The sequence below is a fragment of the Haematomicrobium sanguinis DSM 21259 genome, assembly GCF_000688395.1.
GTDB classification, from domain to species: domain Bacteria; phylum Actinomycetota; class Actinomycetes; order Actinomycetales; family Micrococcaceae; genus Haematomicrobium; species Haematomicrobium sanguinis.
The window spans coordinates 57235-112910 of record NZ_JIAG01000004.1 but is presented as its reverse complement, the minus strand read 5'-3'; the positions used below and the strand labels follow the sequence as shown (position 1 = coordinate 112910).

Annotated in this window: 59 protein-coding genes, 3 tRNA genes and 2 pseudogenes (1 of these 64 running past the window's edge); 33 read left to right on the top strand and 31 right to left on the bottom strand. The window is 62.5% G+C overall.

Annotated features, from left to right (window positions below; translation table 11 throughout):
- The 6 genes and pseudogenes from O148_RS0104800 to O148_RS0104775 form a co-directional block, all read left to right on the top strand.
- Window positions 1–1813: the 3' portion of a SpaA isopeptide-forming pilin-related protein gene (locus O148_RS0104800; protein WP_026530003.1), read on the top strand. The gene continues 344 nt to the left of window position 1, outside the view; the window shows 1813 of its 2157 coding nt (coding positions 345–2157); the start codon falls outside the window, past its left edge; its stop codon occupies window positions 1811–1813.
- A 288-nt stretch (window positions 1814–2101) separates the two neighbouring features.
- The gene (locus O148_RS0104795) at window positions 2102–3070 is read left to right on the top strand and encodes a hypothetical protein (RefSeq protein WP_157374498.1); all 969 of its coding nucleotides are present in this window, start codon (window positions 2102–2104) and stop codon (window positions 3068–3070) included.
- Window positions 3067–5418 carry a DUF7927 domain-containing protein gene (locus tag O148_RS0104790; protein ID WP_026530001.1) on the top strand — a complete coding sequence of 784 codons (2352 nt, stop codon included), beginning with the start codon at window positions 3067–3069 and terminating at the stop codon, window positions 5416–5418. Before O148_RS0104795 ends, O148_RS0104790 begins: the two co-directional genes overlap by 4 nt.
- A 43-nt stretch (window positions 5419–5461) precedes the next feature.
- Window positions 5462–6931 (top strand): SpaH/EbpB family LPXTG-anchored major pilin, encoded by a 1470-nt coding sequence (locus tag O148_RS0104785; RefSeq protein ID WP_026530000.1) that lies wholly within the window; start codon window positions 5462–5464, stop codon window positions 6929–6931.
- 149 nt (window positions 6932–7080) lie between these two features.
- Entirely contained in the window at window positions 7081–8067 is a 987-nt protein-coding gene (locus O148_RS14900; protein ID WP_157374497.1) for a class C sortase, read from the top strand.
- A gap of 90 nt (window positions 8068–8157) precedes the next feature.
- A pseudogene (locus tag O148_RS0104775) lies at window positions 8158–8406 on the top strand (LLM class flavin-dependent oxidoreductase); the annotation flags it as partial.
- A gap of 29 nt (window positions 8407–8435) precedes the next feature.
- Here O148_RS0104775 and O148_RS17515 read toward each other — a convergent pair.
- The 12 genes from O148_RS17515 to O148_RS0104715 form a co-directional block, all read right to left on the bottom strand.
- Window positions 8436–8762, bottom strand: coding sequence for a hypothetical protein (locus tag O148_RS17515; protein ID WP_026529998.1), 327 nt, complete (start codon window positions 8760–8762; stop codon window positions 8436–8438).
- Window positions 8759–9322: a signal peptidase II gene (gene lspA / locus O148_RS17510; RefSeq protein WP_026529997.1), complete on the bottom strand. Its 564-nt coding sequence runs from the start codon at window positions 9320–9322 to the stop codon at window positions 8759–8761. The genes O148_RS17515 and lspA overlap by 4 nt, the downstream gene beginning before the upstream one ends.
- Window positions 9319–11229, bottom strand: coding sequence for a heavy metal translocating P-type ATPase (locus tag O148_RS0104760; RefSeq protein WP_205618168.1), 1911 nt, complete (start codon window positions 11227–11229; stop codon window positions 9319–9321). Before O148_RS0104760 ends, lspA begins: the two co-directional genes overlap by 4 nt.
- Complete coding sequence (cmtR, locus tag O148_RS0104755) at window positions 11226–11585, bottom strand: Cd(II)/Pb(II)-sensing metalloregulatory transcriptional regulator CmtR (protein ID WP_026529995.1); 360 nt, start codon at window positions 11583–11585, stop codon at window positions 11226–11228. The genes O148_RS0104760 and cmtR overlap by 4 nt, the downstream gene beginning before the upstream one ends.
- Before the next feature lie 92 nt (window positions 11586–11677).
- Window positions 11678–12568, bottom strand: coding sequence for a GumC domain-containing protein (locus tag O148_RS18085; protein WP_026529994.1), 891 nt, complete (start codon window positions 12566–12568; stop codon window positions 11678–11680).
- 361 nt (window positions 12569–12929) lie between these two features.
- Window positions 12930–13442 carry a relaxase/mobilization nuclease domain-containing protein gene (locus O148_RS18080; RefSeq protein WP_026529993.1) on the bottom strand — a complete coding sequence of 171 codons (513 nt, stop codon included), beginning with the start codon at window positions 13440–13442 and terminating at the stop codon, window positions 12930–12932.
- Window positions 13439–14029 (bottom strand): hypothetical protein, encoded by a 591-nt coding sequence (locus O148_RS0104740; RefSeq protein WP_026529992.1) that lies wholly within the window; start codon window positions 14027–14029, stop codon window positions 13439–13441. The genes O148_RS18080 and O148_RS0104740 overlap by 4 nt, the downstream gene beginning before the upstream one ends.
- On the bottom strand, window positions 14026–15447 hold the full coding sequence (locus O148_RS0104735; protein ID WP_026529991.1) for a Rep family protein: 1422 nt from the start codon (window positions 15445–15447) through the stop codon (window positions 14026–14028). The genes O148_RS0104740 and O148_RS0104735 overlap by 4 nt, the downstream gene beginning before the upstream one ends.
- On the bottom strand, window positions 15431–15781 hold the full coding sequence (locus O148_RS0104730) for a hypothetical protein (protein ID WP_026529990.1): 351 nt from the start codon (window positions 15779–15781) through the stop codon (window positions 15431–15433). The genes O148_RS0104735 and O148_RS0104730 overlap by 17 nt, the downstream gene beginning before the upstream one ends.
- On the bottom strand, window positions 15778–16026 hold the full coding sequence (locus O148_RS0104725; RefSeq protein ID WP_026529989.1) for a helix-turn-helix domain-containing protein: 249 nt from the start codon (window positions 16024–16026) through the stop codon (window positions 15778–15780). The genes O148_RS0104730 and O148_RS0104725 overlap by 4 nt, the downstream gene beginning before the upstream one ends.
- Window positions 16026–16238 (bottom strand): hypothetical protein, encoded by a 213-nt coding sequence (locus O148_RS0104720; RefSeq protein ID WP_026529988.1) that lies wholly within the window; start codon window positions 16236–16238, stop codon window positions 16026–16028. The genes O148_RS0104725 and O148_RS0104720 overlap by 1 nt, the downstream gene beginning before the upstream one ends.
- A 182-nt stretch (window positions 16239–16420) precedes the next feature.
- Window positions 16421–17857 (bottom strand): recombinase family protein, encoded by a 1437-nt coding sequence (locus O148_RS0104715; protein ID WP_026529987.1) that lies wholly within the window; start codon window positions 17855–17857, stop codon window positions 16421–16423.
- Window positions 17858–17892: 35 nt separating this feature from the next.
- On the opposite strand from O148_RS0104715, the pseudogene O148_RS14885 reads away from it, so the two are divergent.
- The 3 genes and pseudogenes from O148_RS14885 to O148_RS0104700 all read left to right on the top strand — a co-directional run.
- Window positions 17893–18681 (top strand): annotated as a pseudogene (locus tag O148_RS14885) (LLM class flavin-dependent oxidoreductase); the annotation flags it as partial.
- Window positions 18682–18772: 91 nt separating this feature from the next.
- Entirely contained in the window at window positions 18773–18991 is a 219-nt protein-coding gene (locus O148_RS0104705; protein ID WP_026529986.1) for a hypothetical protein, read from the top strand.
- A 46-nt stretch (window positions 18992–19037) separates the two neighbouring features.
- Window positions 19038–20045, top strand: a complete 1008-nt coding sequence (locus tag O148_RS0104700; RefSeq protein WP_026529985.1) for a glycoside hydrolase family 3 N-terminal domain-containing protein — start codon at window positions 19038–19040, stop codon at window positions 20043–20045.
- Window positions 20046–20109: 64 nt separating this feature from the next.
- Here the strand turns inward: O148_RS0104700 and O148_RS0104695 are convergent, their stop codons facing one another.
- The 3 genes from O148_RS0104695 to O148_RS14880 all read right to left on the bottom strand — a co-directional run bounded on the left by O148_RS0104695 (window position 20110) and on the right by O148_RS14880 (window position 23771).
- On the bottom strand, window positions 20110–21339 hold the full coding sequence (locus tag O148_RS0104695; protein ID WP_240470791.1) for an FAD-dependent oxidoreductase: 1230 nt from the start codon (window positions 21337–21339) through the stop codon (window positions 20110–20112).
- A gap of 72 nt (window positions 21340–21411) precedes the next feature.
- Window positions 21412–22644, bottom strand: coding sequence for a NupC/NupG family nucleoside CNT transporter (locus O148_RS0104690; RefSeq protein ID WP_026529983.1), 1233 nt, complete (start codon window positions 22642–22644; stop codon window positions 21412–21414).
- A 44-nt stretch (window positions 22645–22688) separates the two neighbouring features.
- Entirely contained in the window at window positions 22689–23771 is a 1083-nt protein-coding gene (locus O148_RS14880) for a flavin-containing monooxygenase (RefSeq protein ID WP_051619844.1), read from the bottom strand.
- Between the two features lie 69 nt (window positions 23772–23840).
- On the opposite strand from O148_RS14880, the gene O148_RS16965 reads away from it, so the two are divergent.
- The 5 genes from O148_RS16965 (at window position 23841) to O148_RS14870 (ending at window position 27684) form a co-directional block, all read left to right on the top strand.
- Window positions 23841–24587 carry a TetR/AcrR family transcriptional regulator gene (locus O148_RS16965; RefSeq protein ID WP_051619843.1) on the top strand — a complete coding sequence of 249 codons (747 nt, stop codon included), beginning with the start codon at window positions 23841–23843 and terminating at the stop codon, window positions 24585–24587.
- Between the two features lie 62 nt (window positions 24588–24649).
- Window positions 24650–24958, top strand: coding sequence for a GNAT family N-acetyltransferase (locus O148_RS0104675; RefSeq protein WP_026529982.1), 309 nt, complete (start codon window positions 24650–24652; stop codon window positions 24956–24958).
- A 269-nt stretch (window positions 24959–25227) separates the two neighbouring features.
- Window positions 25228–25455 carry a hypothetical protein gene (locus tag O148_RS0104670; RefSeq protein WP_026529981.1) on the top strand — a complete coding sequence of 76 codons (228 nt, stop codon included), beginning with the start codon at window positions 25228–25230 and terminating at the stop codon, window positions 25453–25455.
- Window positions 25456–26100: 645 nt separating this feature from the next.
- Window positions 26101–26727 (top strand): alpha/beta hydrolase, encoded by a 627-nt coding sequence (locus tag O148_RS0104665; protein ID WP_035744958.1) that lies wholly within the window; start codon window positions 26101–26103, stop codon window positions 26725–26727.
- 132 nt (window positions 26728–26859) lie between these two features.
- Window positions 26860–27684, top strand: coding sequence for a hypothetical protein (locus O148_RS14870; RefSeq protein ID WP_075204283.1), 825 nt, complete (start codon window positions 26860–26862; stop codon window positions 27682–27684).
- 31 nt (window positions 27685–27715) lie between these two features.
- Here O148_RS14870 and O148_RS14865 read toward each other — a convergent pair whose 3' ends face one another.
- On the bottom strand, window positions 27716–28957 hold the full coding sequence (locus tag O148_RS14865) for a DUF445 domain-containing protein (RefSeq protein WP_240470790.1): 1242 nt from the start codon (window positions 28955–28957) through the stop codon (window positions 27716–27718).
- 169 nt (window positions 28958–29126) lie between these two features.
- Between O148_RS14865 and O148_RS0104650 the strand changes: the two genes are divergently transcribed.
- On the top strand, window positions 29127–29945 hold the full coding sequence (locus O148_RS0104650) for a glycerophosphodiester phosphodiesterase (protein WP_035744954.1): 819 nt from the start codon (window positions 29127–29129) through the stop codon (window positions 29943–29945).
- Between the two features lie 10 nt (window positions 29946–29955).
- Complete coding sequence (locus O148_RS0104645; protein ID WP_026529978.1) at window positions 29956–30288, top strand: thiamine-binding protein; 333 nt, start codon at window positions 29956–29958, stop codon at window positions 30286–30288.
- A gap of 10 nt (window positions 30289–30298) precedes the next feature.
- On the opposite strand, the gene O148_RS0104640 is transcribed toward O148_RS0104645, so the two are convergent.
- Window positions 30299–30925 carry an SDR family oxidoreductase gene (locus tag O148_RS0104640; RefSeq protein WP_026529977.1) on the bottom strand — a complete coding sequence of 209 codons (627 nt, stop codon included), beginning with the start codon at window positions 30923–30925 and terminating at the stop codon, window positions 30299–30301.
- A 76-nt stretch (window positions 30926–31001) separates the two neighbouring features.
- Between O148_RS0104640 and O148_RS0104635 the strand changes: the two genes are divergently transcribed.
- Window positions 31002–31835, top strand: coding sequence for a spermidine synthase (locus O148_RS0104635; protein ID WP_169737502.1), 834 nt, complete (start codon window positions 31002–31004; stop codon window positions 31833–31835).
- Window positions 31836–31928: 93 nt separating this feature from the next.
- Window positions 31929–33047 carry a universal stress protein gene (locus tag O148_RS0104630; protein WP_026529975.1) on the top strand — a complete coding sequence of 373 codons (1119 nt, stop codon included), beginning with the start codon at window positions 31929–31931 and terminating at the stop codon, window positions 33045–33047.
- A 23-nt stretch (window positions 33048–33070) separates the two neighbouring features.
- Here O148_RS0104630 and O148_RS0104625 read toward each other — a convergent pair whose 3' ends face one another.
- Both O148_RS0104625 and O148_RS14860 read right to left on the bottom strand, forming a co-directional pair.
- On the bottom strand, window positions 33071–33439 hold the full coding sequence (locus O148_RS0104625) for a metallopeptidase family protein (protein WP_051619842.1): 369 nt from the start codon (window positions 33437–33439) through the stop codon (window positions 33071–33073).
- 37 nt (window positions 33440–33476) lie between these two features.
- Entirely contained in the window at window positions 33477–34388 is a 912-nt protein-coding gene (locus O148_RS14860; RefSeq protein WP_051619876.1) for a DMT family transporter, read from the bottom strand.
- Between the two features lie 474 nt (window positions 34389–34862).
- Between O148_RS14860 and O148_RS0104615 the strand changes: the two genes are divergently transcribed.
- The 3 genes from O148_RS0104615 to O148_RS0104605 all read left to right on the top strand — a co-directional run bounded on the left by O148_RS0104615 (window position 34863) and on the right by O148_RS0104605 (window position 35203).
- A tRNA-Glu gene (locus O148_RS0104615) sits at window positions 34863–34935 on the top strand.
- A gap of 71 nt (window positions 34936–35006) precedes the next feature.
- Window positions 35007–35080 (top strand) — tRNA-Asp (locus O148_RS0104610).
- A 47-nt stretch (window positions 35081–35127) separates the two neighbouring features.
- Window positions 35128–35203 (top strand) — tRNA-Phe (locus tag O148_RS0104605).
- Between the two features lie 181 nt (window positions 35204–35384).
- On the opposite strand, the gene O148_RS14855 is transcribed toward O148_RS0104605, so the two are convergent.
- Together O148_RS14855 and O148_RS17735 are read right to left on the bottom strand one after the other, a co-directional pair.
- Window positions 35385–36665, bottom strand: a complete 1281-nt coding sequence (locus O148_RS14855; protein ID WP_051619841.1) for a glycosyltransferase 87 family protein — start codon at window positions 36663–36665, stop codon at window positions 35385–35387.
- Between the two features lie 247 nt (window positions 36666–36912).
- Window positions 36913–37167 (bottom strand): hypothetical protein, encoded by a 255-nt coding sequence (locus O148_RS17735; protein WP_157374495.1) that lies wholly within the window; start codon window positions 37165–37167, stop codon window positions 36913–36915.
- Window positions 37168–37186: 19 nt separating this feature from the next.
- On the opposite strand from O148_RS17735, the gene O148_RS17730 reads away from it, so the two are divergent.
- The 6 genes from O148_RS17730 to O148_RS0104570 all read left to right on the top strand — a co-directional run bounded on the left by O148_RS17730 (window position 37187) and on the right by O148_RS0104570 (window position 39772).
- A complete protein-coding gene (locus O148_RS17730; RefSeq protein ID WP_157374494.1) occupies window positions 37187–37465 on the top strand; it encodes a hypothetical protein in 279 nt (92 codons plus the stop codon).
- 64 nt (window positions 37466–37529) lie between these two features.
- A complete protein-coding gene (locus O148_RS0104590) occupies window positions 37530–37952 on the top strand; it encodes an Asp23/Gls24 family envelope stress response protein (protein ID WP_026529972.1) in 423 nt (140 codons plus the stop codon).
- Window positions 37949–38140, top strand: coding sequence for a hypothetical protein (locus O148_RS0104585; protein WP_026529971.1), 192 nt, complete (start codon window positions 37949–37951; stop codon window positions 38138–38140). Before O148_RS0104590 ends, O148_RS0104585 begins: the two co-directional genes overlap by 4 nt.
- Before the next feature lie 14 nt (window positions 38141–38154).
- Window positions 38155–38514 (top strand): hypothetical protein, encoded by a 360-nt coding sequence (locus O148_RS0104580; protein WP_026529970.1) that lies wholly within the window; start codon window positions 38155–38157, stop codon window positions 38512–38514.
- Window positions 38511–39167, top strand: a complete 657-nt coding sequence (locus O148_RS0104575) for a DUF6286 domain-containing protein (protein ID WP_035744951.1) — start codon at window positions 38511–38513, stop codon at window positions 39165–39167. The genes O148_RS0104580 and O148_RS0104575 overlap by 4 nt, the downstream gene beginning before the upstream one ends.
- Complete coding sequence (locus O148_RS0104570; protein ID WP_026529968.1) at window positions 39164–39772, top strand: hypothetical protein; 609 nt, start codon at window positions 39164–39166, stop codon at window positions 39770–39772. The genes O148_RS0104575 and O148_RS0104570 overlap by 4 nt, the downstream gene beginning before the upstream one ends.
- A 14-nt stretch (window positions 39773–39786) precedes the next feature.
- Here O148_RS0104570 and O148_RS0104565 read toward each other — a convergent pair whose 3' ends face one another.
- From O148_RS0104565 to nadE, 5 genes are all read right to left on the bottom strand, one after another.
- On the bottom strand, window positions 39787–41451 hold the full coding sequence (locus O148_RS0104565) for a glycoside hydrolase family 13 protein (RefSeq protein ID WP_084157094.1): 1665 nt from the start codon (window positions 41449–41451) through the stop codon (window positions 39787–39789).
- A 73-nt stretch (window positions 41452–41524) separates the two neighbouring features.
- Window positions 41525–42376 carry a DUF8083 family protein gene (locus O148_RS0104560; protein ID WP_026529966.1) on the bottom strand — a complete coding sequence of 284 codons (852 nt, stop codon included), beginning with the start codon at window positions 42374–42376 and terminating at the stop codon, window positions 41525–41527.
- 25 nt (window positions 42377–42401) lie between these two features.
- Entirely contained in the window at window positions 42402–43208 is an 807-nt protein-coding gene (locus O148_RS0104555; protein ID WP_026529965.1) for an exodeoxyribonuclease III, read from the bottom strand.
- A 214-nt stretch (window positions 43209–43422) separates the two neighbouring features.
- Window positions 43423–44394, bottom strand: a complete 972-nt coding sequence (locus tag O148_RS14850) for an ABC transporter substrate-binding protein (RefSeq protein ID WP_051619839.1) — start codon at window positions 44392–44394, stop codon at window positions 43423–43425.
- Between the two features lie 169 nt (window positions 44395–44563).
- The gene (nadE, locus tag O148_RS0104545; RefSeq protein WP_026529964.1) at window positions 44564–45388 is read right to left on the bottom strand and encodes an ammonia-dependent NAD(+) synthetase; all 825 of its coding nucleotides are present in this window, start codon (window positions 45386–45388) and stop codon (window positions 44564–44566) included.
- A 166-nt stretch (window positions 45389–45554) separates the two neighbouring features.
- Between nadE and O148_RS0104540 the strand changes: the two genes are divergently transcribed.
- On the top strand, window positions 45555–46004 hold the full coding sequence (locus tag O148_RS0104540) for a rhodanese-like domain-containing protein (RefSeq protein ID WP_051619838.1): 450 nt from the start codon (window positions 45555–45557) through the stop codon (window positions 46002–46004).
- A 157-nt stretch (window positions 46005–46161) separates the two neighbouring features.
- On the opposite strand, the gene O148_RS0104535 is transcribed toward O148_RS0104540, so the two are convergent.
- The 4 genes from O148_RS0104535 to O148_RS0104520 are packed head-to-tail and all read right to left on the bottom strand — an operon-like array spanning window position 46162 to window position 50225.
- Complete coding sequence (locus tag O148_RS0104535; RefSeq protein WP_026529962.1) at window positions 46162–46938, bottom strand: ThuA domain-containing protein; 777 nt, start codon at window positions 46936–46938, stop codon at window positions 46162–46164.
- Entirely contained in the window at window positions 46935–48035 is a 1101-nt protein-coding gene (locus O148_RS0104530; protein WP_026529961.1) for a Gfo/Idh/MocA family protein, read from the bottom strand. Before O148_RS0104530 ends, O148_RS0104535 begins: the two co-directional genes overlap by 4 nt.
- 32 nt (window positions 48036–48067) lie before the next feature.
- Window positions 48068–49063: a sugar phosphate isomerase/epimerase family protein gene (locus tag O148_RS0104525; protein WP_026529960.1), complete on the bottom strand. Its 996-nt coding sequence runs from the start codon at window positions 49061–49063 to the stop codon at window positions 48068–48070.
- A 7-nt stretch (window positions 49064–49070) separates the two neighbouring features.
- On the bottom strand, window positions 49071–50225 hold the full coding sequence (locus O148_RS0104520; protein WP_026529959.1) for a Gfo/Idh/MocA family protein: 1155 nt from the start codon (window positions 50223–50225) through the stop codon (window positions 49071–49073).
- Between the two features lie 94 nt (window positions 50226–50319).
- On the opposite strand from O148_RS0104520, the gene O148_RS0104515 reads away from it, so the two are divergent.
- The 3 genes from O148_RS0104515 to pyrE all read left to right on the top strand — a co-directional run bounded on the left by O148_RS0104515 (window position 50320) and on the right by pyrE (window position 52882).
- Window positions 50320–51501 carry an ROK family transcriptional regulator gene (locus tag O148_RS0104515; protein WP_169737501.1) on the top strand — a complete coding sequence of 394 codons (1182 nt, stop codon included), beginning with the start codon at window positions 50320–50322 and terminating at the stop codon, window positions 51499–51501.
- Window positions 51502–51669: 168 nt separating this feature from the next.
- Window positions 51670–52149, top strand: coding sequence for a hypothetical protein (locus tag O148_RS0104510; protein WP_026529957.1), 480 nt, complete (start codon window positions 51670–51672; stop codon window positions 52147–52149).
- A 169-nt stretch (window positions 52150–52318) separates the two neighbouring features.
- Window positions 52319–52882: an orotate phosphoribosyltransferase gene (gene pyrE / locus O148_RS0104505; RefSeq protein ID WP_026529956.1), complete on the top strand. Its 564-nt coding sequence runs from the start codon at window positions 52319–52321 to the stop codon at window positions 52880–52882.
- Here the strand turns inward: pyrE and O148_RS0104500 are convergent.
- The gene (locus O148_RS0104500; protein WP_240470800.1) at window positions 52879–53619 is read right to left on the bottom strand and encodes an HAD-IIA family hydrolase; all 741 of its coding nucleotides are present in this window, start codon (window positions 53617–53619) and stop codon (window positions 52879–52881) included. The genes pyrE and O148_RS0104500 overlap by 4 nt on opposite strands.
- Window positions 53620–53828: 209 nt before the next feature.
- Here O148_RS0104500 and O148_RS0104495 point away from each other — a divergent pair, with 209 nt between their 5' ends.
- Window positions 53829–54476, top strand: coding sequence for a TrmH family RNA methyltransferase (locus O148_RS0104495; protein WP_026529954.1), 648 nt, complete (start codon window positions 53829–53831; stop codon window positions 54474–54476).
- Window positions 54477–54618: 142 nt separating this feature from the next.
- A complete protein-coding gene (locus tag O148_RS0104490; protein ID WP_026529953.1) occupies window positions 54619–55635 on the top strand; it encodes a magnesium and cobalt transport protein CorA in 1017 nt (338 codons plus the stop codon).
- Window positions 55636–55676: the final 41 nt, after the last annotated feature.

The window sequence follows — 55676 nt, the reverse complement described above, 5'->3', positions numbered from 1 at the left end:
CGAACTCACCATGAAGCCCGCCAACGGTGACATGGCTTTTGATGCCAACGGAAACCTCTATGTGGTCATGGGTCCAGATAAGCAAGTCGCGGTGTTTTCTGTGACCGCAAAAACCATTCGCGACGCCCAGGGTAGCGGGCGCAATGATCCGAACTATCGATTCCCGGCGTCAGCCACTGCCCTGCGCCCCACCGAGATGGGCGTGGTCACCGGAATCTCGTTCAACGCAGACGGCACGGTGATGCTTGCCTCCGGCAAGATCATGGAAAAGTACGACCCGAGTACCTGGACCAAGATATCTTCTGTGACCACGTCACTCACTAACTCCAGCGACCTGGCAAGTTGCGTCTCACCGCCTACTCTCACAGTTAAGAAGGATATTGTTGGTCGCGATAAGTCGACGGATCAGTTTGATTTGAGCTTTACTCGTGAAGGCGACACTGCGGCGGTAACCAGCGCGCGCACTGAGGGAAGCGCCAATGGCGTTCAGGATCAGTTTGCCGGGCCGTTTCCTGTGCGTGCGGGTGCAAATTATGTGATTGAAGAAAAGCTTGTGGGCGGCAATGTCGCGACCGGGTACACCACTACCTACGAATGCAAGGTAGGAAACAACGTGATCGCAAGCGGCACCGCTGCGCGCGGCACTGTGAAAATACCGGAGATTGCGTCCGGCCAAACCGAGGGCGCGGCAGTTGAGTGTATGTTCACGAACACGCCAATCCCCACCAAGTTGAAACTGACAAAATCTTTCGACGTGAAGTACGGTGCGCCACGGGATGCGAGCACCTGGCAACTCACTGCGAAGCGCGGCTCGGATGCCACCATCAACTTTGCCAGCGGCGAAGAGAAGTTGGTCAAGGACGGGACCTTTACGATTAGCGAAACTGCGAAACCGGGGTACCGGCTTAAGCAGGTCGAGTGCACCGTGAGCGGTGGCGCTAAGCAAGTTTTCACTCCGAACGCGTCCGGCTCGGTCAACGTCAACGTGCCACGCTACAAACTGACCGATTGCACTCTGATCAATCAGGATCTGCCTGGCTCGATTCGCTGGGAAAAGCTCGATAGCGCGACGAAGCAGCGACTTGCTGGCTCGGTATGGCGGCTGGATGGCCCCAACGGTTACTCCAAAGAGATTGCGGATTACAGCGGCAACCAACAAGGTCTACTCGACATCGACGCCAGCCCCGGTGGTTTTGAAGTGGGAAACCTCGTCTGGGGGACGTACACCTTGACGGAAGTGAAAGCGCCCGCCGGCTACTTGCCGTTGAAAGGCGAATCTGCAACCGTTACCGTAGACGGGATAAACCTTCGCTCGCCAACGCCGATGCCGATCGACAATAAGAAGATCCTGGTGAATCTAGAGAAATACGGATTTGCCGAGAGAGGGCAATCCACGCCCGAACTTATTGACGGGTCCAGCTTTGCTATTTACACCGACGCAGGTGGCGCGCCCGGCGATCAAGTCGGCACCGTGGACTCGCGCGGCGTCGGCAAGTTTGAACTGAGCGGTCTCTCGCTCGGCAAATACTGGGTAGTGGAAACCACAGCGCCTCGGGGTCACAATTTGCTCGCCGAGCCCATTGGGATCACGCTCACGCAGTCGGATGCCGGTGAGCTGGTCATTAATACCGATGGCCCGGACGGCGTCGCCGAAGTGACGCAGGGACCCGCCACTCTCAAGGTGTATGACCAAAGGACGATCACCCTGCCTATTTCAGGCGGATCGGGCGCGTGGATGTATATCGCAGGCGGCGCGGCACTGTTGATTCTTGCCACCGCACTAGCAATTTCGGTGCGCCGAAGAAAGGGATAGTAACGGTTCGGCCAGATGAGTTTCGTTCTCATGTGTTAGCTCGGACACAAAAGGTGACAGGATCACCTATCGCCCGATAGTATTGAATCTGTCGGGGGGACATGGGGGCATTCTGCTCACTTCTTGATTCCGCACTTTCCAGCCAAGATTGGCCTATTCGTGACCGCTACAGTTGATCTTTGCGCGCCAAAACGGGGAGCACTGTGCGAATAATCAAGTTGGGTTGACCGAACATAAATCTTTATCCGCTTCGCTCGGTCGTTCCGAGCATACAGAGCCACGGGGACGGTGACTGTGAAGATCGCATGTGCAATGAACGCGCGCGCCAAGGGGCGTAAGCGTTCGCGCACGCTGTTGGTGGCGTCATTCGCGACGACGCTCATCGCCACGCTTACAGCCGGTCTCCTCACGTTCTTTCCCTTCTCTGCCCAGACGTATGCCGCGCCGATTTCGCCGTCTTCCGGTGTCATTTTGCCGATGGCTGCAGGAAATCCGGGCGTGCCGAGCGATCCGGAAAGCGTCTTTACGGAGGACTTCCAAAACCGCGCTCGCGGCTCCAATATTCTGTTGCGCGATTATGTAGGCGCTACGGGTGAGCGATACTCGTCCTCGAACTATTGGAGCAGCCGAACAAACTGCAATGGCTTCATTGTCGATGGCTATTCGTCACGGCAAATCGGCGATTGCAACGCGCTTGGAAATTACTATGCTCCTGGTGCGTTCACAAAGCTCCAGCTCTTGATCAATGCCATCGGTCAACTGAACGGTATGAGCGACCCCAGGGCGAATGCTGCTGTGGCATCCTTTACCGAAGGAAACGGGCGGAACAACGAAGTAGAGTTTGAAACCCGTACTCCGCTTTCCCTAGCTCAGTCTGGCCGATTCATTACCTTTTCGGTGGATGCTGCGGCCACATCGTGTGCTGTATCGATCGCCACTCCGCCGAAGCTGCGTTTTTACATCGTCAATTCCGCTGGAACCGAGATCCCCGTTTCGACCAATGCCATCAACCCATGTACGGATAGCCGCGCAAAGACATACGGATCCGGAGACAACACGGTTAAGGCCGGTGTTTTCGCGGCCGATGGTTCGTTCTTGATCAAGGGTGAAACCTTCGGTATCCGTATGAAAAACGAGACCGGAACCGGGATTGGCAACGACGGCGCCTTCGACAACATCAAGGTGCTGGACGCGACCCCCAACTCGATAAGTCCTTCAAGGATGCCCGCGTACCCGCAGGTGGAACCACCACGTTGACCTTCACCGTGACCAACACCAGCGAGCTTGCCTCCAAGCAGGGCTGGTCGTTCACCGATAACCTGCCGTCAGGCTTAGCGGTTGCGAACCCGCCAAACATCCGCACCTCGTGCCCCAATGGCGTGCTCACCGCCACCCCGGGTCAGAGCAACATCAGCGTCAAGGGCGACTTGAATCAGGGTCAGGTCTCGTGCACTTTCTCTGTCGACGTCACTTCGGCAACCCCTGCCCCAAGCGACCCGAGCCCGAAGGTCTACCAAAACTGCCCGGACGTCAACGTCGTCAACATGGTCGGTGTGAACGCCCCTAACTGCGCGCAGGTCGAGTTCTTTACCGTGCGCAAACTGACCATCACGAAGAAGGCCAATAAGACCGAGCTTCGTCAGGGCGACCCAGTGACTTACACCGTCACGATGACCAACACCGGCACGGGTGACTACACAACCGACAATCCCGCCATGTTCCGCGACGATCTCGCAGGCATTTCTGACGATGCTACCCTCACCGCGTCCGGCCCAGGTGCGCCGAGCGCGCGCTACCTCAATCCCGACGGAACGGCCATTGCACCGGTGCTCAAGGCGGGTGCACTCGAGTGGAATGGCGCGCTGAAGGCCGGGCAATCGGTGGAGTTCACCTACACCGTCACGACCAACAACAACGGCGACGGTGTGATGAACAGCCGCGCCTGCGCGAGCGCGCCCAATCAGCCGGCAACGTGCGCGGAGGTCACCTTAAACCTGCCTCGATTGACGGTTCAGAAGAGCGCAGACAAGACGGTCGTGAATAACGACGGCGATGAGGTCACCTACACCGTCCGCGTCACCAATGCGGGGCCCGGCAATTTCACTGCAAGCCTTCCCGCGTCTGTTGAAGATGACCTCTCCAAGGTGCTCGACGACGCCGATCTCGTGACGTCCTCGCTCGCCGCGCGGTACGTGGACCCGGCGGGAACCGCAACCAACCCCACCTTTGACGCCACCGCAAAGAAGCTGAACTGGTCCGGCGCCCTCGCCGCCGGTCAGAGCGTCGAGCTCACCTACCGCGTCAAGTACGCCAACAAGGCGGATGGCACCAAGGAATTGACTAACCTGGCGTGCATTCCGGTCAATGACACGCTCAAGAACAATGACTCCTGTGCCACGGTCACGGTCGGTGCCCCCAACGTTTCCGATAAGAAGCAGCTCGAGGGCAAGAAGGACGGCGAGTTCGTCAACGCCGGAGACGTCTTGACCTACACCATTGAGTTCAAGAACACGGGTAAGGCCCCGGGACAAGTGAACCGTGAGGACTACCTCAACGGGGTCCTTGACGACGCCGAGTTCGTGCGCGATTCCAGCGGTTCCCCCCAACTAGTCTTTGACCCGAGCGACAGCGGCCTGACGGTCTACTACGTTCAAGATGAGAACGGTCAGCGCATCGTGATTGGCGGCACCATCCAACCCGGTGCCACCGTGACGCTCACCTACAAGGTCACCGTCAACCCGGTCGATAAGCGCGGCGACTCCACCCTGGCGAACTTCCTGATCAACCCGGGGCAAAAGCCGCCGACAACGTGTGAGCTGGACAGCGATGACTGCACCACAAACCCGGTGACCGGTGAAGTGAACTGGAACAAGGTCGATGGCGAGGGCGCTGCCTTGGCCGGAAGCGAATGGTCACTCACCGACTCGGCCGGAACCGTCGTCGCCGTCATTGACAATGGCAGCAATGACGCCGATTCCAACGCCGGCGCACTGCGCGTCAAGGACCTCATATGGGGCGACTACACGCTCGTGGAAACCAAGGCGCCTGAAGGCTACCTGAAATCGACCGCGCAGTACCCAGTCACCGTGAACGGCACCAGCATCGACGTTGCGATCGGTGACATCGTGAACACCCGAATCGTCATCAACCTGGAAAAGTACGGTTTCGCAACCGCCAGCCAGTCCAAGGCTGCGCTCATCGACGGCTCGGAATTCATGCTGAGCCTGAACCAGGACGGTGCCATTGGCGAACAGGTGGGAACCATCACCGCCACCGGTACCGGGACCTTCCAGATCACCGACATTTCCCCGGGCAGCTATTGGTTGCAAGAAACCAAGGCACCCGCGGGCCACAATCTTCTCGCTCAAGCGATACAACTCGACGTCTCGCAAAACTCAAGTGGCACTTTGGTGCTCTCCTCACCCGAGGTGAGTGGCGTCGTCGAACTTCAGCAAGATCCGCCGACGGTCAAAGTATTTGACCAGCGAGCGATCACGCTACCCATCGCCGGCGGACGCGGAACAGCGATCTTTACGATCGCCGGGCTCTTGATTGTTGCCCTCGCGGTGGCGCTCACCCTGCGTGTGCGCAAACGCACCACCTAGATTTACCTCCTTACCCATAGAAAACAAAAGAAAGAGAGACACCATGAACGTCGCCTCGCACCTGCGCACCGTGCGCAGAACTTTGGCCGGCCTGCTCGTTGCAGCGCTTGCCATGGTGGGGATCGCCGGACCAGCAATGGCCGCCGATATGAACCCGGGTCTGATCGACCCAAGCAAGACCGCGACCTTGAACGTGCACAAGTTCGAGCAGCCCGTCAAGCAGGGTGAGCCCGGTGACGGTACCGCTCAGGACACCACGGGACTGAACCCGCTTTCCGGGATCAAGTTCAAGGTGGAGCGCGTTTCCGACATCGACTTGACCACCAACGCTGGCTGGGAGCAGGTTGCTGGCCTGAGCGCCGAGGACGCTCAGGGCATGAGCCGTGACGCCGCCGTCGAGGTCACCACTGACGCGAACGGCCTGGCAAAGTTTGAGAACTTGCCGCTCGGCCTTTACGTTGTCACCGAAGAACTGACCGACGATCAGCTCGCCAGCGGTATCACCGGTATCGAGCCATTCTTGGTCACCCTGCCGATTTCGGATCCGAACAACCGCAACCAGTGGCTGTATGACGTCAACGTGTACCCGAAGAACAACGTGGACACCATTGAGAAGTCCGTTGAGGACACAGATTCCATCAAGCTCGGCGACGAAGTGACCTTCACCATCAAGGGCGCGATCCCTGCCGGTGGCACTACTTCCCGTTACACCATCACCGACCAGTTGGACTCTCGCCTGGACTACGTGTCCACCGCTGTGAGCATCGAGGGTAGCGACATCGCTATCGCAGAAGGCACCGACTACACCGTCACCCAGGAAAACGGTTTGGTGACCGTGGACTTCACTCAGGCTGGTCGCGAGAAGCTGAACACGATCAAGCAGGCCAACGCTAACGCTAAGGTCGTTGTCGAGATCACCACCACTGTCCGCGAACTCGGTGAAGACGGCGAAATCAGCAACAAGGCAACCCTGTTCCCGAACGATTCGAACATCAACGGTATCCCTTCGAATGAAGTGAAGACCAAGTTCGGTTCGCTGGACCTGGAAAAGGTTGACGCTGCGGCTAACGGCACCAAGCTTGCTGGCGCCGAGTTCAAGGTTTACCCGAGCGAAGAAGATGCGAAGAACGGCACCAACGCGATCAGCGTCAACGGCCAGAACACCTGGACCACGGATGCCAACGGCCGCCTCTCCATCGAGGGTCTGCGTTTGAGCAACTGGGCCGACGGCGCCGAGCTGCCCGAGGACCAGTACCGCAACTACTGGATCGTGGAAACCAAGGCTCCCGAGGGATACTCCCTGCTGAGCGAGCCGCTCGAGGTTTCCGTGACCGACTACAACAAGGACACCATCGAGATCACCGTGAAGAACACCAAGGACAACGGCGGCTTTGAGCTTCCGTTCACCGGTGGCGCAGGCACCCTGTACTTCTTCCTGATTGGTGGCGGCCTCATCCTGGTTGCTGTTGGCTTCTACGTGGTCAACCGCTCCAAGAAGAAGGCTAACGCCTAACAAGAGCTCTCATATCCCCCCAGGAAATGAGATAAGTGTGGGGCCCAGTCAACGACTGGGCCCCACAACCCCCCTGGTGACCACGGAAACACGTGGCCACCTACAATGCTTTTCAGGACACCGGCTTTACCGCACAAGGGAGAACGCGCATGAGCGTCATCGAGGCACCCCCGGCCGCCGATACCTCCGACGTACCCGGCGAGGACCCCTCGGAAAATCCCGCCAAAAGCCAGAACTCCGGCTCCACGTGGCAGCGCTTCATTATCGCGACCATCGCACTCGCCGGTGTCCTCGTTTTCCTTTACCCCGCGACCGCTAGCTGGCTCTCGGCGGTGAAGGAACGCAACTCCATTGCCAGCTACGGCGAAACAATGGACAAGTTCACGCCAGAACAGTTGGCCGCCGAGCTCGCTAAAGCAGAGCAATACAACAGCTCCGATGCCTCCGGCCTGATCGTGGACCCGTTCTCCAATACCTCCAGCGGCGGCATGCCCAAGCTCGACTCCGAAGCGAAAGAGTATTTGAGCCAACTCTCCCTGGACCCGGGCGGCGTGATGTCCCGGGTCCGCATCCCGAGCATCAACGTGGACCTGCCGATCCGCCACGGAGCTACCGAAGAAGTGCTCCGCAAGGGCGCGGGCCACCTCTACGGATCCTCGCTGCCAGTGGGCGGCGCGGGCACGCACTCGGTGATTACGGCGCACTCCGGCCTGCCCGAATCGACGCTTTTCGACAACCTGCCCAAGGTGAAAAAGGGCGACATCTTCACCATTTCCACCTACGGCCGAGTGATGACCTATCGAGTCAACAGCATCGAAACCGTGGTCCCCACAGACATCGACAAACTGCAGAACGTGCCCGGCAAAGACCTGGTCACCCTCATAACCTGCACCCCGGTGCCGGTGAATTCGCACCGTCTGTTGGTGACCGGTGAGCGCATTGACACTCCGGCCGAGGTGAGCGAGCAAGCCACCGAAGACGCCCCGTTCCCGCTCCCGTGGGCGCCAATTCTGGTGGGCCTCGCGTTCCTCGGCTGGTTGTGGATCCTCATTCTCGCGATCCTGTCGCGGCGTAAGCGCGGTCGCGGGCGTCACCGTTCTCGCCGCGGCGCGCCTTCGCGTCCGGTCGCCTCCTGAATTACGACGGCGTGTACCCGGCTTTGTGCCATAAGCTCGCCTCAATTCGGGGCTGCGGAATACATTCGGTCCACGGCGAATTATATGAATATGAATAAACTTGGATTCTTGTCCTTTGGGCATTGGGGGAATGTTCCCGGTTCCATGACGCGAACCGGCAAAGAGGCCACAGTGCAGGCCGTGGAGCTTGCACAGGAGGCTGAAAAGCTCGGCATGCAGGGCGCGTACTTCCGCGTGCACCACTTTGCGAAGCAGCAGGCGTCGCCGTTTCCGTTGCTCTCGGCAATCGCAGCGACGACCAAGACCATTGAGATGGGTACCGGCGTGATTGACATGCGCTAGCGCACGTCTGGGTTGTAACACTGGACCTATCGTTCGCCTCCGCCGCCTCGCCTGCGGCCGCGAAGCGCCTCATCGATCTGTGCCGCAGCCGGGGCTCCGGCGTACCCGGTCTCCGTCGCATAGACCCGGCACGCGAGGGAGCGAACCGGTGTCGTCGGGAACAGGTCGACGCCGTCGACGAGGATCGTGGGCGAGCCTCCGAACCTGGTGTTCGCCGCCTCGGCCTCGCTGTGGATCGTGACCAGCTCGACGGGCACGTCCGTGAGCCCCAGCGAGTCCAGAGCGGCGCGTGCGTGCTCCTCGGCGACGGCGGTGTTCGGGCAGTCGACGATGTGCAGCAGTTCGACCTTCATGAAGCGGGATCCGTTCGGTCGGTTTCGGCTGTCGTGCGAGGAGTCGGTAGGAGCAGGTTCACGCAGACCAGCCCGACGCCGGCGACGATGAAGACGTCGGCGACGTTCCCGACGAACAGGTTTCCGTAGGCAAGGAAGTCGGTGACGTGCCCCTGCCCGAACGAGGGCGGATTCACGAGCCGGTCGACGAGGTTGCCGACCGCGCCACCGAGGACCAGGCCCAACGCGACGCCCCACCTCGCCCCGCGCAGCCGCACGGCGAAAACGACCACCATCACGGCAGCGAGGAGCCCGACAATCGTGAAGATCCAGGTGGCTCCGGAGCCGAGCGAGAACGCGGCCCCGGGGTTGTAGACCAGCGACAATCCGAACAGGTCGCCGAGCAGTGGCATCCGCTCGCCCGGCGTCAACTGCGCAACGGCGAGGGCCTTCGACCCTTGGTCCACGGCCAGGGCAAGCACGGCCACGATGAGCGCAAGGCGGAGGGCACGCTTGCCCCCTGCCGTTGGGCCGTGCTCCTGCGTGCTCGTCCCTTCGACGGCGGCGTCCTGCGCGGTCACGCGCCGACCCTCCGCGTCCGGGCGGCTCGCAGGCCGTTGAGGATCACGACGACCTCGGCGATCTCGTGTACGAGCACCACCGCGGCCAGCCCCAGGACGCCGAACAGGGCGAGCGGAAGCAGGGCGGCGATGATCAGCAGCGACAGGATGATGTTCTGGTTGATGATGTGACGTCCGCGGCGGGCGTGGTCGAACGCACGCGGCAGCAGGCGCAGGTCGTGGCCAGTGAAGGCGACGTCGGCGGACTCGATCGCGGCATCGGAGCCGGTCGCACCCATCGCGATGCCGATGTCCGCGGCGGCGAGGGCGGGGGCGTCGTTGATGCCGTCGCCGATCATCGCCACCGACCCGTTCTTGCCGAGTTCGCCGATCGCGGCGGCCTTGTCCTCGGGGCGCAGCTCGGCGCGGACGTCCTCGATCCCTGCCTGCGCGGCCAGGGCACGTGCGGTGCGGGCGTTGTCGCCAGTGAGCATGGTCATGCCCACGCCCTGGGACTCGAGGGTGCGGACGACCTCGGGGACCTCGGGGCGCAGCTCGTCGCGGACGCCGATCGCGGCGACCGGGATCTCGTGGCGGTGGACGATGACGACCGTCATGCCCTGCTCCTCCATGCCTGCCACCTGGTCGCCGAGCGGCCCGGCGTCCAACCAGCGGGGACTGCCGACCGTGACCCGCGCGCCGTCGAGCTTGCCTTCGATGCCGTGCCCGGCCTGCTCGGTCACGCCCTCGGCAGCAGGGGCCCCGGGGGCTGCAGCGGTGATCGCGGCCGCGAGGGGGTGGGTGCTGTGCTGCTCCAGCGCTGCGGCCCAGGCCAGCGCCTGTTCCTCGGTCACACCGTCAGTGGTGAGGACTGCGGTGACGGCGGGCTCGTTGCGGGTCAGGGTGCCGGTCTTGTCGACGGACACGTGGCGGATCACGCCGAAGCGCTCGAACACGGCCCCGGACTTGATGATCACGCCGAACTTGCTCGCCGAGCCGATCGCAGCGACCACGGTCAGCGGCACCGAGATCGCCAGCGCGCACGGCGACGCCGCCACGAGCACCACGAGGGCGCGGGTGATCCACAGCTCCGGGTCGCCCAGCAGCGAACCGATGACGGCGACCAGGACTGCGAGGATGAGCACGCCGGGCACGAGTGGTCGGGCGATGCGATCGGCGAGGCGGGCGCGGTCGCCCTTCTCTGCCTGCGCCTTCTCAACCAGGTCGACGATGGTGGTCAGCGAGTTGTCGGTGCCCGCCGCGGTCGTCTCCACTTCCAGCGCTCCCGCGGTGTTGATCGCACCGGCCGACACGGCATCGCCGGGCTCGACCTCGACGGGGATCGACTCCCCGGTGATCGCGGAGGTGTCCAGGCTGGAGCGGCCGGTGCGGACGACGCCGTCGGTCGCGATCCGCTCGCCCGGCCGGACCAGCATCAGCTGACCGACAACGAGGTCTTTCGCGGCGACCTCGACCGATGCGCCGCCCTGGCGGATGGTCGCGGTCTCCGGGACGAGCTTGAGCAGCGCCCGGAGCCCGCCTCGGGCCCGGTCCATCGCCTTGTCTTCCAGCGCCTCGGCGATCGAATAGAGGAACGCCAGCGCGGCGGCCTCCTCGACGTAGCCGAGGATGACCGCGCCGATCGCGCTGATCGTCATCAGCAGGCTGATGCTCAGCTTGCCCTTGAACAGCTTCCGGATCGCGCCCGGGGTGAACGTCGACGCGCCCAGCAGCAGGCCGATCCAGAACAGCACCAGCGCCGGGATCTCCCACTCGGACCACTCCAAGGCCAGGCCGGTGCCGAAAGCGACGCCGGAGAAGACCGGGACCATGATCCCGCGATCCCGCCACCAGGGGCGTTCTTGTTCCTCGTCGACTGCTTCACCGGCCGCGGTCTCGGGCTCGTCGCAGCCGCACGCCGCGCTCACTTGGCCGCTCCTGTCCCGCAGCAGCCCGGCACGGTGCACTGCGAGTCCATGCATGGCGCGTGCTCGTCGACGGCCAGCGTCACGTCCACGAGGGCCGTGAGCGCCGCCGCGATATGCGGGTCGGCGATCACGTAGCGCGTCTGCCGCCCCTCGGGCTCGGCGACCACGATCCCGCAGTCGCGCAGGCAGGTCAGGTGGTTCGACACGTTCGAGCGCGTCAGCTCCAGCTCGCGCGAGAGCACGGCCGGGTAGCTTGGGCCGTCGAGCAGGGTCATCAGGATCCGGGATCGCGTCGGGTCCGCCATGGCCCGGCCGAGCCGGTTCATGACGTCGAGGCGTGAAGCAATGGTCAGCATGCACTGAACTATACAGGGACTGCTGACTTGTTGTCGACACGTCAGGGCTGCCGCACGCGCTCCGCGCGCTTGCCCTCGGGAACCGGATTCACCTACTTGCGCCAGCGGGGCCACTTCGGCATCCCGCGGCCCCTCCAGGTCTCAACGAGGCACGCGACCCAACGGACGGACGCGAAGAGCCCGTAGCCGGCCCCGGTGAGGCCCACGGCAACCACGAGCCAGCGCCCGATGCCGAGCCAAAGGCTCCCGTCCACGTCGAGGGCCCACTGAGCGCCTGTGATGAGCCCAGCGATGCCCATCCAGAGCCCAGCGACGACCACGACCACCGGCAAGAGGGCGAGGCACATCGCAGCGCCAGCCGACCAGAGCTGTCGGGCCTCCAGCTTCGCCGTCGCGGCGATGATCCGCTCGGCGCGCTCGTTGGACGCGTCGAGGTTCGCCGTCATCGTGGCCGAGGCCTCCCCGGCGACCTGCTCGACGGCCTTCTCGACCCGTTCCTCGGTGCGCTTCTCGATCCGCTGCACGGCCCCGCCGACCTGGCTCACGAGCTTCTGGTTCGCCGCGGCCTGTGCCTTGAGTCCCTCAATCGCCGAGGCCGTAGCCGCGTGGTTCTTCTGCGCCTCGGCGATCAAACTCTGCGAGGCGGCGTTCAGCCGCTTCCCGTCGAGACTCTGCACGAACTCGCCGAGCGTGCTCTCGATCTCGCTCAGCCTGCTCTCGACGCTCTCGATCTGCGGTGACGTGCTGACGGACGGCTGCGAGGTCGACGCCCGGTCGATGCGCTTGCTCATCTCCTCGTCCATGACCTTCACGAACCCCGCGAGCTTCTTCTGCTGCTCGGCCAGCCGGTCGAGCCGCGCGTTCTGCGCCTCGACGGCGGCGAGGATCGAGGTCAACGCCTCCATCGTCTCCGGAATGCCGAGCTGCTGCCGCTGCTCGTCCTGCGCGTTCTGCTGCTTCAGCCTGTCGAGCGCTGCGCTCATGGCCCTGCTCCTTCTGCTGCTGGTGATAGTCGAAGAACGCCTGCGCGCCCTCCGGGGTGAAGTCCGCCGAGAGGGCGCTGGTGCGCTTGCGGCGCTCGGCGCGCCCGGACTCACCTCGGCGGTCCTCGATGTAGAGCGTCCACGTCTCCTTGCCGACGTTCTTGCCCCGCTTGCTCACGGCTGTGTGCAGGCGCATCCGCGGCACCTGCTTCCCGTCGTCGCCAAGCTGCTGGTTCTGCTCCGCGATCACCGATTCGAGACCGGGCTTGTCCACCGACCAAGGATTGGCCAGAGCGGCGCTCATCCGGTCGCCCATCTCCCGGTCGAGCGACCCCTCGGCGAAGTCCTCGCGGCGCAGCTCCTAGTCCTTCGGCGCGTGCTCCAGCCGCTTCACGACCGAGAGGCCGTGCTCGCGCATCAGCTCGTCGTTTGCCGACTGCACGCCCCGTTGGTTCCCTGCCTTGCGGTCGTGGAACGTGCGGTAGTCCGAGAGCGCCTTCCCGGCGCGGTTGTTGTGGTTGACGACCAAGATGTGGTTGTGCGGCTTGCGGCCACGTCCATCCACATGCGTCACCACAAGGCAGTCCGAGTCCGGGTGCATCTTCTTCGCGAGCTGGTAGCCCAGATCGTTCACCCGCTGCACGTCCTCCGGGCTGTTCGGGTCGAACTCCTCGTCGCTGAACGACTGGCGATAGTGCAGCGCCTCGACGTCGCGCTTCGTGTTCTGCGTGAGCGCGCGGGCGCGGGCCGAGAATGCGCCGGGGCCTCCCGGCACATCGCACGTGATCGCGACCCCGCGTTCGTCCGCCTCGCCTCGGATGTAGCGCTCCGTGTCTCCGGCGCTCGTGCTCGGGCTGTAGTGCGTGGTGCTCATGACGCCGTCCGGTCCCCGAGCAGCGCCCGGACCCCGCGCAGCAACTCGATCAGCTCGGGCACCTCTGCCGACAGCGCCACCGCCTCACCGGCCCGCGCGCGGCGGTCCAGGTCGTTGACGTTGATCGCCAGCGGGCGCACCTGGGCGGCCAGCTCGCGGGCGTCCGCCGAGGCCTGCACGCGCAACTCGGCTCCGAGCAGGTGCGCGGCCACGGCGGCGTCCAGCTCCTCGCTCCGAGAGGCGTGGAGCGCATCCCGCACGACGGTCCGCACCCACGTGCTCGGAGCCAGCCCGAGCCGCTTCGCACGAGTGCGAAGCGCCCCGAGCGTGGCGTCATCGAAGCGGGTATCGAGCCGCCCGCCGCTGCCACGACGACGCTTCGCGCCGCCGTGACTCTGACGCACAGCCTCCGCATCAGCCCGACCGGTGTTCACCTGGGAGTCGGCCTGCTGCTCTACCTGTACGCCAGAGTGGCAAGCAGTAGGCATGTCGGACACATCGCTGACGCTCGTGTCCTCCATGCCTGCTTGCGAGGGGCCTCCGGCCCCCTCGACCCCCTGAAAGAGCGCGTCCAGTTCGGTGCTCATGCGGCACCTCCGATCAGTGCCAGCGGCACGTCCGGACTCCGCACGGCGAGCCCGCTCAGCAGCTCCGCGACCGCGCCGTCCGCGTCGTGGTCCGCCGAGGTCTCCGGACCGTAGGTCAGTTCCCGCGACCCGGCGTTCCGGTGGTACGCGTTCCCGTACATGCCGGGCGTGTGCGCGGCGGCCGGAACGCTGCACTGATGCCACTCGTAGGGCTCGATCCTTCCGATGTGCTGCACGAGGTAGCGGTTGATGTCGTCGGCACGGTAGACCTTCACGACCGAGGCCAGGCGGCGGATGAACTGGTCCAGCGCCTCGTCCACGTTGCCCTTCTGACGGGCGTAGTAGAAGAACTCGACATGCTCGATCGTCGCCGTGATGACGATGAGACGCGGGGCCACCTCGCCCTTGTTCTTGTACCGAGCCTTCGCAGGCGAGGCGTTGTACGGATCGAGCAGCAGCAGCCAGTCGTTCGCGTCCATCGCCGAGGCGCGCAGATCGTCGAGCAGCAGCACTTCCTCCCCGCGCCAGTCATCGAGGGGGTTCCCCGTGGCGGCCCGGTAGACCTGCCACCGCTCGCCGTGGGCGTTCGCCGCGTTGATCGCCTCGGAGGTGAAGTCCGTGGCGAACCGGGTCTTGCCGATACCGGCATCCCCGTGGACGAACACCACGTGCGTCGAGAACTCACCGGCGCGGAGCTTCGCCGCCGCCCGGTACGCACGGCGCTGACCATAGGCCGACAGGGCATCGTCGATCTCCCGCTGATGCCGCGAGTAGATGTCGAACAGTTCATCGGTAAGCATGATCTGATCGCGCGTGATCTCGCCCTGGAGCACGCGCTCGCGCATGTCCTCGAAGTTCTCGGCGACGACCTTCTTCTTCACGTGGGCGCGACCCTTGAGCCACGTCTCCCGGCGCTGGGCGTCGATGCCGAGGTAGTCCGGCCCGCGCACCGTGGCGACCTCCGAAGGCGCGTACTGGTGCTTGTCCGCGTACTTCACGTGCGTCAGGTACGAGAGCATGTTGTCGAAGGCGTACCGCCCGCGACCGGGCTTCTCGACGTACTGCGGTTCGACGCCGATGCCAAACGCGAGCCGATCCAGAGGCGCGCTCTTCGCGCGGCTGGCGAACTTGATCACCGCGTGCAGGTGATCCGGCTTCGGCTCGACGACCAGAGCCTTCTCCGTGTCGCTCCAGACCTCGCGCTCGTCCTTGTCGTGCACGATGCCGTAGGCCTCGATGACCTCGCAGCCGATGGCCTCGAGCCGCTGCACCACGTAGGTGAGGATCGCTCCGGCTCCCTGCTGGAGCAGCGCGGCTCCGGTCGGATCGCCGGCGGCCCAGGTCCAGTACGACGGATCGAGGTACTGCGTGAGACCGATGCTCGTCGGGTTGTTCTCCTGCTTAGCCACGACGACCACCGCCCAGGACGTCGGAAGGAGCGTGCGGCGCCTTAAATGACCCCCTATTGACCCCCAAATGAGACCCCAAATGATCCTGCGGGGTCACGCGGTGGAGCGAAGGCGAAACCGGCAGCTGACCAGGCATGTTGTTGCATGGCGCGGCAATCGACAAGCCCTTGCCGCGCCCGTAGGAACGGATGAGGCTCCCGGAACTCTTGGAGTGCGGAGCACGGATGAGGACGGGCATCACGACGACGGGCAGCCCGCCTCCGGCGGATGCCAGGCCAGGCCCATCGGTCGGGCTGGTCAGGTCAGCGGGAGCGGTGGCGCTGGTGCGTTCGGCGGCGTTCATCGGGCACCGCCCTTGCGGTAACGCTTGATGACGGCCTGATGCGTGACGCCGAGGGCGTCGCCGATCTTGGCCCAGGTCACCCCGTCGGCGCGGGCATCGGCGGCGGCCATCTCGACGGCCTCCTCCAGCACGGAGCGGAGCACGCCGAGGTCGTAGAGGTGCGCTTCGCTGTCGGCGAGAGTGGGGTCGCTCACACGCCAGCGGAAGCCGTTCACGTGGTCGAAGGCGGCGGAGTTGGCGCTCATCAGCGATCACCACCCATCACGGCGGCGACCGCGGCCCGCTGGCGCGGAGTCAGCGGCGTGCGGGCCAGGCGCTCACCAGCTCGGCGACCGGCGGCGAGGGCGGCAGCGATGACGGGATCGAGCCCATCAGCCTGCGGAACGGGGGTCGAGTCCTGGTCGAGCCCAGGGCAGTCCAGCGCAGATGCGCGGGGAGCGTCGATAACGACAGACATCGGAAGTCCTCAAACATGAGTGTGCTTCCGGTTCCCCGCCACGGTAATTGGGCTGTTTGACCGGCTACTCATCCGGGAGTAGAACCCCGCGCTTCTAAGTCGCGGCCCCGGTGGGATCTTCTTGTCTGCAACCATTCTCCCACGACTCGACTCACCAGTCCACTGACGAGTCGATTCGCGTGTTAGTCGCGACGCGGCTCTATCCGAATGAGGGCGGGGTCGAACTTCACGTGGCCGGGGGCAATGGGCTCGATGGTCACCGTCACCAGCTCATCCACGAGCATCCGGCGGCGGTCCATGTCCAGTGCCTTCCACTTCGACTCGACCACTTCGCGGCGCTCCATGGTGCCCAGTGGCTCATCCACGTCCGCCAGCAGTTTCGCCGCCACCGACACCGAGCGGTCGAGCAGCTCCGCGTCGATCTCGTCGATGCGGACCTTCCCGCCCCTGATCGCCTCGGTGATCTCCAAGACGGGCTGGCGCACGTCCAGCAGCAGAGGGCTCAGTTCCTTCACGCGCTCGACCAGGGCATTCCGCTCGGTCAGCAGCTCCTCGCGGTCCGGCCCATCGTCCTCCTGCGGCATCACGAGGTCGTGCACGTCCACCGAGGACAGGCGGGTGAGCACCGCCTCGGTGACCATCGCGTCGACGGGTTCGCGTTGGCGGGTGAGGTGGAACTGCTCGCCGCAGCGGTACGTCGGCTGCTTGCGGCTGTTCGTCCCCGATACGAGCGTCGCGCCGCACTTCCCGCACAGCCCGATCGTGGACAGCAGGTACTTAGGCTGGTTGCCCTGCCTCGCCGACCTCCGCACGTTGTCCTCCAGCTTCGCCACCGCGGCCCTCCAGGTCTGCTCGCCGACGATGGGAGGGAACGCCTCGCCCTGCACCGGGTACAGCTCGCCCGAGGCGTAGTGCTTGATGTAGCCAGCGTAGAGAGGATTCGCCAGCAGATACCGCACAGCATCGACGGAGAACTCCGACCCGCGCGCAGTCAGATGACCGGCACTGTTCAGGTCCTCGCGGATGCGACGGATCGACAGGGACGGCTCTCCGAGGAACGCATCGAAGGCCCGCCGAACCGCGTCGGCCTCCTCCTCGATCAGCTCGCCCTCCCTCGTCCAGCCGAACGCCTTCCAGGTGGATGCCGGGATGCCCTCGGCGCGGCGGCGCTCGTTGGAACGGATCTGTCGTTCGGCCTTGCGACGGGCCTCGAACCGCGCGAGAGCGGCGAGCATCGTCGCTCGGAACTCGCCGTCCGCAGTCGAGAGGTCGATCTCGCCGTCCACGGTGACGACGCGCAGGCCCAGGTCGATCAGCGTGTTCAAGTCCTTCGTGCTGCGCAGGAGCCGGTCCATGTCCACGGCGACGACCATCGAGAACCGACCCGCCCGGGCGTCGTCCAGCATCTCGGCCCACCGGGTGCCAGCGCGGCGCTTCTTCGTCGCCGATACCGCGTTGTCGTCGTAGACCTCAACGACCTCCCAGTCCTTGGCCTCGGCCAGCGCCCTGATCTTCCGCAGCTGCGTCTCGACCGTCCACCGGTCGCCCTTGCGATCCATCGAGGCACGGACGTACGCGGCTACCTCGTTCGTCTTCCTCAGCGATACCAGTTCAACCATGCAACCAAGCTTACGTGAACGGGTGTCGCAACCGCGACATGCGCTACGAAAACCCGCTGTACATGGCTGAGGAAGCGGCCGCGACCGACTACATTGCCGACGGTCGGCTGCAATTGGGCATCAGCCGCGGTTCACCCGAGACCGCTCTGCGCGGGTACGAGGCGTTCGGCTACACGGCCGAAGATAAGGAACGCGGGTCCGACATGGCGCGCGCCAAGACGGACCGATTCCTTGAGGCCATTGAGGGCAAACGCATTGTCGATGGCGACCCCAAGATGACCCGCCCCGGCACCAAACTTGCGATCGAACCGTATTCGCCAGGGCTCCGGCACCGCATTTGGTGGGGTGCAGGCACACGGCAAACCGCCGAGTGGGCGGCCGAAAAGGGCATGAACATGATGAGTTCCACCCTGTTGACCGAAGACACCGGCGTTCCCTTCGACCAGTTGCAGGCAGAACAAATCCAGCTCTTCCATGAGAAATTCAAGGAAGCTGGCTGGGGCTGGACGCCGCAAACCTCGGTGAGCCGCAGCATCCTGCCGATCGTCACCGATGAGGACCGCTACTACTTTGGCGGGGCAGGGCTGCGCGAAGGCAACGACCAGGTGGGCTACATCGACGGTTTCCTGTCCCGGTTCGGAAAGACCTACGTCGGTGAGCCGGACAAGATTGCCGAAGAACTGGCCACGGATGAGGCGGTCAAGGCCGCCGATCTGCTCATGGTGACGGTCCCGAACCAGCTCGGCGTCGAGTACAACGCGCACCTGCTGGAGTCGATAACCAAGTACATCGCCCCGAATCTAGGCTGGACCCCCACCCACTAGGCAAATTTCATGGCCTCCCTCACGTTTCATGGCCTCCTAACGCCATGAAACATACGGGAGGCCATGAAAATTGCGGGCGTAGAGTGGAATTATGGCCACGAACCCGCAGCGTCGCCTCGCTCTGACGCTTTCCGCGATCGGCGCCCTGGCGATCATCGCCATCGTCGCGGCGATTCTCATCAATCTATCCAACCGCCCAAGCCCCTCCGCGAGCACCGGCTCGTCGAGCGCCGGGCACAAGCACGACGGCGATGCCCACCACAGCACGCCCGTCACCGGGGACATCGCCGGACACGGCGGGGCCTCCTAGTCAATCGCCCACGTCAAGTCCGGCGCCCACCGCGTCGACCCCGGCTGTGCGGACTCAAGCCCAGTGCATCGCCGCGCTCCCGCTGGAGACACGGCTCGCGCAGAAGATCATGGCCGCAGGCTATGCCTCAACGCTGACCCAACAGGCCCCCGCCTTCGCGGACCGCGCGCTCGGCGGTGTCATTCTCATGGACGAGGCCGGAGCCCCTGCCGTCACTGCTTTTAAGAACGCGCAAAAGATCGCCCCCTTTGTTGCAACCGACCAAGAGGGCGGAACGGTGCAACGCTACATCTCTGACGGCCGGATGCTCGGCGCCGCGCAGATGACCCAACTTTCGCCAGACGCCGCTTACCAGGCCTACCTTCAAGACTTCCGTTACCTTGCCAGCCAGGGCATCACGACCAACTTCGCGCCGGTGGTCGACGTGAGCTACCCGGGTTTCGATCCCTTGCCCGGGCGCATGTATTCGGCGAACCCAGAGGTGGTCACTACCTACGCGACTCAAGCGGTCAAGGCGAGCGAAGACGCCGGCATCACCCCGGTCATCAAACACTTCCCGGGACTTGGCAGCGCCAGCGGCAACACCGACTTCGCCCCGGCAAGCACCGCAGACCTCGCCACCTTGAAGACAAAAGACTTTCTCCCGTACCAGCAAATGCGCGGGCTCGCTCCGGACGTCATGGTAAACAACGCGAGCGTTCCGGGCCTCACGAATGGCCAACCGGCCAGCCTCTCACGCGCGGCGATCACCGATACCCTGCGCGGACAGCTTGGCTACAAGGACGCCGTTGTCTACACGGATTCGCTGACGGCGGCGGCGATCCCCGGGCTGCTCAGCGACGCCAGTGTCAAGGCGTGGCAGGCCGGTGCCGACGTGGCACTGTTCGTCCAGCCGGCGGGCGACAATTCCATCCTCGCCGCATATGCAGACCCGATTATCGAGGCGGGGAAGAAGGCCGTCGTCGCCGGTACCCTCAACGAGGATGATGTCAACGCCTCGGTCGCGCGCATCCTCGATCGCAAGGGCGTCAACGCCTGCACCCTCCCCACCTAAGCAAATTTAAGCGTCTAACTGAGTTTTCAGCGCCATATAGGGCGCTGAAAACCGAGAACGGCGCTTAAATTTGCCGGGGAGGGCGGGCCCAATCGGGGGCGTGCTCGGGCCGAGGCCCGAAACCGATCATCCGCGGCGCCACCCGCGAGAGCGCGGGCACATGCTGCAGCACCCACGCCACCGCCCGCGGCCCCCGCGGCGAACGCTCCAAAAACAACGGTGTGAATAGCAGCCGATGCAGCGCCCGTTGCAGTCCTTGAATAATCACCGTGGGAAATGTACGACGGCGTTGCACGGCTTTCAGGGGCCCCTCGCCGAGAGTTCCGCTCACCAGGGCGGGCTTCAGGATGCGTGCGGCTGCGAGCGCATCCTGAAACGCGAGGTTGATGCCGACGCCGCCGGCGGGTGACATCGCGTGGGCGGCGTCGCCAATCAGGAGCAACCCGGGGCGCCACCACTGCCGAACCCGATTGAGGGTGACGCTCAGGTGGTGGACGTCATCCATGGAGGAGAGGCTCTGCACATTTGGCGCGAGATCCGGACGAATCTCTGCCACGCGTTCACGGAACCTGAGGATGCCTTCCGCGCGAAATTCTGCGTCCCGCCCCTTGGCGGCGAGAAAAGCGACCTGGTAATACGTGTCCCGGTCAAAGGACAAAATGGCAGTGCCACGGCCAAAGGCGGGCGCGAGGCCGGGTGGGGCCCCGCGCTCCTGCGATATTCGAGGCAGCGCGAACCACCACGCATCGAACGGGACGGGGTAGTCAATCGTGGAAAGCTGAGCCCGTTCGCGCACAACCGAATGCCTGCCATCGGCTCCAACGGTCAGGGTCGCCGTGATGCTGTGCTCCTCTCCGCCTGTGTCCTGATAGAAGAGGCCGAGAGCTCGGGGGTTTTCCCCTTCGCTACGTATCACATCGGTGACGCGGGCGTTCTTAATCAGTGTGAACGTGGGTTCCTCGCTGGCGGCGTCGGCAAGGAAATCGAGGAGATCCCATTGCGGGACGAGCGCCACGTAATTGTAAGGCGCCTTCAGGCTGGAAAACGCGCCGATTGTGGTGAAACCATCGGGGCCGAAGGGGAGGGAAACGTCGCCCAGGACATCCGGTTTGAGCGCCCGGAACTTCTCACCCAATCCCAGCTCATCGAGAGCGCGAATGGTGGAAGGATGCACGGTGTCGCCGCGAAAGTCTCGGTTAAAGTCGGGGTGCTTTTCCAGGACGGTGACTCTCAAACCGGCTCGTGCCAGGAGCAGGCCGAGCATGATTCCGGCGGGGCCGCCGCCGGCGATCACACAATCCTGTCGCGTCGCTGCCCGCCTCATTTGGCCGGATTGACGTTTTGTCTGCCCCATCGCCCTGTGCCCCTAAGACATGAGCCCCACGATGCTGGCGGTCAAGAAACTGACGAGCGTTGCACCCAGGAGCAGGCGCAGCCCGAACTTGGCGACCTCATTGCCCTTTTCCTCGTTCAAGCCCTTGACCGCGCCGACAATGATGCCGATCGAGGAGAAGTTGGCAAAGGACACCAGGAACACCGAGATGATGGCCTCGGTGCGGTCGCTGAGCGCCTGGGCGCCAGCTTGAATGGCGTTGAGATCGCCCATCGCGACAAACTCATTGGTCACGAGCTTGGTGGCCATGAGTGCACCCGCTTCGGGGGCCTCGGCCCACGGCACGCCGGTCATGAAGGCGAGCGGCGCAAACACATAACCGAGCACCTGTTGGAAACTCACATTAAAGATGGAATCGAAGACACCGTTGAGCATCGCGATCAGGGCAATGAATCCGATGAGCATCGCGCCCACCACGACGGCCACCTTGAACCCGTCCAGAATGTACTCGCCAAGCATCTCAAAGAAGGACTGCTTCTTCACCACCGTGGTGTCGATGACGTCCTCCCCGGCGGTGAGTTCATAGGGGTTGATGATCTGCACAATGATGAACACGCCGAAAAGGTTCATGATGATCGCGGCCACGACGTACTGGGCAGGCATCAGGGTCATGTACGCGCCGACAATGCTCATCGAGACGGTGGACATTGCCGAGGCGCACAGTGTGTATAGGCGCCGTCGGTCTAAATCACCCAAGCGGTTCTTGATCGAGATGAACACCTCGGATTGGCCCAAGAAGATGCTGGCCACGGCGTTGAAGGACTCGAGCTTGCCCAGGCCGTTGATCTTGGAAAGCCCGAGTCCAAGGTACTTGATGACAAACGGCAGGATCCGCAAAAACTGCAGGATGCCGATCAGCGCCGAGATAAAGACAATGGGCATGAGTACGGCGAAGAAGAACGGGACGCCGTAGTCCGGAGCGCCGTCCTTCATTTGGAACGTCGAGGGGACCGCCACGAGGTCGCCAAAAACAAACTGGATGCCTTGGCGCGCATACCCCAGCAGTGCTTCGAAGAAATTGCCGATACTGCCGACCACCGCGTTCCCGACCGGTGTCTTGAGGAAGAGCAAGCCCAGGAGAACCTGAATGACGAGCAGAATCCCGACCCATTTAAGTCGCTTGAGCGCTAACTTCCTATTGGTGCTAAAGGCCCATGCGATAGCCAGGAAGAGCAGGATTCCAAGAACGCCGATGACGTAATGCACGTGTGAGCCTCACGATGTGTTCGGGGGTGTGTCTCGTCCCGAGCTTACCGCGAATTGACCGCCATCGCGCCCTGAACCTCCGAGTGCTCCAGGGCCGCTCGGGCCGCCTGGCGCCCGGCCCTCGTCGCGCCCAGGGTCGAGGCCGACGGCCCATACCCGACCAGATACAGTCCCGGCATTTTGGCAACCCGCACACCGTCCTGCATCAAGACGCCCCCGCCGCTCTCGCGAATTTTCAGCGGTGCCAAGTGGCCCAGTGCGGCGCGGAAACCGGTGGCCCAAACAATCGCGTCGATTTTCTCGTAGCTTCCGTCGGTGAAATACACGCCGTGGGAGTCAAAATGGTCAATGCCGCCACGTGAGACAAGCAATCCCCGTTCAATTCCGGCGCGATACTCGTCGGTGAGCGGCAGGCCGGTCGCGGCAATCACCGATTCGGGCGGCAACCCGGCGAGGGTCCGCTCCGCTACGCGTGCCTCGACCTCCCGGCCCCACTCGTGATTGAACTCGCGATCCACCCAGTCCGGCTCGCGCCGGGTGGACCACAGGGTATCGATTCCCGCCGCCTCGAATTGCAGCAGGAATTGCACGGCAGAGGTCCCTCCGCCGACCACAAGCACCCGCTGAGCGGCAAAGTCCTCCACGCTGTGAAAGTCATGGGTATGAATTTGCGGCCCGCTAAAGGTGGACATCCCCGGGTAACTCGGCCAATGCGGGCGATCCCAGGTGCCGGTGGCGTTGATGACTGTACTGGCAGAAAAGGTGCCGCGGGAAGTGGAAATGCGGAAGACGCCGTCGTGCTTCTCTACGCTTTTAACCTGCACCGGGCGCAGAACCGCAAGGTGATGCTGCTGCTCAAAATCCCGGTAATAGGCGCTCACGACCTCCGCCGCCGGGCGCGTGGAATCCGGAGTGCCAAAGGGTGTGCCGGGAAGATCGTTGATGTTGTGGGCGCGGCCGAGGGTCAGCGAAGGCCAGCGGTGCAACCAGGCGCCGCCCGGTTCCGGGTTCGCGTCCAGGACCAAAAAGTCCACTCCCGGCTTTAGGCCGGCTCGAACCAAAAAGTAGGCACTCGACAGCCCCGCTTGCCCTGCCCCTATCACGATGGTGCGCCACAAATCTCGCATCGAAATTGTTACCTCCGATTCTCTCAACGATGCTTCACTTGCGCCTATTCCGGCGGTAGCGTCGAGGTCATGAGCCCAGGATTCGACCCGCCCAAGCGTAGCCACCGGGCATTTTTACCAGCCCAAGAATTCTCCAACGGCGAATGGAACGAGACCTATCAAGGGTGGATTGACGGTGAGGCGGTTGCTGGGGAAAGCGCGCGGGAGCGGATTTTGCGGGTGGCGTCGCTGGCGTTTTACCGGTGGGGGATCCGGGCGATGACCGTTGACCACGTCATTGCACTGTCAAAGGTCAGCAAAATGACGTTTTACCGGCATTTTCCCAGCAAGTTTGATTTGGTCGAGGCGGTGCTCGAGGCGTGGATCGCGTATTCGCGCCAACACGTCTATGCCTGCGTGCGGCCGCCCGAAAAGCCCGCGTTAGAAGCCCTTGATGAACTGGTGGACATCACCGTCTATGAGATTGCGCGGCCGTTTTATAACGGGAGCATTATTCTCAATGTGTTTCGCGAGTTCCCCGAGGATGATCATCCGGTGCGGCGCATCATCAGAGCGCACTATTGGTGGGCGGTCAAGGTTGTGGAAGACCTTGCGCTCAGGCTACAGATCGAGCGGGCACGGCGGGCCGCTGAACAGCTACTCATGGTCTATGAGTCGGTGTGCGCGGCGGCCGCAATGCGTCCCGCGTTGAACGCGCGCACACAGCTTCGCTTCATGGGCGGCGCGATGCTCGTTGCGAATCGTCCCGAGCTGGCCGAGCAGATGCGCGCCCACGATCAGGCACGGTTGGCGAGGCTGCGAGAACGTCGGTTCTAGACAAGCGCCCGTGAGGGTGTAAGGCTCAGAAGTACCAGAAAACCCACGGTGAGGAGGCCGATATGAGCGAAAACGGTGTAGAAAACGGTGTAGAAGTACGCAAGAACCCGGAAGCGATGCAATACGAGGCGGTCAAGGACGGCAAGGTCGTTTCCTTGGCTTCCTATCATGATGCCGACGGCGTCGTGACGTTTCCGCATACCGAGACCGATCCGGAATACCAGGGACAGGGGCTTGCCGGCCAAGTGGTGTCCTTCGCGCTAGATGACGTGGTGTCTGAAGGCAAGGAAATCAATCCCGTGTGCCCCTACGTGGTTAAGTACGTGGCAGAGCACCCCAAGTACCAGCCGCACGTTGTCGGAGCGAAATAGTTTCGCCCAGGGGTTGATTCGGGCTGGGTAGCTCGTGTTAGGGTTGCTGTTATGAGGACAATAATTTTCCACTAGGAAGCACGGCGCATATTTGGCGCTCTGTGCACAACAAATGCCCGAATCTCATTACGGTGTCTGCCGTGGGGCATGTCCTCTTTTCTCCGACAATTCCTTTATCGCTGCAATACATTTGGCGACAATTGCGGGTACGTATTTGAGGGGACGGCGTCCTCGGGAGGCTCCACAACCAGAAATATTCAGGAGTGAAAATGCCTCGCCAAGACGACTCAGTAGAACCCAACTCAGCCGAAGAAAGCCATGTAGCACCGGCGGCTGCGAACAAGCTCAGCGATGAGCGGCGCCAGCAATTGGAGATGGCGCTTAATAAAAAGAGCCAGCACGGAGTGGCGCAAAGCGTGGGAGCGAACAAGCAGCCGCGCGGTGAAAGCGGTGCGAAAGGCGGAAAGCAATTTTCGCACCAAAAGCATGGTGCATAATTAACTAAATGTATGGCACCCGCGAGCTCACAATATGTGATACCGCGGGTGCCATATTCTTTTAACTACAAATGCGCTAGACTTGTGAGTTAGCCCACTAAGGAAAGTGGCTAATTGCTAGTTTCCTCATACGTTCGCCCAGTTGCACAGGAGTAAATTTTCTGCCGTGTGGCGGCGCGTCTTGTGGCCCGAGGCCAACATTGGTGCGGTTTTCAGGCGGGGATGGCGCGCTTGCTGTGCGCATCCCGTCTCGATGCGCACGCCCTGAGACGTTTGATGACTGGCCGAGGAATTCGGCAATTATTTGCACTGGAGCGCATTTGCTGCCGGGCTTTCATCTTTCCAAAGTTCGGCGACTATGCCACAATTGTGAACGTGAAATGCCGCTGACCGTGGGGGGTTTGCGGACCTTTGGCATAAGTCAATGACTTGGGGGAGTCGGCTTGCCAAAGTTTTCACCGAGGGGTTCGGTTTCTGCCGGGCCCCTCGACACCGTTAACGCCGGGCAGCCTCGGTCAACCCGGCCGGCCCCCGGCGCCCCGGGCAACCCCGGCCAGCCCCGCACCCGAACCGGCCGCCGATTGAGCCGGTTCAACTGCCCAGCATCCTTGAAACGGCGCCGCGCGAGCGCAATCATGGGTAGTGATGAGCGCCACCGACATCCTCTACTCCCGTCAGCCCGCCGAGCGTGCCGGTACCAACCTGGTCATTGGTTTCCACGGTTACGGCTCGTCCGAAGAGAAGCTACGCGCCCTCTTCGACTTTCTGCCAGAGAACACCACCTTGGCACTGCCCCGCGGACCCTTCGACGTGGGCGGGGACTTCGGCTGGTTCCTGCTTGACTACTTCCTCACCCCGGATTTCACAGCGGTCCTCGACGCCACTCAAAAAGCATTCACCGTGGTGGACTCCATCATCGCGGCAAGCTCCTACCGTTCGGTGTCCGCGCTGGGGTACTCGCAAGGAATGGCGATGACCACGACCTTGCACCGCTTGCGTCCCGAGCTTTTCACCTGCGTGGTGGGGCTGTCCGGTTTTGTCATTCGCAATGACCTGTTGGGCGCACTAGAACCGATGGAACGCAAGATCCCCTTCTTTTGGGGGCGGGACGTCGGGGACCTGGTCATTAATGAGGACGCCATTTACTGGACCGAGGAATGGTTGGAAGCCAACACCCAGCTCACAGCACGGACCTACCCGGGCATGGGGCACAACCTCGGCCTCACCGAACTCATGGACGTCCAAGTTTTCCTCAAGCGCTACCTTTCGTAGATAAACGCCCGAGGATAGCCGTTCGAGGTCAACCAGGGTGTGATTTCCCCGGATACCCTGGTACTTTCAGATGCGAGCGGCGCGTCTAGCAACAGGGCCAACGCCGGCATAACCCAGCATTAAGGAGGACACGTGGGAATCTTTAGCAGGTTCAACCCCGTGCCCAAAGCCACGCAAAAGGTCATTTTCGAGGACGACGGTCAACCTCGCGCTCGTCTCGTGCGCGCGATCGAGCGCGCCATTGACGTGCAACGACCGGTTGTCCTTGCCAACATCCGCCGGCTTCGCAAAAAATACCCGGAGGCAAAGCCCTTTGACCTCGCCGAGGTGCTGGAGCGCGAATATTTGACCGCCGTGACCGGAACCGGCGCGGCCGCTGGCGCCACCGCCGCAATTCCGGCCATCGGCACTGTGGCATCACTCGGCGTTTCGGCCGGCGTCACCGTGGTGTTCCTCGAAGCAACCGCGCTGTTCGCCCAATCCATCGCCGAATTACACGGGATCCACACCGAAGACCCGGAACGGTCCAAGGCGATCGTCATGGGCGTCATGCTCGGCGAAGAGGGCACGCAGCTCCTCGCCGGGCTCGCCGGCAACGCGGGCGGAAAATCCACCGCGGCGTGGGGCACTCAAGTGGGCTCCAGCCTGTCCAATAAGGCGGTTTCCGGGATTGTCGGTCAAATCCGCAAACGCTTCATGCGCCGCGTTCTTGCAAGTCAAGGTTCGGCCCTGCTGGGCCGCGCAATCCCATTCGGTATCGGCGCGGCAATCGGGGGGGTGGCTAACCGGGGTATGGGCAAGGCGGTCATTGCTTCGGCGCACCTGGCCTTCGGGCCGCTTCCCGCGCAATTCCCCGAGGACCTTGCGGGCCTGGAGAGCGGGGCGGATTCCGCGGAGCAGAAGTACGACGGCGCGCCAAGACCGCTCACTTCCGGCACCGACACTTCGGCCGGGTAGGGGACGGGCATCTGCCGTTATCGGCCCACCCTTAGTGGAAAATCAGTGTCGCTATCGTGAAGATCGCGAGCCCGGCGAGTGAGCCCACCACCGTACCGTTGATGCGGATGAACTGTAGATCGCGCCCGACCTGCAGTTCAATCTTTTCGGTGGTCTCTTTCGGATCCCATTTCTCCACTGTTTCCGAAATGATGCTGGCGATGTCTTTGCGGTAGGTGCGCACCAGGTAGCGTGCCGCCTGGTCCACCCACGCGTTGACCTTCTGCGCCAGTTCTTGTCCGGAGGACATGCGTTGCCCCGCATCTTGTAGCGCGTTGGTGAAGGTCATCCGCAGTTCCGACTCCGGATCGTCAATTGCCTCCAGTAAGACATTTTTGAGCGTGGTCCAGGCGTTGGTCACCATTTGCCGAAGCTGCGGATCGCTGATCGCGTTCATCTTTATCGCCTCGACCTTGGCAATCATGTCCGGGCTGTGTTGCATGTCCTGGGCGAGCGAGGAGAGGTAATCATCGATGGAATTCCGTAGCGGGTGGTTCGGGTCCTGGCGCACCGCGTCGAGGAACTTTACGAGTTCGTCATGAACCTTGTCACCCATGAACTTGTCGACGAAACCAGGCATCCACATGGGGGAGCGCTGTGACACGAGCTTTTCGACCGTTTCTTGGTTTGCCAGCGCCCATTCATAGGTGCGCTCTACCAGTGTGTCGACCGCGGCCCGGTGGTGGCCTTCCAGCAATATCCGTTCGAGGAGCTTGCCTAGCGTGGGAGACCACTCGGGCTCCAACAGGTGTTTGCGCGCCATGGATTCGAGCGTGCGTTGAACCTCCGAGTCATCGAGAACCGTGAGCGCCCCGCGGATGATCGCCGCGCCTTCATCGGCGACGCGTTGCACGTTCTTGGGTGAGCTCAGCCAGGTGCCCAGCCGCTGCGCGACATCCACACTCTCCAGTTTTTGCGAGACGATCTCCTCGGAAAGGAAGTTTTCTTCGACGAAGTCGCCGAGCGAGGCGCCGATCTGGTCCTTTTTGCGCGGAATGATTGCGGTGTGCGGGATCTTGAGGCCCAGTGGATGCTTGAACAGCGCGGTGACGGCGAACCAGTCGGCCAGCGCGCCGACCATGCCGCCTTCGGCCGCCGCGCGCACATACCCCAGCCACGGGTACTGGTTTTGCAGGGCAAACGCGAGGAGGAAAATGACGGCGAGGATCGCTAGCAGCGAGGTCGCCAGTCTCTTCATTCGCTTGAGCGCAATCAGACGTTCGAGATCAGTCATGCCCCCCATTCTCCCCCGCCCCCCTCGACTCACGTGAAAGTCATTTCCCCCTCAACTGTGTAGCGCGACACGCCAAGGAATCGCGCGAAACCTTGGCGTGTCGCGCTACACAGATGAGGGGCGGTGTTGGCAGCGTGCGCGTGCGCGGGGGTGTACTAGGGTTGGGAGCGTGAGCCGACCACTGATTTTCGCCCACCGCGGCGCGAGTGCCAGCCTTGCCGAACACAGCCGTGCCGCCTTCGTGCGGGCGATCGAGGACGGGGCCGACGGCGTCGAATGCGACGTCCACCTCAGCCGTGACGGCGTTCCCGTGCTGATTCACGATGCCACGGTTGATCGCACAAGCGACGGCTCGGGTGCGGTTGCGGATATGAACGTTGCCGAACTCAAGGGGCTGGACATTGTGTCGTGGCATGAGGGCTCGTCGTCCGAGGACTACGTCGGGTCGGAAAGCCAGTTCCTGACGCTTGGCGAGCTGCTTGATCTGCTCTCGGGCGCGGGCCGAGACATTGGCATTGCGATCGAGTTCAAGCACGAAGGCGAGGCCCAGGATCCGCTCGCGTTGGAGCGCGCCGTGTTGAGTCTCTTGGAGCAACGGGGTTGGGATGAGGATGCGCGGCGGCTGGGCAATATTGACGTCTCGTTCATGAGTTTTCACCCCGAGTCGATCGGATACCTGACCCAGCGGCTGGGTTCGCGCGGTGTGTGCGTCCTGCTGGAAAGCCTGGAGGATTTGAATCGTCCGGAAGCCGGCGATCTGCTCGCGTTTGGGCCGTTTCATGGGCTCTACGGGCCGGGGCTTGAGGGTCTGCGCGAACAAGAGGCGCACTTGCGCGAGCTGTTGGACGCTGGCGCGCTGTTCCGGGTGTGGACCGTGGATACGACCGAGGACGCCGCCTGGCTGGCGGGCGTGGGCGTCCAAGAAATCACGACCAATAAGCCAGCAGAGTTGCTTGCGTATTTCGCCGCCAACTCAACACAAGAGTGAGGTCTAGAACATGTTGCTTGCCTTTTCCATTGCGCCCTCGGGCGAACCGCGGGACGCCGAGCACCGGGCCGGAGATGCGGACGCCTCGGTTCACAACGCGGTTGCTGCCGCGGTCAAGGTCGTTCGTGCCTCGGGTCTGCCGAACCAGACCGACTCGATGTTCACCACCATTGAGGGCGAGTGGGATGAAGTCATGGCCGTCATCAAGGATTGCGTTGCGGCGGTGAGCCCCTACGGTTCGCGGATATCGCTCGTGATGAAGGCCGACATTCGTCCCGGGCACACCGGGGAACTGACCGGCAAGGTTGAACGGCTGGAGACCGCCGTCCGGGCCGACTCGTAGTCTCGCTGACTTACCAGACGGGCCTCTCGCCCTCGGTGCCGGGTTTGTTGACGCCAATATTGCTGCGCGAGAACTCCTCGGGGTGCAGCACGATGCGAGAGATCAACGCCGCGACGCTCTTTCGCGAAACCGTTGTCCCCTTGAACGGTTCGTCGCGCGCGGTGGTCTCATAGTCGACCTCATCGGTATCGGATAGCCAGGCCGGTCGGAGAATGGTGTAATCCAGATCGGAGTCCTCGATCACCGTGGCCGCCGCCGCATACACCGTCAACGCTTGACCAATCGTCTCCTGATTCCAGGCACCAAACGTTCCGGGAACCTCGTTTAAGATTCCCAGCGAGGTCACAAAGATGAGCCGCCGAACCTGCTCGGCATTCATGGCGAGGACGATGTCCCGAGCCTGTGTGTCAATGTCACCGGCGAGGTTCGCATAGACGATGTCCTGACCGCGCATGGCCGTGGCCAGGGTGTCTTGGTCTTTGACATCGCCCTCAACGACCGTTGCACCGCTCGGCACGGATGCGATACGCCCAGGGTTTCGCGCGAAAAGCGTCAATTCGACGTCGGAGTCTGCGAGCATCTCAATCACATGGGTAGCGATCTGTCCGGACGCTCCAAGAATAAGCAGTTTCGTCATGTTTCCCACGTTACGAGCCTCACCGCCAATTGGGAACAGTCGCAACAGGGTGATTAATGCCTCTAGGCTGGGAGGCGTGGCGAAGAAATCTGCTGTGAAAGCAAGCGGCGGCTCCAAACTCGAGCCCGGCATCTACCCGATTGACACGGGGATCGCAGAACTTGTCCGGGACGAATACAACTCCAACGCCTGGTTGCTGAAAATCAACGGGGTCATGAGCTCGCACATCGATCTCGATGAGCCGGAAAACCTCGACTTCGAGTACATGCGCTGGATGAGCGCCGTCATTGAGGATCGCTTCGACGACGCCGAAGGGCTGCGGGTGACTCACCTCGGCGGAGGAGCGTGCACCATGGCGCGGTACCTTCTGCATCACTATCCGAATTCCGCCCACGTGGTTGCCGAAATCGACGGGAAGCTCGCCGAATCGGTGCGCACCTGGTTCGACCTGCCCCGCGCGCCACGGCTCAAGATTCGGGTCGCCGACGCGCGGGCAACACTCGATGCGCTCGCCGACAGCAGCGCCGACGTGATTATTCGCGACGTCTTCGCGGGCTCCACGACACCGACGTCGCTGATCTCGGCGACGGCGGCAGAACAGGCGAAACGAGTGCTCAAAGCCGGTGGCATTTATGTTGTGAATTCGGGGGACTCCCCGCAACTTGCGCACGCCAAACGCGAGGCCGCGACCTTGCTCGAAGTTTTTGGCAACGTCCTCGCGGTCGCGGACCCGGCAATGTTCAAGGGCCGCCGGCACGGGAACGTGGTGTTCGTCGCGAGCGCGGAACCTGTCGCCGTGACGGCCGAACTCACCCGTCGGTTGCTCGGTGGCGGCGTTCCGGCCAACACCCTGACCGGCCAAAAACTGGCCGCCTGGGTGAGCGGCGCACCAGGTTACCCGCGGGATTAAGGCGGGCATCGCCGTCGTAATTCAGCTGTGACCCGCGGGCAATCGGTGACCGAGTATTCTGGATTTAACGAGGTTCGCGACGAAGGAGTGGCAATGACCGAGCAAGAGCCCAATGAGGCGCTGGCAACCGAGATTTCGGGCGGAATAGTTGTTGGTGTGGACGGTTCGGATCAGAGCATGTGCGCGGTTGTGTGGGCGGCGAAAGAGGCTGCGCGGCGTGGGGTTCCGCTACATTTGGTGACCGCGTACACGATCCCGATTTTTGCGGCGACGAGCATTGATCCGGGGTATGCGCAGGTGGATGATGTGGCGATGCGGGAAGCCGGGATGGCGGTTTTGGACGGTGCATCGGCGCGGGCGCGGGAGTACGTTCAGGACGTGGATGCGCACGTGATTGGCGGGGATGCTTCGGGTGTGTTGCTGGAGTTGTCCAAGCGCGTTGATCTGATTGTGGTGGGTTCGCGGGGGCGAGGCGGATTTGTGGGGCGGCTGCTCGGATCGGTTTCCACCGCGCTGCCTGGGCACGCCAATTGTCCGACCGTCGTGACGCCGCTGAAGTGTGCGCCGCGGGTTCTGGGGTCCGATGTGGCGGCCGAGGACGGTGCGAGTGCCGGGGGTGCTGCGGGTGCCTCGAGTGCCGGAGGTGACGGGTCGGGGGCCGCGGGTGATGGCGCCGCGGGCGCAACTGCTGCCGGTGCTCGCGCAGATGGTGCGGATGCTGCCCCTAAGCGGGTGGGCGAGCGGATTGTGGTGGGTGTCGATGGCTCGGATGAGGCGCGCTACGCGGCGTTGGCCGCGGCGGAGGAGGCGCGTCTCCATGGTTTGCCGTTGCGGGTCGTGTGTGCGCTGCCGCCGTTCACCGGGTCGTTTGCGTGGATGCCCACCGCGCTGGATCGCGAGGAAATTTTCCGCGACATTGAAGTGCAGTTGGAGGCCGGGAAGGCGTGGCTGACCTCCCATTTCCAGGACGTCGAAGTGGAGACCATGGTGGTCGACGGGCCGCCGATTGAGGTGCTGGTTGCCGAGTCCGACACCGCCGAAATGGTGGTTGTCGGGTCGCGTGGCGGCGGCGGTTTCGCTGGCATGCTGCTGGGGTCAACCTCGCAAGCCGTGCTCCACCACGCGAAAGGTCCGGTAATGGTGGTTCCGGACAAGGAAGACTCTCGGCTGGATGATCGCCAGGACTTTGGGCCGATGCTGACCAAGCAATAGGGGCGCGGCGTCGAGGCCGGCGCTTAGCCCCAGCCGAGTTCGTGAAGCCGGCCGTCATCGATGCCGAAGTAATGTCCAAATTCGTGCTTCACGGTGACCAGAACTTCATGCACCAGTTCCTCCCGCGTGTTGGCAATTTCCAATAGCGGTAACCGGTAAATGGTGATGGAATCGGGGACCTCGCCCGCGTACCAGTCGCCACGCTCGGTCAGCGGAATGCCGTGGTAGAGGCCGAGAAGAACGGTGTTGGGGTCTTCGCCCGGGCCCGGGATGTAGCGGTCTTCGATAAACACGACGATGTTGTCGAAGTGCTTTTGCAGGTCGGGCGGGATTTGGGCAATCGCGTCCTGGACGACGCCCTCGAACTCGTCCTCGGTCATCTCAATCGGCATGGGACCAGCCTAGTAACTCGCGGGCGCCCGCGCGCATTCAGCGGCCGCGGCGTGGACGCAACCGCGAAATGAACACCCCCGCGAGGCATAGCGCGCCGCCGATCACACCCCACCAGCCGGGAGTCTCGGCCAAGAACAGCCAGGACAGCAGCACCGCCACGGCGGGCACCAAGTAGGTTGTTGCGGTCAGCTTGGCGGCCGTAGTTTGCGACAGAACGTACGCCCAGGCGGCAAAAGCAACCGCGGTCGGGAACGCGCCCAAATACACGAGCCACAGCGTATCCGTCACGCTTGCGCGAGCAATTTCACCAACAAGGGCACCGCTAAACGGAAGAGTGCACAGGGCCCCGATGGCGCAACAGATCCAGGTCACTTGGAGCGCTGGCACATGCTTTAAGAGTGGTTTTTGAATCACGATGCTCGCGGCCGCGCTCGCCGCAGCAACCAGCGCCAGAAACACCCCTGCCACGTCGGTCTGCGTCGAAGACCCTGAGGCTGCAAACCCAATCACGGCGGCGCCGGCAAAGGACACGAGAATGCCGGTGCCCATGGGCCAAGTCAGCCGCTCCTTCAAGAACAGCGCGGAAAGTACCGCCACAAGGATTGGCGCCACGCCGACGAGAAGTGCGCTCGTACCCGCGTCGAGGGTATGTTCGGCCGCGTTCAGAGCAACGTTGTACACGGCGAACCACAACACGCCGCACGCAATCAATGGCAGCCACGCATGCCGCGGCACCGGTTTCCATCGCGGAACCACGAACACTCCGAGCACCACGACACCCACCAGCAGACGCCCAAAAGTCAACGTCGCCGGAGAAAAGGCGGGCCCGATATACCGCAACACCACAAAGGCCGACGCCCACAACACCACAATGGTGGCCGTCAGCCCGGCAATCTTCCAGCCTCCGGTTGCCGCAGTCGACGGCGCTTCGGTCTCGCGAACAGTCATGGGCTCCACGCTAGACCCGCTTTCCCCCAAAAGCTCGCGGATTCCGGACATCTCTTGTCCGCCATGGCCTCCGGCTCAATTTCCCGTCCAGCGCGTCACCCAACCGCACCACTCAGCGCGCCACCCAGTCCCGCCAACTTATGCTCACTTCACGGCCAACCTGGTGAGCATAAGTTCTTATGCTCACCAACCCGTCGCCTCAGTGAGCATAAGTCCGCGCCGAGCTTCCCGTACCCGCCCAACTTGCGCAACCAGCGCGCACCACCCCGCGCGGCACCGTTCCCACACCACCCCCGCGCGACACCGTTCCCACACCACCCCCGCGCGGCACCGTTCCCACACCACCCCCGCGCGGCACCGTTCCCACACCACCCCCGCGCGCGCACTACCCTCGCGCACCCCCGCCGTTCCACGCGGCGATTTGGGGAATGCGCGATTTACCCCTATAGTTTTATAGGTCCTCAATGAGGCAAGGCCCCCATCGTCTAGCGGCCTAGGACACCGCCCTTTCACGGCGGCGGCACGGGTTCGAATCCCGTTGGGGGTACGCAAACAGCTCGATCGACGTGGTCACTGGCACTCGCCGGAACTGCTAAGATTGAAGTCTTGCAAAAGCAAGGCCCTGTAGCGCAGTTGGTTAGCGCGCCGCCCTGTCACGGCGGAGGTCGCGGGTTCAAGTCCCGTCAGGGTCGCTCGTTCCATTTCGGTGGGATGCGGTGACTACCCTTGGTAGGTACCAGGCTCTGTAGCTCAGTTGGTAGAGCGTTCGACTGAAAATCGAAAGGTCACCGGATCGACGCCGGTCGGAGCCACCAGCTTTGAGCCCCCGCGGTGTGCGGGGGCTTTTTCTTTTTAAGCACGACGGCGATGCTCACCTTAACCGCGGAAGGCGAGCATCGCCGTCGTGCTTTGCTAATCCCGGAAACCCGCGCGGCAAAGGTCACCCCGCCTGCCCACTCAAATTCGACTGTGCATAACACGCACGCGACACGCCGTCTAAGCGTGCTTTTTCTGCACAGTCGATTTCGAGTGTGCGAGAGCTGAAGAGGCAACGATCAATGTGACGAAGAGAAGGACCGCAACCGGCGAGCCGATCGTAGCCAGCCACATCCACCCGTCGGAACCGTGATCGTTGAACGCGGGAACCCCAGGCAAATACTTGATTGTTCTCGGCGAAAAGTAAAACGCGATCAGGGCAAGGAGGGCGGCTGCAAAGCACCATACGGCGAAAGGTGGTTTCGTCGAACGCAGGGCCGTTCCAAGTAGTACCAACGCCGGCACGATGAGAGCGATATAAACAAAGTGATGCGACCAGGAGATCGGGGAGATCAGGAGCATCACGAGCGTGGCGATGGAAAATGCTGTGAGACGTTGTCCTGCGACGCTCGCTCGGCGGATGCCCCAGGCTCCCGCAGCGACAACCACAACGCAGGCCACAAGCCACGGAATAGTTTCACTTCCTTCGGGAATGCCGTAGTGCAAAAGGAGCGCGCGCAAAGAGAGATTGTCCAGATAGCCCACGCCGCCGACCCGGCTGGCGTCGAAGATCACAGATGTCCAGAATTGCTCGGACTCGACCGGCCGGACGATCCACGCGAGGACGACGGTAGCGGCAAATCCAGATGCCATGCGGACCAGCGACTTCCAATCACCACGTACCAAGTAGTACAGACCAAGTGCGAGCGGCGTGAGCTTAATTCCGGCCGCGAGGCCAGTCAGAATGCCACGCCAGCGATCCCAGCGTGGGCCGGCAAGGGCGTCGAAGGAAACGAGAGCCATCAGAATGATGTTGATTTGTCCATAGGCGATGGTCTCGCGCCAGGGGCCAAGGGCCAGAATGGCGAAAGTTGCGATGGCGATGCTCGCGAAGTCCCAAAATCGATAGGCGGAAACTGGTTTTCCGCGGAGTCCCTTGCGGAAGATCCGTATCCACAGTGCCCATGCAAGCGCGATGCCCACCAGAACTCCCGCGACATTGATGACAACAAGTCCAGCGGTGAAATCCAGCGCAGCGAGGGGCGCAAAAATCAGCGCCGCAAACGGCGGGTAGGTGAATGGAAGCTCGAAACCGCCAAACCTGTCCATGGTGACGGAATAAAGCAACCCTGTTGCGTCGGCCCCCGCGAGCATGGCCTGGCCACCGGCCCGGTAAACAGTGAAGTCGGAGCCGATAAACTCGGCGTCCACGAATTGGCTGGCAGCGATGGAATACCCGAACCCTAGTACGGCGGCGAGTGTAATGAGCGCGAGGCCCGCGATAGTGGCCAGACGGCTCATGTGTCTCCTAGGTGCTGTGGCTTAGCAAAACTGAGCATAGCCCAGTGGCGCGATTTCCCGCGGTAGGCGAGCATCGCCGTCGTGCTTTTTATCCCGGCAACCCGCGCGGCAAAGGTCACCCCGCCTGCACACTCATAATCGACTGTGCAGATATTGCACGCTTTAACGGCGTGTCGCGTGCGTGTTCTGCACAGTCGAATTGGAGAGGGGGAGGGGTGCGGCGATTCAGTCTATGCACGCCCGGTGTTCACCAACCTCCAAGACTGGCCGGATAGAATATCGGCTTGATGAGGAACTTCCCCACCCACAGCAGAATCGCCGGAGGGCTCTTTGTGATGGCTCTGGCCGCGTGCGCCCTGGCGTTGGCCTCATGCACCGCGCTCGCGAGTAGCACCTCGGACCCGGCCGCGGCGGATGTGCCAACTGCGGCCCCGTCAATGCCCGGCGAGCAGGTGGACCCATCGGTCCCCGAAGCAGCAACCGGTGCCACCCTCTCGCCCACGCCGAACTCCCAAGAAGATATGAGTAAAGGCGAAACCAAAAGCCAGGACTGCATCACTGTCGCTCTCCTTATTGACAAACTCGGCGCAACACAATTGGGGAACCTCACGTCAAAAGACTTAGACAGTCTTCAAGCTGGACTGAAAAACCTTGCACCGGCGGTTCCCGGGGAGCTCAAGTCCCAACTCGCAACCGTTGAATCAAAGCTGAATGACCCCGGCTACCTCGAATCTGAAGAGTTCGCAACGGCAGTCAATCAATACATTGACTGGCTAAATCAACATTGCAGCTTTCAATAAGCACAAGTCATCTCCCCAAACCCCGCTTCCAGAGACTAAGGTAAGTATCGAGGAGGCTGAACCATTGCAAAGCACAACCGAACTTGCCAGCGCCACTGCATCGCAAGACTTAAAGGGAACCACCGAAATCGCTGAGGGCGTGGTGGAAAAACTCGTGTCCTTGGCCGCCTCGGCGGTCCCCGGAGTGGTAAGTAACCACCGTCGAAGCGACGGCCTCGTCAACCAGATTCAGCAGACAACCGGAATCGGCCGCCCGGCCACGCCGCGGCTTCACAATATTTCCGTTGCCGTCGGCCGGGAAGAGGTTGCCGTCAATATTGGAGTCAATGCCCAATTCGGGGCAAACCTCGCGCAGGTGGCCAATACCGTGCGCGCCGAGATTTACCGCATGCTAAACACCCAAACCGGCCTGCGCGTGACGGAAGTCAACGTGGATATTGCCGATGTCTTACAACCAAAACAGCAAGAAAAGGAGCACAAGCTATGAGTCCCACGGTAGTTGGAATTGCGGCAGGAGCGCTTCTTGCCATTATCGGGTTCACCTGGGGTGTGGGAGCATTCTTCCTCGCCGCCCTCTTCATGGCCGTTGGCGGTGTCATCGGGCGCGCTGTGGAAGGAAAGGTAGACCTCAAGGGCGCCCTCGACGCCTTGACCGGCCGGCGTTCGGCCTCCTAAAGGGGGCCTGGACGATGACAGATAATCCGCAAATCGAAGGTGGCCAACACCTGGTTGGTCACAATCGAATTTCATCGCAGGCACTGGAGTCCACAGCCAAGTTTGCCGCTAGCGAAGCACTCGGCATAGAGGCTGAGCGCATTCGCGCTCAGGTGGCGGACGACGGCGGAAACCTCGCCTTAAGCTTGTCGCTCCCCGTGGTCGTGACGAGCCTCGAGCGGCCCGTGCCGCCCGGTCCCAGTGGTTGGCAGCGCATCAACGCGGCGAAGGGCACGGTTGCCGATCGCGTTTCCCAATTGACCGGATCCCGCGTGGCACGAGTCGATATTCGGGTCACCGGAGCCCACATTAATGAGGGGGCACGAATTCAATGAGTTCTCTTCTTGACGAAAATACCGACCGCGAGTCGGAGCAGATTGCGGCGCAAAATTCGGTCGAGTCGGACGCCGAGGTCGATCGACTCGTGCCGGCGATGATCCGCCGCGAAACGCACTCCTCGCGCGCCATCTCGGCGATCTTCCTCGCGCTCTTGACGATCATCGTGGCTGGCTACTTCCTGGTGGAAGCTGTTCTGAGGGCGATCGGTCAACCGCCATTGTGGCTGGATTTCAACAAGGTCTGGACCGCGATCGGCGATCTCCCCAACAGCCCTCAGCCAGTACTTGTGGGTTTGATTGCTGGAGTGGTTGCTCTTATTGGGCTGATTCTCTTGTTAAAGGCAATCCTTCCCGGACGTAAGGCGCGCACCGGGATCAACAATGGACGCGCAGCTGTGGTCATTGACAACGAAGTCATCGCCTCGGCAATCGCAAAGTCGGTTCGGCAGGTGGCCTCGCTATCACCGGAACAGGTTCTCGTCACCGTCTCGCGATCGCGGGTCAACGTCCAGTTGCGCCCCACTTCGGGAATCCCGGTGAACACCGACGCGGTTCAGCGTGTCGCCGAAGAACAGGTACAGAGCATCTTTGACGAGCCGCAACCGCGTGTGAACGTCAATGTGAGTGAATCCGGGGTGGTGGGACAATGAATCAAACTCCTCGAGCATGGAACCGGCTCCTCATCGGTATTGCCGGTCTAATGTTTCTGGTGCTCGGCGCCGGAGTCATTGCGGTGTTGAGCGTGCCGGTTCTCAAGGACTATTTCAACCAGGGATATGAACAGGCGACCACCTTCTTGAGCGACCTGTTCACCCGGACCACTCTGGAAGGCCAGCGCGACAGTTGGCTGTGGATCGCCATTGCCGCCGCGCTACTCATCATCGTGATTGTGATGATCGTGTGGATTGCTTCCCAAGGCAAGGGCCGCACCGGGACTCTGCACGACGGTGAAGAAGAAGGCAGTTTCCCCGGGCAGGTACGTGTCTCCGCTTCGGTGGCCGAGCAACTGCTAAAGCAGGCTATCTCCGGGCGCACCGAAGTCGCTAACGTGTCGACGTCCACCTGGATCTTCAAGAAGACACCGTGCCTGAAAGTTCGCGTCACGCCGCGAGCCGGGGTATCGCCAGCCGAATTGGGCTCGGACGTGACCGATCTGGTCCGGAACCTTGACGCCGAGTTGGGCATCAAGGTTCCGGTGCTGATTTCCATGGCGTCCGGCGCCCGCGCCCGCATGGGCCAGGAGCCGGTCCGCTAGAAACTTCCGCGAAGTTATGCGAGCCAGACGGTAGCGTTTGGCTCCAGCATGCCATCGGTGACGGCTTCCGGGATGCTAGCGAGCAGAATCTGCTCGTAGTCGGGGAGCGCCACCTGGTCATTACCCATGTTCGTCACCACCGTTACGCCATTATTGGTGTAACTCACGATGCCGGCTGCAGGCTCATGCTCAGCCGAGAACTCCAACTCACCCTGGCCGAGCTCGCGTTCGTGACGCAACGCCAGCGCCGCCTTGATGACTTCGAAAGTGGAACCCGGGATGCCCACCTGCTGGTCTGCGGCGTAGACCGCATAGGACTCGGGTTGCGGGAGCCAACCGGGCGCAGGGTCGGCGACATCGGAAAAGCCATACCCCGGCTTGGTTGAGTCCCACGGCATCGGGATTCGGCAGCCGTCGCGGCCGCGCATTTCACCGCCGGTACGGGCGAAGGACGGGTCTTGGCGCATCGCGTCCGGCACATTGTAATAATCGGGGAGTCCGAGTTCATCGCCTTGGTACAAGTACGCCGATCCAGGCAAGCCCAACATCAGCAACAAGTACGCTCGGGCGCGCAATTGGCCCAAAGCTTCATCGGGTGCCTTGGCAATGTTGTTGCTACCGTCGTCGTCCTTGGGGCCAAAACCAAGCCGCGTGGCCGCACGCACCACGTCATGGTTGGAAAGTACCCAGGTGGGCGGCGCGCCCACTTCGCCCGAGGCGCGCAGCGACTCGGCAATATTATTGGTGACCTTCTCCGCATCCCAACCCGAGAGAAGGAACTCGAAATTAAAGGCTTGTTGCATTTCATCTGGTCGTACGTAAAGAAACAATCGTTCGATGGGAGAAACCCAAGCTTCGGCAACCAGCATGCGATCGCCGTCGTACTCTGCCAAAACCTGGTTCCAGCTCCGGTAAATTTCATGCACCCCGTCTTGATCCCAGTACGGGGTCGCGTTCGTGGGCTCGGCGGTGTCCGCGTCGGCGACCATCTCGGTGCGCTCCTCCCAATCCGGGAGACCGGCCTTCTTGATCATGCCGTGTGCCACGTCGACGCGGAAGCCGTCGACGCCGCGGTCGAGCCAGAAGCGGAGCACTGATTCCATTTCGGTGCGCACCTCGGGGTTCTCCCAATTGAGGTCCGGCTGCGAGGTGTCAAAAATGTGCAAGTACCACTGGCCCGGGGTGCCGTCCGGCTCCGTGACACGGGTCCAAGCGCGGCCGCCGAAGACCGACTTCCAGTTGTTGGGCGGTTCGCTGCCGTCCGGCCCTTTGCCGTCGCGGAACATGTAGCGTTCGCGCTCGGGGGAGCCGGGGGCGGCGGCGAGGGCGGCCTGGAACCACTCGTGCTGGTCCGAGGTGTGGTTGGGTACCAAGTCGACAATGACCTTGATCCCGCCCTGGTGTGCCTCGCGGATGAGGCCCTCGAAGTCCTCCAAGGTGCCGAAGCGCTCGTCCACCTGGCGATAGTCGGAGACGTCATAGCCCGCGTCCTTTTGCGGAGAGCGGTAGAAGGGAGAGAGCCAGATGGCGTCCACGCCGAGGTTGGAGAGGTAGCCGAGCTTGTCTCGCATGCCGTTGATATCACCCATACCGTCGCCATTGCGGTCGGCGAAGGAGCGTGGGTAAATCTGGTAGATCACGGCGTCGCGCCACCATTGGGTGGGCTGGGGGTCGGTCATCATGGGGATGCCTCCATCCTGGGGTAGATGTCTACGGTCGGGGGTGCAGGAGAGTCCTACGGGGCTGATTGCGCTAACTTGCCCGGGCGCGCTGCCGGATGGGAATCCAGCGGGAGGTGAGCCTTCGGTAGGCGGCGGCCGCGGCGGTGAGGTCCCCTTCTGCAATGCTCTCAATGCCGAGCATCACATCATCCATGGAATCGTCGGGGAACACGAAGTCCGCAACGGGTCCATAGTCGAGTTCCAGAATAGCGTTTGGGCTAAAGCTGTCAAACCATTCGGAGAGTGAGGTCAGTCCGTCAAGGATCTCCAGGTCTGGCGCCTTCGTGGCGATGGTCGCTATCGCGCGGCGAACCCGGTCAATAGCGATCGGAAGGGAAGTGTGGACGAGGACCGAATTCACCCTTGTTTCGTCTTCGATGATGTAGATGACGTCCATCGGGGTAAAAGCGACGAACCAGGCGAGTGGGATGCCCCAGGTGGATTGTTTGCTGTAGACGAGCGGGGCCAGAAGGTCATCGGTGTCTGCCGTCTCGTTGCGAATGAAGTGCTCTTCCACCGCGGATTCGGGGAACATGATGTTGCGAAGCCGATCCCCCAACGCTGACTGCATGTCTGCGGCGGCGAGCTTGGCTCGCAGTGCAACCTGGCTGGGGCTATAAAAATGTTGCGAGCCGCTTTGGGTTTCAAAGACTATCGTGCGGAAGAGTTCTGAGGTGGAGTGTGGGAAAGGATCCAGCGGGGTGCGCATGTTCCGTCGCTGTGCGGCCAGAGCTTCACGGCGCTCGATTGCCGCACGCGAAATGCCGCGCTGCTCCACGATTCGGGACTGGTCGGCGTCGCCAAAGGCGTCCAGGGGCTCGTAGACGCGAATCGAAGAGACAAACGGGAATGCACCCGGTGCGCTACCCCATTTCCCGCTCATGGGCGCACCCTGCGCGCGGTGAAAATCAAGAGTCGCCCAACGTCACGATGACGGGGGCGTGGTCGCTTGCGCCTTTGCCTTTGCGTTCCTCCCGGTCGATACTCGCGCCCGTAACGCGCTCGGCAAGAGCAGGCGAGGCGAGCACAAAGTCGATGCGCATCCCCTCCTTTTTGGGGAAGCGCAGTTGCTTGTAATCCCAGTAGGTGTAGACGCCGGGGCCCGGTGTGTACGGCCTCACCACGTCGGTGAAAGACCCATCGGTGAATTCGGCAAACGCCGCGCGCTCCGGGGCCGAGACATGGGTGAGACCCTCATCGATAAAGTACTGCATGTCCCACACGTCATCGTCTTGAGGCGCGATGTTCCAGTCACCCATGAGCGCGATCTGCGCGTCCGGGTCAGCGCTGATCCAGCCTTCGGCCTGTTCGTGGAGGGTGTGAAGCCAGTCCAGCTTGTATGCCATGTGTGGATCGTCCAGCGCCCGGCCGTTAGGTACGTAGAGGCTCCACACTCTCACTCCGCCGCAGGTCGCGGCGATGGCCCGCGCCTCAGATATGGGTTCACCGGTCTTGGCGAACTTGGGTTGCCCCGGGAAGGTCCGCTCAACATCGTCTAGACCCACTCGGGAGGCAATCGCCACCCCGTTCCACTGGCTCAACCCAAAATGGGCGACCTCATAGCCGTTCTTCTCAAACAGGTCCCAAGGAAAGTTCTCATCCTTCGCCTTGGTCTCTTGAATGGCGAGTACATCTACATCGCGAGATCCCAGCCAATCCTCGATACGGTCGGCACGGGCGCGGATGGAGTTGACGTTCCAGGTGGCAATCTTCACCCTCCCTAACTTACCGGCACCTCTGCCGAAACGTCAGGTTTTCCCTAATGGCGGGCCCATTAGGGAAAACGTGCGGTCTCGGCGACCGGAGCGCGGGCGAGCGAAGAACCGCCGGCGCCCCCCAACGGGACCGGCTCAGCCGTGCGCCCCGCCCAGCCTGGCCCGCGCGCCCGGCCCCGCACTGGCCCGCGCGCCCGCGCGCCCGCGCGCCCGGCTAGGCCGCCTTGTCCAACAACTGAGCCACCAAATCGGTGACGAACATCGCGGTGGAGGGACCGCCGTCGTTGGTAAATTTGTCCGTGCGCACCCAGCGATCCAGCGCAAAGAGCGGCGAGCGGGCGAGCAGCGGGTCCGCCTTGGCGAGCGCCAACTCATCCGGGGTGGAAATCGACACCAGCGCGAGCGTCGCGTTACTGAGCGCGTCCGAAGTCTCTTCGTGCGAGTACTCGAGCGAATCCGCCCCGGCAGCCGCCACGTTGTCCGCGAGCGTGGCCCCGAGATCGGTCATAACCTGCACCGGCAGCCGGTTCTTGTTCGCGGTCAGATCCTCCGCATTGTAGGAAAACTGGGTCAGCGTCTCGCGCCCAAGGGCATCCGCATACTTCGCCTTCAGGTCCGCAATCCGCTGCTCATAAGCGGCCGCGAGCTGCGCCGCCTTCTCCTCGGTGCCGGTCGCGGCGGCCACCTTGGCGAGGTCATCCTGCCAGTTGACCCCGGTGTCGACCGACCCGACCTGCACGACCGGCGCGATCTTCTCCAGTTGCGCGTGGATCGGCGCTGCCACCTTGTCGCGGCCGATAATGGTGCTTGGGCGCGCGGCGGCAATGGCCTCCAGGTTGACGTTGCCGCGGTCAAAGAGTTCCTTCGCGCCCGCGCTCTTCGCGGCGTCGGTGAGCTTCTTGAGCGGGGAATCGAGATCGGACGCGCTCGCCTCGGACTCGACCGGAAAGCCCACCACGTTGAGCCCCAGCGAGAGCGCGATGTCCAGATCGCGCCGCCCATCAAGTACGACGACGCGTCCCGACCCATCCGCGCGGGCGCCGGTTGATTCCGGGGTGCTTGATGCGCTTGTGTTGTCGGCGGTGCTGCCGGAGGGGGCGCACGCCGACAGTGTGAGGGCGGTCAGCAGCGCTGCGATCAGTGCGGTGAGTACGGTCTTGAGTGAAAAATTGTGGGGGAAATTCATCCCACCAGTCTAAAGTTAGGTAAGCCTAATTCTCGTGCCGATGTGCGTGATCTGAACCACTATTGGGTGCTACCCCCTCCTTGTTTCGCATCCCCGTGCCGCAAAAATTGAGCCGGACATGGCTCTCAAAATGCGGCACGGGGATGCGAAACGAGGAGGAGCTAGGGGCTTACTTACGCCACCACTCGTCAAAGATCGTGACCGGCAAGTTCCGCTTGTGCCGGGTCTTCAAGTACTTTTCTTCCAGGCGCTCGGCGGCTTCGGCCGGGATATCGCGGCCTTCGAGGTAGTCGTCGATGTCGTCATAGCGCAGACCCAGTTCGGCTTCATCGGCCTGACCGGGTTTGCCGTCTAGGAGATCCGCCGTGGGGACCTTTTCCACCAGCGCCTCGGGCGCACCGAGCGCGGTGAGCAGCTGCCGATTCTGACGTTTATCGAGCCCGTAAAGCGGCAAAATATCTGCACCGCCATCGCCGAACTTGGTGAAGAAACCCGTCACCGACTCCGCGCCGTGGTCGGTCCCGATGACCAGCAAGTTTCGCTGGCCGGCCAGCGCGTACTGGGCGACCATGCGGATCCGCGCCTTGACGTTGCCCTTGTTGAAATCGGCAATCGGCTCCCCGGTTGTTTGCGCAAATTCCTGCTCCAGCCCATCCACGGCCGGGGCAATATTAAACGTCCAGGTGGTCTTGGGTTTGATGAATTCGAGGGCCGCCTGCGCGTCGGCCTCATCGGCCTGCACCTTGTACGGCAGTCGCACTGCAACAAAATCCGCGTCGATGCCTTCCGCGGTCAGCTCCTCGACGGCCAACTGTGCGAGCCGCCCGGCAAGGGTGGAATCCACGCCGCCGGAAATGCCCAAGACGAAGCCCTTGGTTCCGGTCGCCTTGAGATAGTCCTTGAGAAATTGGACGCGGCGGGTGATCTCTTCGTTGGCGTCGATCTCGGGACGGACGCCCATTTCTTCCACGATGGTGGCCTGCAATTCGCGCATGTGTCCAGCCTAGCGCGGCGGCCATGCGGGCACCTCACAATTTCCGCACAACATTGCCGAACGTGACGTCGCTGGAACCGCGCCATTCCGGGGATCTCCGAGTTTTACGTGTTCAGATTCTGGTCAAAGTTGTGCAGAAATTGCGGCGAAACGTCAAGATGCAATCATGATCGCAGAACTCTCCCGCCGCGAGGCGCAAATCGCCTGGCTCACGCACCGCCTCAGCTTTGAAACCGATCCAAGCGACGTTGCCGCCGCCCGAGCGGCAGGTGAAAAGTTCGCGCTCCTCGACGTCCGGGACGAGCGCGCCTGGAAACAGGGGCACATCCCGGGCGCGCACCACGCCCCAAACGCCGCACTGCTGGAGACTGTGGCTGCCCTCGGCCTGAGCGCCGAATCCCCGATCGTCGTCTACTGCTGGGGCGTCGCGTGCAATGGCAGCACCAAGGCCGCGCTCGCCCTTGCCGAAGCAGGCTTCGAGAATGTGCGGGAAATGATCGGCGGGTACGAGTACTGGGTCCGCGAGGGTTTCGCATACCTCGCCTTTGACCCGGAGGCAGGCAAAGAAGTACGACGGCGGAACGCACCCGATCCGCTCACCGCACCTCTCGCGTGACTCACCACCGCGGTCAGTGGAGCCCGCCGTACGTGCGCTGTCCGCCGTCGGGGGCGGCACTGTCCAGCTCGGCGCCGTCGCGCGCTCATCCGCTAGTTGCATTTTCATGACGCAATTGCGGGATGAAAACGCAATTGGCGGATGAACGGGGTGGGGGTTAGCGCCAGGTGCGGGGGACGTTGGGCGCGGAATCCGGTTCGCGCTCGGCAAGCGGTCGCGTCGGCTCCGCCCACAGCACGGCGTTGGCCAGCACTCGGCGGATGTCCGGGTGAAAGTACACCGGGTATTCCTGGTCGCCGGGGGAGAAGTAGAACACTTTGCCGTGGCCGCGGGTGTATGCGAGTCCGCCGCGGAACACCTCTCCGCCGTCGAAGGAGGAGATGAACACGAGCTCATCCGGCGCAGGAACGTCGAAGAACTCCGAATACATCTCCTGCTTTTCCAGCCGGATTGGGCTCGGCACTCCGGCGGCAATCGGGTGCTCTGGGGCAACCGTCCACACCAATTCGCTCTCCCCGTCATTGCGCCAGCCCAGCGAACACGTGGTACCCATGAGGCGTTTGAAGATCTTGGAGTAGTGCCCGGAGTGCAGCACAATCAGTCCCATCCCGCCGAGTACTGCGCGGTGCACCCGCTCGACAATGGCATCCTCAACCTGATCGTGAGCAATGTGCCCCCACCACAACAACACGTCGGTCGTGGCCAATCGTTCCTCGCTCAGGCCGTGCTCGGGCTCCTCCAGGGTGGCAGTGGCAACCTCAACCGGCCGCCCGCCAAGAATCCCGGCAAAAGTCTCCGAGCCGAAGAGCTCATTGAGTCCGGCAGCAATCGCACCGTGGATGCCCTCCGGATAGATCGCCCGGATGTCCTCTTGAGTCCTTTCGTGGACGTTCTCATTCCACACCAGGACGCGCAATGGTTTCAGGTGGCTCACAGCGCAACTTCCTTCCCAGTCCGGGCGCTCTCATAAATGGCGTCGATGATACGCGCGCGTTCCAAGCCCACCGAACCGTCATACTTGGGCCATTCCATCGGACCGGCCTGGATCATCGCGATAAAGTCCTCGATGACGGCGTCATGGGCGCGGTGATCCAAATTGTCCAAGATGGAGTCATCGTCCACGCGCTCGCCGTCCGGTCCCACGCCGTCGCGGAACACCCGCACGGTCGCTTCGGCGTAGTCCTGAGATTCCAGCTCCACCGCCCCTTCGGTGCCGTGAATGCTAATGCCCAAATTGTCCCCGGGGGAACGGTAGAGCGCCCAACTGGTTTCCAGCGTCAACGCCAGGTTGTTTTCAAACCGGATGATGGCAGAGCCCAAGTCCTCAACATCAAAGGTGTCATCGATGGCCCCGGACTTCTCCGAATCTTTGTCCGGAACCGCCCCGCCCTTCCCGGCCGGTCCCAGCTCGGAGAACACCACACCGGACACGCTGACCGGTTTCGGGTTCCCCAAAAGGTACAGGGTGTAATCCAGAATGTGCACGCCGATATCGATCAGCGGCCCGCCGCCGGAGAGCTGGCTGCGAGTAAACCAAGAGCCAATCTTCGGGATCCCGGCGCGCCGCCACCACCACGCCTTGGCGTAGTAGGGCTTCCCGATGCCGCCCGCATCCATGAGCTCCTTGATTGCTGCGACATCCCCGCGGCGCCGGTGGTTGAACACCACATCCAGCACCCTCCCGGCCGCACGAGCCGCCTCCACCATGCGCATCCCTTCGGCGGCATTGGCGGCGATCGGCTTTTCGGTCAGCACATGCTTTCCGGCCTCGAGTGCCGCAATCGCGATCGGCGCGTGCAGGAAGGTCGGCGTCGCGATGGACACGATGTCCACGTCGGGGAGCGCCACCAGGTCCTTCCAATCATCGAAGGCCTGCGCAATCCCGTATTCGGCAGCGAGGGAGTCTCGCACGTCGACCTCCAGTCCTGCCAACGCCACCACCTCGGTGTCCGGGTGCGCGGCAAATTCGCGCACGTGTTGTTGACCGGCCCATCCCAGGCCCACTACGCCAACGCGCAGTTTTTCTTGCATGGCTTACCTTTCCCAGCTAGCTCTAAAGAAATCTATTGCTTGAACGCCGCGTCAAAGGACTGCGAACTCGGCGTGAAACCGTAATGTTTCATTGCCGCCAACGCCTCGGGGGCACCTTCCAAACGGTCCATCCCGGCGTCTTCCCATTCAATGGAAATTGGCCCGGTGTACCCGATGGAGCGCAATGCCCGGAAGGACTCTTCCCACGGCACGTCCCCGCGTCCGGCGGACACAAAGTCCCAGCCGCGGCGCGGGTCTCCCCACGGCAAATGCGAACCCAAACGGGTGTTCCGCCCGGTCACCCGCACCTTGGTGTCCTTGCAATCCACGTGGTAAATCCGGTCTTTGAAGTCCCAAATGAAACTCACCGGATCCACCTGCTGCCACATCATGTGACTCGGATCCCAGTTCAGTCCAAACGCCTCACGGTGCCCAATGGCCTCCAACGTGCGTACCGTGGTCCAGTAGTCATAGGCAATTTCGCTCGGGTGTACTTCCAGCGCAAACCGCACACCCTCCTCATCAAACACATCCATGATCGGGTTCCACCGGTCGGCAAAATCCTGGTAACCGGCGTCAATCACCGATTCCGGCACGGGCGGGAACATGGCCACGTAGGGCCAAATCTTCGAGCCGGTAAACCCGACCACGGTGTCCACACCCATCCGACGAGCCAGCCGCGCCGTGTTGGCAACGTCCTCGGCAGCGCGTTGCCGCACACCTTCCGGGTCGCCGTCTCCCCATACCCGGGGCCCAACAATATCCTTGTGCCGGAAGTCAATCGGGTCATCGCAGACGGCCTGCCCCTTCAAATGGTTCGAAATCGCCCAGACGCCCAGCCCGTACTTCTCCAAAATCCCGAGCCGCTCGGCAATGTACTCGTCATCATCCCAGCGCGAGGCGTCCAAATGCTCCCCGGACACCGCGATCTCCAGGCCGTCATAACCCCATTCGGAGGCGTATTTTGCGACCTCCTCAAGCGTCAAATCCGCCCATTGGCCGGTAAATAAGGTGTATTTTTGCGCCATCGCCGCCTCACTCCTGGATTGCTACCGCGCGCGAATCCTCGCTCGCGCTGCGTTCAATTGCTGCCAATACTTGCTGGACTTTTAAACCGTCAAGGAACGACGGCGATGCCTCGCCCTGGGTGCCAATGGTCGCCAAAAAATCGGCGAACTCGGCAGTAAACGTCTCGGCCCAACCGATCACATGTCCGGGCGGCCACCAGGCGGAAAGATACGGGTGTTCGCCCTCGGTGACCAGGATGCGATGGAAACCTTGGGTCTCCGTGTCGTCCTCGGTCGTGAAGAACTGCAGCTCGTTGAAACGTTCCAACTCAAAACGGAGCGCGCCCTTTTCGCCAAAGATTTCTAGGGTCAGCCCATTCTTCGCGCCCGTGGCCATGCGGGTGACCTCGACGCTTGCGATCGCCCCCTCGGCGACGTGACCGCCTGCGAGCGTGAGGGTTGCCCAGGCGGCGTCGTCCACGGTGACGGGTTCCTTATCGCCATGGTCATTGGTGCGTTCGGTGACAAACGTGGCCAGGCGGGCACTCGCCGTCGTAATTTCTGCGCCGGTTAAGAACCGTAGCTGATCGATCACGTGCGAGCCCAGATCGCCCAATGCGCCGGAGCCGGCGGTGTCTTTGCGCAGCCGCCAGGTCATGCCGAAGTCGGGGTCGGCGAGCCAGTCTTGTAGGTAGGCCGCGCGTATCTGGCGGACGGCGCCGAGGCTGCCTTCGGCGATGATTTTCGCTGCGAGGGCGAGTGCCGGGACGCGCCGGTAATTGAACGCGACCATGGATTTTTGGCCGTTTCTCGCGGCGCTCTGCGCTTCGGCGACCATCTCTTGCGCTTCGTCGAGGGTGTTCGCGAGCGGCTTTTCCACGATGACGTTTTTGCCCGACTTGAGGGCGGCAAGGCCCATTTCGGCGTGCAGGTAGCCGGGGGTGCAGATGTCAACAATGTCGATGTCCGGGTCATTGACCACGGCCTGCCAGTCGGTGGAGGCGTGTGCCCAACCGTACTGTTTTGCGTTGGCTTCGGTAGTTTCCGGGTTGGTACCGACCAGGGTGTGCATGCGGATGGGGCGAGTGTCGAAGGTGGCGTGCACATTGCGCCAGCCGTTCGAGTGCGCCTTCCCCATGAAGGCCGTTCCAATAAGGGCTACGTTGAGGGGTTTTTCGCTCACGGTGTTAAACCTAGAGAGACTTTTGACGGCCGTCAAGCAAAAGTTGGCGTATTTTGGTTATTAGTATGTATTGGGATGCGAGGAGGTGCGTGCCGTGGTTGCTGTGGATGCGCATGGTCTGGTGACTGATTCCAGTGCCGCCGGGTTTTTGCAACTGGTGCGGGAGTCTGGGCCTCTGACGCGGGCGGACCTCGTCGCGCGAACCGGGCTGCCCCGTTCCACGGTGGTGGCGCGCCTGGCTCCGCTTTTGGACGCTGGCTTTGTCGTGCAGGATTCCGCCGCACCCTCGACCGGCGGACGTCCGGCGGAAACCTTTGCGTTCAATCCGGGAGCGCGGCTGGTTGTGGCAGTGGATGTGGGTGCGACGCACACCGCGGTTGCGCTAACCGACTTGAACGGCCACGTGTTGGCGTCGCGCGAGTGCGCAATCGAGGTGTCGGCGGGTCCCGAGGTTGTGCTGGGGCAGATTATGAAAGACGCCCGCGCTTTAGTACCTCGATCTAAGGCGAGGCGCGCGAAGGTGGCGGGTATCGGCGTCGGACTTCCGGGGCCCGTGGAGCACGCGCGCGGCCGGGCGGTGCGCCCGCCGATTATGCCCGGCTGGGACGGGTTTGATGTGGGCGCCTTTCTGGCGCCGCTGGGCTGGCCAGTGCTGGTGGATAATGACGTGAATCTCATGGCGCTGGGGGAGCGCGCGGCGCATTGGAGCGGCGTCGCGGATTTTCTGTTTGTCAAGGTCGCGACCGGTATCGGTGCAGGAATTATCGCCGGCGGCATGTTGCAGCGCGGGGCCGATGGGACGGCCGGTGACATAGGCCATTTGCCGGTCGCTTCGGGGCTCTCGGGGTTTGGCTCGGGGGTGCCGGTGCGGTGTGCGTGCGGGAATGTGGGGTGTTTGGAAGCGGTGGCGTCGGCGCGGGCGCTTGTGCGGGAGCTGGATTCTGCGGGGGCGCTCGTTTCCGGGACTCGCGGTCTCATTGACGCGGTCGCCGCGGGCGATACCGCGGCGGTGCACGCGGTGCGCCAAGCGGGGCGGGACATTGGCGAGGCGCTGGCGAGTTGCGTGAATTTGCTGAACCCATCGGTCGTGGTGGTGGGCGGGGCGCTCGCGCAGACCGGTGAGGTGTTGCTCGCCGGGATTCGCGAGGTGGTGCATACTCGCTCTTCACCGTTGGCGGCGTCGCGGGTGCGGATTGAGCTTTCGCGCGCGGCCGGGTCCGCGGCGGTGTTGGGTGCGGCCGAAATGGTGGCGCGGCACGTGCTCGCGAAGGTGTAGACGCGTCTGTTTGCGGGGGCCGAACTCCGACCGTGGTCGGAGCTGCGGGTGACAGTTTTCCGCCCGCAAGCCGAGGTGCTCGGCTGCGGTTCCTTGACAGTCTGGATATACCGATATTCGTGTCCGTCCCGCGCCTGTGCGCGCGGAGACTATTTTCAAGGAGCCGTTTTGAAGACTCACACCCGATCCGCCGCAATCCTGACCGCAGCCCTGGGGGCCGCCGCACTGTTGACCCTTTCCGGGTGCGATGCCTTGGACACCTCCAAGGTCAAGGAGGCGAGTTACGCCAATGCGAGCGAAATGCAGCAAGGCACCATCGAGTTGCAAAATTGGATCCCGCGCGAGGCGACGGACGTGAAGTTCAAATACTCGACCATGGTGGACCGCAGCCCGATCACCACGTTCAAAGCGTCTGCGGCGTCGCTGCAATGCGAATCCGGTGCCACCACCGTTGAGGGGACCAATTACGCTCCGCAACTTGAGGCCGACTGGATGCCGAAGGACGCCGCGAGCCGTGCCACTCTCCAGTGCGGTTCCTTCTTCTACTACGCCGATGGCGACCGGATCATCGCCTGGGACGCCGCGAAGCCGGACTATGACAACCCGGAGAACAAGATGACGCAGACGCCGGTACCCGCTAAGCCGTAGTGACTTTCGCCGGAAGCGGTTTCGGCAAGGGGAAAGCTTTCCCCCAGCGCCGAGACTGCAGGTCTCCCCCCCCATGGCCGCGTCATTAAGGGGAGGCCGGGCAGGGCGCGAGATCGGGGCCGAGGCCCGGGAAGCGAGATGGCGGGGCGGGTCGCCTAAACTAACAACCATGACTTCAGACCCCAACGGCCCACGCAATCGCCTCATTCAACTGATCAAGGAATTAGCCGTGGTGCACGGCAAGGTGACGCTCTCCAGTGGTAAGGAAGCGGACTATTACGTCGACATGCGCCGCGCGACTCTGCACAGCGAGGCGTCCTGGCTGATCGGTAACGTCATGCTGGATCTGCTGGATGAAGCCGGGATCGAGTTCGATGCCGTGGGCGGCCTCACCATGGGGGCCGACCCCGTTGCCACCGCAATCATGCACGTCGCCCGCGAAAGGGGACGCGCGGTCGATGCCTTTGTGGTCCGCAAAGCCGCGAAGACCTATGGCATGGGCCGCCAAGTGGAAGGCCCGTCGATTAAGGGGAGGAACGTCGTCGTACTTGACGATACGTCCACGACCGGGAACTCAAGCCTGCAAGCTGTGGAGGCCGTGCGCGAGGCCGGCGGCAACGTGCAGGCGCTCGCCGTGGTGGTGGACCGGGATACCGGCGCGGCCGAGAACGTGCGCGAAAAGGGCGGGCTGGATTACCTGTTCGCCGTGTCGAAGGCGGACCTCGGACTCTAAATCTCCGGCACCAAATCAGCGACCGAATTGAGCACCTGATCCGGCCGGAACGGGTATTTGGCGATGTCCGGGCGCTGCGTGATCCCGGAGAGCACCAGCACGGTCCGCAAGCCCGCCTCCATGCCCGCAATGATGTCGGTGTCCATGCGGTCCCCGATCATGGCCGTTGTCTCCGAGTGCGCCTCGATCCGGTTCATGGCCGAGCGGAACATCATCGGATTCGGTTTGCCGACAATGTACGGGTCGCGGTTGGTGGCCGCGGTGATGAGCGCGGCAACGGCACCAGTCGCAGGTAGCGGGCCATCGGCGGACGGGCCGGTCGCGTCCGGGTTGGTGGCGATGAATCGGGCGCCGTCCAGGATGAGTCGGATCGCCTTGGTGATCGCCTCAAACGAGTACGAGCGCGTCTCCCCGAGCACCACAAAATCCGGGTGCTGGTCGGTCAGGATGAAGCCTGCCTCGTGCAGGGCGGTGGTGAGCCCGGCCTCGCCGATGACGTAGGCGCGGCCGCCGGGCATTTGGTTTTTCAGAAATTGCGCGGTCGCGAGCGCCGAGGTCCAAATGTTTTCCTCGGGAATGTCCAGCCCGGACGCCTTGAGCCGCGCGCGCAGATCACGCGGGGTATAGATCGAGTTGTTCGTGAGAACCAGGAACCGCTTAGAGGTATCGACCCAGCGATTGATGAGCTCGGCCGCCCCGGGAATCGCCTGGTTCTCATGCACCAGCACCCCGTCCATGTCGGTCAGCCAGCACTCGATTTCGCTGTTGGCGCGCGCGTCCTCGCGCTCGGCCTGCTCAGCTTGCTCGTGCCGCTCGGCCCGCTTCAAACCCTCATCCGACATGGCGCCTCCTCAAGAATCCTGAATCTCTCCTGACACCAGCGTAGTGGCACCGGCTAAGGTGTAACAGCAACCGTTCGCCCACTCCGCCCGCGCAAGGACCCGCCATGACCCAGGAAACCCCCGAGAATCTCCCCGAAATCGGTGTTGGCCCGTGGGAGGGCCCGGCCCCCGAGGGTGATCAGTGGGACCCCGAGTTGCTGGCCGCGGGCGATCGGCGCAACGTGGTGGATGAGTACCGGTACTGGAAACATGAGGCGATCGTCGCGGATTTGGACACGCGCCGCCACAACTTCCACGTCGCCATCGAGAACTGGCAGCACGATCTCAACATCGGCTCCGTGGTGCGCACCGCGAACGCCTTCCTCGCCAAGGAGGTCCACATTATCGGCCGGCGGCGGTGGAATCGCCGGGGCGCGATGGTCACCGATAAATACCAACACATTGTTAATCACGACGGCGTTGCCTCCTTTGCCGCGTGGGCTCGCGAGGCGGGGCTCGCCATTATCGGTATCGACAACTTCCCTGATTCGAAGGAATTGGAGACCTTTGATCTGCCCCGTGATTGCGTCCTGGTCTTTGGGCAGGAGGGTCCGGGGTTAACTCCAGAAATGCACGAGGCCGCGTTGGCAACGCTCTCGATCCGACAGTTCGGCTCGACGCGCTCGATTAATGCTTCTGCCGCGGCGGCCATTGCCATGCACTCGTGGATACGACGCCACGTCTATGAGCAATTACCCCTACGTGGAGCGTAACCGAGTACGCTCGACGGAGTTTTGGCGGTACCCTGACAGAGGCCCGGTTGTCACAAATCATCTTTTTGTACCGCGCTTTGTCATGCCCAATTGTGAGGCATGTTATCCATAGCAAATTTTGAGTCGCCGAGGAGGGTGAACAATGAGCATTGTCGATAGTGCAATCTACGTGGGAGGGAAGCGGGTGGACTCTCCTAGTTCGCTCAAGGAGACCTTCCAGAATTTGGACGAGCACGGCGGTATGGCCTGGATTGGGCTTTACCGGCCGGATGCCTCGGAGTTGCGATCGGTCGCGCACGAATTCGACCTGCACCACCTCGCTGTGGAAGACGCATTTGAAGGGCACCAGCGGCCCAAGTTGGAACGCTACGGCGACACACTGTTCACCGTGTTGCGCCCCGCGCGCTACATCGATTCGCGTGAAGAGGTGGAGTTCGGCGAAATTCACATTTTCACCGGCAAGGACTTTGTTGTCACGGTGCGTCGCGCCGAATCTCCCGATCTTGGCCGAGTACGTCGACGCCTGGAAGCGCACCCGAGCCTCCTGGACGGCGGCCCCGAGTCGGTGCTGTATGCCATCTTCGACCAAGTGGTGGATGAGTACGCCCCGGTGGTTGCCGGCATGCGCAATGACATTGACGAAATTGAAAACGAGCTCTTTGGCGACGATGAGGAAGTCTCGCGGCGTATTTTCGATCTGTCTCGCGAGGTCATTGACTTCCAGCGGGCTACCCAGCCTCTGGTGGGGATACTCAAGAGCCTGCAATTGGGCTTCGACAAATACAGTGTTTCCGAGGAGTTGCAAGTCCGTCTGCGCGACGTGCTGGACCACGCCATTTCGGTGAGCGAACAAGTGAATTCGTTCCGCTCGATCTTGGAAAACGCGCTGACCGTGCACGCAACGGTGGTGGCGCAACGCCAGAACGAAGAAATGAAGCGCATGACCGAAACCGCGCTGGAGCAGAGCGAACAGACGAAGAAGATTTCCTCCTGGGCGGCCATCATCTTCGCACCGACGCTGATCGCTGGTGTCTACGGCATGAACTTTGAAAACATGCCAGAGTTGGCGTGGCCGCTGGGGTATCCCATGGCGGTCAGTGCGATGGCGGCCATGGCGGTCACTCTGTATTTTGTCTTCAAACGCAACAAGTGGCTGTAGATCGCTAGGATGGTTCTATCAGCCCAAGCAATGACGCTGGG

Bases quoted from the DNA above. Each gene is read 5' to 3' on its own strand.
- O148_RS0104785 (WP_026530000.1), top strand. From the start codon at position 5,462: ATGAACGTCGCCTCGCACCTGCGCACCGTGCGCAGAACTTTGGCCGGC.
- O148_RS14900 (WP_157374497.1), top strand. From the start codon at position 7,081: ATGAGCGTCATCGAGGCACCCCCGGCCGCCGATACCTCCGACGTACCC.
- O148_RS17515 (WP_026529998.1), bottom strand. From the start codon at position 8,762: ATGAAGGTCGAACTGCTGCACATCGTCGACTGCCCGAACACCGCCGTC.
- cmtR (WP_026529995.1), bottom strand. From the start codon at position 11,585: ATGCTGACCATTGCTTCACGCCTCGACGTCATGAACCGGCTCGGCCGG.
- O148_RS18085 (WP_026529994.1), bottom strand. From the start codon at position 12,568: ATGAGCGCAGCGCTCGACAGGCTGAAGCAGCAGAACGCGCAGGACGAG.
- O148_RS18080 (WP_026529993.1), bottom strand. From the start codon at position 13,442: ATGAGCACCACGCACTACAGCCCGAGCACGAGCGCCGGAGACACGGAG.
- O148_RS0104740 (WP_026529992.1), bottom strand. From the start codon at position 14,029: ATGAGCACCGAACTGGACGCGCTCTTTCAGGGGGTCGAGGGGGCCGGA.
- O148_RS0104730 (WP_026529990.1), bottom strand. From the start codon at position 15,781: ATGAACGCCGCCGAACGCACCAGCGCCACCGCTCCCGCTGACCTGACC.
- O148_RS0104725 (WP_026529989.1), bottom strand. From the start codon at position 16,026: ATGAGCGCCAACTCCGCCGCCTTCGACCACGTGAACGGCTTCCGCTGG.
- O148_RS0104720 (WP_026529988.1), bottom strand. From the start codon at position 16,238: ATGTCTGTCGTTATCGACGCTCCCCGCGCATCTGCGCTGGACTGCCCT.
- O148_RS0104715 (WP_026529987.1), bottom strand. From the start codon at position 17,857: ATGGTTGAACTGGTATCGCTGAGGAAGACGAACGAGGTAGCCGCGTAC.
- O148_RS0104705 (WP_026529986.1), top strand. From the start codon at position 18,773: ATGGCCACGAACCCGCAGCGTCGCCTCGCTCTGACGCTTTCCGCGATC.
- O148_RS14880 (WP_051619844.1), bottom strand. From the start codon at position 23,771: ATGCGAGATTTGTGGCGCACCATCGTGATAGGGGCAGGGCAAGCGGGG.
- O148_RS16965 (WP_051619843.1), top strand. From the start codon at position 23,841: ATGAGCCCAGGATTCGACCCGCCCAAGCGTAGCCACCGGGCATTTTTA.
- O148_RS0104675 (WP_026529982.1), top strand. From the start codon at position 24,650: ATGAGCGAAAACGGTGTAGAAAACGGTGTAGAAGTACGCAAGAACCCG.
- O148_RS0104670 (WP_026529981.1), top strand. From the start codon at position 25,228: ATGCCTCGCCAAGACGACTCAGTAGAACCCAACTCAGCCGAAGAAAGC.
- O148_RS0104665 (WP_035744958.1), top strand. From the start codon at position 26,101: ATGAGCGCCACCGACATCCTCTACTCCCGTCAGCCCGCCGAGCGTGCC.
- O148_RS14865 (WP_240470790.1), bottom strand. From the start codon at position 28,957: ATGACTGATCTCGAACGTCTGATTGCGCTCAAGCGAATGAAGAGACTG.
- O148_RS0104645 (WP_026529978.1), top strand. From the start codon at position 29,956: ATGTTGCTTGCCTTTTCCATTGCGCCCTCGGGCGAACCGCGGGACGCC.
- O148_RS0104640 (WP_026529977.1), bottom strand. From the start codon at position 30,925: ATGACGAAACTGCTTATTCTTGGAGCGTCCGGACAGATCGCTACCCAT.
- O148_RS0104630 (WP_026529975.1), top strand. From the start codon at position 31,929: ATGACCGAGCAAGAGCCCAATGAGGCGCTGGCAACCGAGATTTCGGGC.
- O148_RS0104625 (WP_051619842.1), bottom strand. From the start codon at position 33,439: ATGCCGATTGAGATGACCGAGGACGAGTTCGAGGGCGTCGTCCAGGAC.
- O148_RS14860 (WP_051619876.1), bottom strand. From the start codon at position 34,388: ATGACTGTTCGCGAGACCGAAGCGCCGTCGACTGCGGCAACCGGAGGC.
- O148_RS14855 (WP_051619841.1), bottom strand. From the start codon at position 36,665: ATGAGCCGTCTGGCCACTATCGCGGGCCTCGCGCTCATTACACTCGCC.
- O148_RS17730 (WP_157374494.1), top strand. From the start codon at position 37,187: ATGAGTAAAGGCGAAACCAAAAGCCAGGACTGCATCACTGTCGCTCTC.
- O148_RS0104585 (WP_026529971.1), top strand. From the start codon at position 37,949: ATGAGTCCCACGGTAGTTGGAATTGCGGCAGGAGCGCTTCTTGCCATT.
- O148_RS0104580 (WP_026529970.1), top strand. From the start codon at position 38,155: ATGACAGATAATCCGCAAATCGAAGGTGGCCAACACCTGGTTGGTCAC.
- O148_RS0104575 (WP_035744951.1), top strand. From the start codon at position 38,511: ATGAGTTCTCTTCTTGACGAAAATACCGACCGCGAGTCGGAGCAGATT.
- O148_RS0104570 (WP_026529968.1), top strand. From the start codon at position 39,164: ATGAATCAAACTCCTCGAGCATGGAACCGGCTCCTCATCGGTATTGCC.
- O148_RS0104565 (WP_084157094.1), bottom strand. From the start codon at position 41,451: ATGACCGACCCCCAGCCCACCCAATGGTGGCGCGACGCCGTGATCTAC.
- O148_RS0104560 (WP_026529966.1), bottom strand. From the start codon at position 42,376: ATGAGCGGGAAATGGGGTAGCGCACCGGGTGCATTCCCGTTTGTCTCT.
- O148_RS14850 (WP_051619839.1), bottom strand. From the start codon at position 44,394: ATGAATTTCCCCCACAATTTTTCACTCAAGACCGTACTCACCGCACTG.
- nadE (WP_026529964.1), bottom strand. From the start codon at position 45,388: ATGCGCGAATTGCAGGCCACCATCGTGGAAGAAATGGGCGTCCGTCCC.
- O148_RS0104540 (WP_051619838.1), top strand. From the start codon at position 45,555: ATGATCGCAGAACTCTCCCGCCGCGAGGCGCAAATCGCCTGGCTCACG.
- O148_RS0104530 (WP_026529961.1), bottom strand. From the start codon at position 48,035: ATGCAAGAAAAACTGCGCGTTGGCGTAGTGGGCCTGGGATGGGCCGGT.
- O148_RS0104525 (WP_026529960.1), bottom strand. From the start codon at position 49,063: ATGGCGCAAAAATACACCTTATTTACCGGCCAATGGGCGGATTTGACG.
- pyrE (WP_026529956.1), top strand. From the start codon at position 52,319: ATGACTTCAGACCCCAACGGCCCACGCAATCGCCTCATTCAACTGATC.
- O148_RS0104500 (WP_240470800.1), bottom strand. From the start codon at position 53,619: ATGGACGGGGTGCTGGTGCATGAGAACCAGGCGATTCCCGGGGCGGCC.
- O148_RS0104495 (WP_026529954.1), top strand. From the start codon at position 53,829: ATGACCCAGGAAACCCCCGAGAATCTCCCCGAAATCGGTGTTGGCCCG.
- O148_RS0104490 (WP_026529953.1), top strand. From the start codon at position 54,619: ATGAGCATTGTCGATAGTGCAATCTACGTGGGAGGGAAGCGGGTGGAC.